The sequence below is a fragment of the Ruegeria sp. HKCCSP346 genome (assembly GCF_017872595.1).
Lineage (GTDB): Bacteria > Pseudomonadota > Alphaproteobacteria > Rhodobacterales > Rhodobacteraceae > Ruegeria.
Genome location: NZ_JAEDOT010000003.1, coordinates 282,859 through 340,529, shown reverse-complemented (window position 1 = coordinate 340,529; position 57,671 = coordinate 282,859). Strand labels below are relative to the sequence as shown.

At 57.4% G+C, this 57,671-nt stretch carries 48 protein-coding genes and 2 tRNA genes; 29 read left to right on the top strand and 21 right to left on the bottom strand.

Features of this window, described 5'->3' with window-relative positions; all coding sequences use genetic code 11:
- Nucleotides 1–17: 17 nt before the first annotated feature.
- The 3 genes from clpB to I9185_RS12820 all read right to left on the bottom strand — a co-directional run bounded on the left by clpB (nt 18) and on the right by I9185_RS12820 (nt 4,434).
- Complete coding sequence (gene clpB / locus I9185_RS12830) at nt 18–2,636, bottom strand: ATP-dependent chaperone ClpB (protein WP_210093247.1); 2,619 nt, start codon at nt 2,634–2,636, stop codon at nt 18–20.
- Between the two features lie 126 nt (nt 2,637–2,762).
- Complete coding sequence (locus tag I9185_RS12825) at nt 2,763–3,077, bottom strand: hypothetical protein (RefSeq protein ID WP_171635763.1); 315 nt, start codon at nt 3,075–3,077, stop codon at nt 2,763–2,765.
- A gap of 100 nt (nt 3,078–3,177) precedes the next feature.
- Entirely contained in the window at nt 3,178–4,434 is a 1,257-nt protein-coding gene (locus I9185_RS12820; RefSeq protein WP_210093246.1) for a tetratricopeptide repeat protein, read from the bottom strand.
- 87 nt (nt 4,435–4,521) lie between these two features.
- Here I9185_RS12820 and pyrF point away from each other — a divergent pair, with 87 nt between their 5' ends.
- Both pyrF and I9185_RS12810 read left to right on the top strand, forming a co-directional pair.
- Nucleotides 4,522–5,232 carry an orotidine-5'-phosphate decarboxylase gene (gene pyrF / locus I9185_RS12815; RefSeq protein WP_210093245.1) on the top strand — a complete coding sequence of 237 codons (711 nt, stop codon included), beginning with the start codon at nt 4,522–4,524 and terminating at the stop codon, nt 5,230–5,232.
- Nucleotides 5,233–5,571: 339 nt separating this feature from the next.
- Complete coding sequence (locus I9185_RS12810) at nt 5,572–6,825, top strand: DNA polymerase IV (protein ID WP_171635755.1); 1,254 nt, start codon at nt 5,572–5,574, stop codon at nt 6,823–6,825.
- 2 nt (nt 6,826–6,827) lie between these two features.
- Here the strand turns inward: I9185_RS12810 and I9185_RS12805 are convergent, their stop codons facing one another.
- Nucleotides 6,828–7,688 carry an N-formylglutamate amidohydrolase gene (locus I9185_RS12805; protein ID WP_210093244.1) on the bottom strand — a complete coding sequence of 287 codons (861 nt, stop codon included), beginning with the start codon at nt 7,686–7,688 and terminating at the stop codon, nt 6,828–6,830.
- Between the two features lie 148 nt (nt 7,689–7,836).
- On the opposite strand from I9185_RS12805, the gene I9185_RS12800 reads away from it, so the two are divergent.
- The 6 genes from I9185_RS12800 (at nt 7,837) to I9185_RS12775 (ending at nt 11,805) form a co-directional block, all read left to right on the top strand.
- A tRNA-Val gene (locus I9185_RS12800) sits at nt 7,837–7,911 on the top strand.
- A 90-nt stretch (nt 7,912–8,001) separates the two neighbouring features.
- Complete coding sequence (gene ykgO, locus I9185_RS12795) at nt 8,002–8,127, top strand: type B 50S ribosomal protein L36 (protein ID WP_005648635.1); 126 nt, start codon at nt 8,002–8,004, stop codon at nt 8,125–8,127.
- A 113-nt stretch (nt 8,128–8,240) separates the two neighbouring features.
- Nucleotides 8,241–9,401: a sialidase family protein gene (locus I9185_RS12790; RefSeq protein ID WP_210093243.1), complete on the top strand. Its 1,161-nt coding sequence runs from the start codon at nt 8,241–8,243 to the stop codon at nt 9,399–9,401.
- 196 nt (nt 9,402–9,597) lie between these two features.
- Complete coding sequence (locus tag I9185_RS12785; protein WP_171120613.1) at nt 9,598–10,614, top strand: Fe(3+) ABC transporter substrate-binding protein; 1,017 nt, start codon at nt 9,598–9,600, stop codon at nt 10,612–10,614.
- Between the two features lie 118 nt (nt 10,615–10,732).
- Nucleotides 10,733–11,287: an XRE family transcriptional regulator gene (locus I9185_RS12780; RefSeq protein WP_210093242.1), complete on the top strand. Its 555-nt coding sequence runs from the start codon at nt 10,733–10,735 to the stop codon at nt 11,285–11,287.
- On the top strand, nt 11,284–11,805 hold the full coding sequence (locus tag I9185_RS12775; RefSeq protein WP_171635747.1) for an N-acetyltransferase: 522 nt from the start codon (nt 11,284–11,286) through the stop codon (nt 11,803–11,805). The genes I9185_RS12780 and I9185_RS12775 overlap by 4 nt, the downstream gene beginning before the upstream one ends.
- A 193-nt stretch (nt 11,806–11,998) precedes the next feature.
- Here the strand turns inward: I9185_RS12775 and I9185_RS12770 are convergent, their stop codons facing one another.
- From I9185_RS12770 to I9185_RS12760, 3 genes are all read right to left on the bottom strand, one after another.
- A complete protein-coding gene (locus I9185_RS12770; RefSeq protein ID WP_210093241.1) occupies nt 11,999–14,791 on the bottom strand; it encodes a bifunctional aconitate hydratase 2/2-methylisocitrate dehydratase in 2,793 nt (930 codons plus the stop codon).
- Between the two features lie 182 nt (nt 14,792–14,973).
- Nucleotides 14,974–16,311, bottom strand: a complete 1,338-nt coding sequence (locus tag I9185_RS12765; protein ID WP_171724154.1) for a serine hydrolase — start codon at nt 16,309–16,311, stop codon at nt 14,974–14,976.
- A gap of 126 nt (nt 16,312–16,437) precedes the next feature.
- The gene (locus I9185_RS12760) at nt 16,438–17,361 is read right to left on the bottom strand and encodes a LysR substrate-binding domain-containing protein (protein WP_210093240.1); all 924 of its coding nucleotides are present in this window, start codon (nt 17,359–17,361) and stop codon (nt 16,438–16,440) included.
- Nucleotides 17,362–17,483: 122 nt separating this feature from the next.
- Between I9185_RS12760 and I9185_RS12755 the strand changes: the two genes are divergently transcribed.
- Nucleotides 17,484–18,497, top strand: coding sequence for a D-cysteine desulfhydrase (locus I9185_RS12755; protein WP_171724152.1), 1,014 nt, complete (start codon nt 17,484–17,486; stop codon nt 18,495–18,497).
- Nucleotides 18,498–18,500: 3 nt separating this feature from the next.
- Complete coding sequence (locus I9185_RS12750; RefSeq protein ID WP_210093239.1) at nt 18,501–19,208, top strand: amino acid racemase; 708 nt, start codon at nt 18,501–18,503, stop codon at nt 19,206–19,208.
- A gap of 53 nt (nt 19,209–19,261) precedes the next feature.
- Here I9185_RS12750 and I9185_RS12745 read toward each other — a convergent pair whose 3' ends face one another.
- Nucleotides 19,262–20,146 carry a LysR family transcriptional regulator gene (locus I9185_RS12745; protein WP_171635733.1) on the bottom strand — a complete coding sequence of 295 codons (885 nt, stop codon included), beginning with the start codon at nt 20,144–20,146 and terminating at the stop codon, nt 19,262–19,264.
- A 268-nt stretch (nt 20,147–20,414) separates the two neighbouring features.
- On the opposite strand from I9185_RS12745, the gene I9185_RS12740 reads away from it, so the two are divergent.
- The 4 genes from I9185_RS12740 (at nt 20,415) to I9185_RS12725 (ending at nt 24,757) form a co-directional block, all read left to right on the top strand.
- Nucleotides 20,415–21,380: a glycine betaine ABC transporter substrate-binding protein gene (locus I9185_RS12740; RefSeq protein ID WP_171724150.1), complete on the top strand. Its 966-nt coding sequence runs from the start codon at nt 20,415–20,417 to the stop codon at nt 21,378–21,380.
- 67 nt (nt 21,381–21,447) lie between these two features.
- Complete coding sequence (locus I9185_RS12735) at nt 21,448–22,503, top strand: glycine betaine/L-proline ABC transporter ATP-binding protein (RefSeq protein WP_209834135.1); 1,056 nt, start codon at nt 21,448–21,450, stop codon at nt 22,501–22,503.
- Nucleotides 22,500–24,041 (top strand): ABC transporter permease subunit, encoded by a 1,542-nt coding sequence (locus tag I9185_RS12730; protein ID WP_209834136.1) that lies wholly within the window; start codon nt 22,500–22,502, stop codon nt 24,039–24,041. Before I9185_RS12735 ends, I9185_RS12730 begins: the two co-directional genes overlap by 4 nt.
- On the top strand, nt 24,038–24,757 hold the full coding sequence (locus I9185_RS12725) for an alpha/beta hydrolase (protein ID WP_210093238.1): 720 nt from the start codon (nt 24,038–24,040) through the stop codon (nt 24,755–24,757). The genes I9185_RS12730 and I9185_RS12725 overlap by 4 nt, the downstream gene beginning before the upstream one ends.
- Nucleotides 24,758–25,025: 268 nt before the next feature.
- On the opposite strand, the gene I9185_RS12720 is transcribed toward I9185_RS12725, so the two are convergent.
- A complete protein-coding gene (locus I9185_RS12720; protein ID WP_171635722.1) occupies nt 25,026–25,931 on the bottom strand; it encodes a hypothetical protein in 906 nt (301 codons plus the stop codon).
- A gap of 145 nt (nt 25,932–26,076) precedes the next feature.
- Between I9185_RS12720 and I9185_RS12715 the strand changes: the two genes are divergently transcribed.
- Nucleotides 26,077–26,152: transfer RNA gene (locus I9185_RS12715), tRNA-Thr, on the top strand.
- Nucleotides 26,153–27,165: 1,013 nt separating this feature from the next.
- Here the strand turns inward: I9185_RS12715 and I9185_RS12710 are convergent.
- Complete coding sequence (locus I9185_RS12710) at nt 27,166–28,191, bottom strand: LacI family DNA-binding transcriptional regulator (RefSeq protein ID WP_171724145.1); 1,026 nt, start codon at nt 28,189–28,191, stop codon at nt 27,166–27,168.
- Between the two features lie 114 nt (nt 28,192–28,305).
- On the opposite strand from I9185_RS12710, the gene I9185_RS12705 reads away from it, so the two are divergent.
- The 5 genes from I9185_RS12705 (at nt 28,306) to I9185_RS12685 (ending at nt 34,260) form a co-directional block, all read left to right on the top strand.
- On the top strand, nt 28,306–29,817 hold the full coding sequence (locus I9185_RS12705; protein WP_171635718.1) for a tripartite tricarboxylate transporter permease: 1,512 nt from the start codon (nt 28,306–28,308) through the stop codon (nt 29,815–29,817).
- The gene (locus I9185_RS12700; protein ID WP_171635715.1) at nt 29,814–30,284 is read left to right on the top strand and encodes a tripartite tricarboxylate transporter TctB family protein; all 471 of its coding nucleotides are present in this window, start codon (nt 29,814–29,816) and stop codon (nt 30,282–30,284) included. The genes I9185_RS12705 and I9185_RS12700 overlap by 4 nt, the downstream gene beginning before the upstream one ends.
- Nucleotides 30,285–30,333: 49 nt before the next feature.
- Nucleotides 30,334–31,296: a tripartite tricarboxylate transporter substrate binding protein gene (locus I9185_RS12695; protein ID WP_171635713.1), complete on the top strand. Its 963-nt coding sequence runs from the start codon at nt 30,334–30,336 to the stop codon at nt 31,294–31,296.
- 64 nt (nt 31,297–31,360) lie between these two features.
- Entirely contained in the window at nt 31,361–32,764 is a 1,404-nt protein-coding gene (locus I9185_RS12690; protein ID WP_171635711.1) for an aldehyde dehydrogenase family protein, read from the top strand.
- Entirely contained in the window at nt 32,761–34,260 is a 1,500-nt protein-coding gene (locus I9185_RS12685) for an AMP-binding protein (protein WP_171635708.1), read from the top strand. Before I9185_RS12690 ends, I9185_RS12685 begins: the two co-directional genes overlap by 4 nt.
- Before the next feature lie 153 nt (nt 34,261–34,413).
- On the opposite strand, the gene I9185_RS20450 is transcribed toward I9185_RS12685, so the two are convergent.
- Complete coding sequence (locus I9185_RS20450; RefSeq protein WP_245218079.1) at nt 34,414–34,641, bottom strand: hypothetical protein; 228 nt, start codon at nt 34,639–34,641, stop codon at nt 34,414–34,416.
- Between the two features lie 319 nt (nt 34,642–34,960).
- On the opposite strand from I9185_RS20450, the gene I9185_RS12675 reads away from it, so the two are divergent.
- Entirely contained in the window at nt 34,961–35,410 is a 450-nt protein-coding gene (locus I9185_RS12675; protein ID WP_348539742.1) for a mechanosensitive ion channel domain-containing protein, read from the top strand.
- A gap of 208 nt (nt 35,411–35,618) precedes the next feature.
- Complete coding sequence (locus I9185_RS12670) at nt 35,619–36,119, top strand: hypothetical protein (protein WP_210093237.1); 501 nt, start codon at nt 35,619–35,621, stop codon at nt 36,117–36,119.
- 11 nt (nt 36,120–36,130) lie between these two features.
- Here I9185_RS12670 and I9185_RS12665 read toward each other — a convergent pair whose 3' ends face one another.
- The 3 genes from I9185_RS12665 to I9185_RS12655 form a co-directional block, all read right to left on the bottom strand.
- On the bottom strand, nt 36,131–38,899 hold the full coding sequence (locus tag I9185_RS12665; protein WP_245223542.1) for an AsmA family protein: 2,769 nt from the start codon (nt 38,897–38,899) through the stop codon (nt 36,131–36,133).
- Nucleotides 38,900–39,623: 724 nt separating this feature from the next.
- On the bottom strand, nt 39,624–42,041 hold the full coding sequence (gyrB, locus tag I9185_RS12660) for a DNA topoisomerase (ATP-hydrolyzing) subunit B (protein WP_152456615.1): 2,418 nt from the start codon (nt 42,039–42,041) through the stop codon (nt 39,624–39,626).
- Between the two features lie 114 nt (nt 42,042–42,155).
- Nucleotides 42,156–42,728: a TetR/AcrR family transcriptional regulator gene (locus tag I9185_RS12655; RefSeq protein ID WP_171724140.1), complete on the bottom strand. Its 573-nt coding sequence runs from the start codon at nt 42,726–42,728 to the stop codon at nt 42,156–42,158.
- Nucleotides 42,729–42,828: 100 nt separating this feature from the next.
- Here I9185_RS12655 and I9185_RS12650 point away from each other — a divergent pair, with 100 nt between their 5' ends.
- Entirely contained in the window at nt 42,829–43,395 is a 567-nt protein-coding gene (locus I9185_RS12650) for a carboxymuconolactone decarboxylase family protein (protein WP_210093236.1), read from the top strand.
- Here I9185_RS12650 and recF read toward each other — a convergent pair.
- The 6 genes from recF to mutM all read right to left on the bottom strand — a co-directional run bounded on the left by recF (nt 43,392) and on the right by mutM (nt 50,017).
- Nucleotides 43,392–44,489: a DNA replication/repair protein RecF gene (recF, locus tag I9185_RS12645; protein ID WP_210093235.1), complete on the bottom strand. Its 1,098-nt coding sequence runs from the start codon at nt 44,487–44,489 to the stop codon at nt 43,392–43,394. The genes I9185_RS12650 and recF overlap by 4 nt on opposite strands.
- Nucleotides 44,490–44,548: 59 nt before the next feature.
- On the bottom strand, nt 44,549–45,670 hold the full coding sequence (dnaN, locus tag I9185_RS12640; RefSeq protein ID WP_171617360.1) for a DNA polymerase III subunit beta: 1,122 nt from the start codon (nt 45,668–45,670) through the stop codon (nt 44,549–44,551).
- Between the two features lie 225 nt (nt 45,671–45,895).
- On the bottom strand, nt 45,896–47,281 hold the full coding sequence (dnaA, locus tag I9185_RS12635) for a chromosomal replication initiator protein DnaA (protein WP_170345655.1): 1,386 nt from the start codon (nt 47,279–47,281) through the stop codon (nt 45,896–45,898).
- A 556-nt stretch (nt 47,282–47,837) separates the two neighbouring features.
- Nucleotides 47,838–48,101 (bottom strand): 30S ribosomal protein S20, encoded by a 264-nt coding sequence (rpsT, locus tag I9185_RS12630; protein WP_170345656.1) that lies wholly within the window; start codon nt 48,099–48,101, stop codon nt 47,838–47,840.
- 221 nt (nt 48,102–48,322) lie between these two features.
- Nucleotides 48,323–49,099 (bottom strand): enoyl-CoA hydratase, encoded by a 777-nt coding sequence (locus I9185_RS12625; RefSeq protein ID WP_117870917.1) that lies wholly within the window; start codon nt 49,097–49,099, stop codon nt 48,323–48,325.
- A 66-nt stretch (nt 49,100–49,165) separates the two neighbouring features.
- The gene (gene mutM / locus I9185_RS12620) at nt 49,166–50,017 is read right to left on the bottom strand and encodes a bifunctional DNA-formamidopyrimidine glycosylase/DNA-(apurinic or apyrimidinic site) lyase (protein WP_210093234.1); all 852 of its coding nucleotides are present in this window, start codon (nt 50,015–50,017) and stop codon (nt 49,166–49,168) included.
- 86 nt (nt 50,018–50,103) lie between these two features.
- On the opposite strand from mutM, the gene ubiE reads away from it, so the two are divergent.
- Both ubiE and ubiB read left to right on the top strand, forming a co-directional pair.
- Complete coding sequence (gene ubiE, locus I9185_RS12615) at nt 50,104–50,856, top strand: bifunctional demethylmenaquinone methyltransferase/2-methoxy-6-polyprenyl-1,4-benzoquinol methylase UbiE (RefSeq protein WP_171724136.1); 753 nt, start codon at nt 50,104–50,106, stop codon at nt 50,854–50,856.
- A gap of 3 nt (nt 50,857–50,859) precedes the next feature.
- The gene (gene ubiB, locus I9185_RS12610) at nt 50,860–52,389 is read left to right on the top strand and encodes a 2-polyprenylphenol 6-hydroxylase (RefSeq protein WP_210093233.1); all 1,530 of its coding nucleotides are present in this window, start codon (nt 50,860–50,862) and stop codon (nt 52,387–52,389) included.
- Nucleotides 52,390–52,484: 95 nt separating this feature from the next.
- Here ubiB and I9185_RS12605 read toward each other — a convergent pair whose 3' ends face one another.
- Nucleotides 52,485–53,660 (bottom strand): acetyl-CoA C-acyltransferase family protein, encoded by a 1,176-nt coding sequence (locus I9185_RS12605; RefSeq protein WP_210093232.1) that lies wholly within the window; start codon nt 53,658–53,660, stop codon nt 52,485–52,487.
- A 116-nt stretch (nt 53,661–53,776) separates the two neighbouring features.
- Between I9185_RS12605 and I9185_RS12600 the strand changes: the two genes are divergently transcribed.
- The 4 genes from I9185_RS12600 to tdh all read left to right on the top strand — a co-directional run bounded on the left by I9185_RS12600 (nt 53,777) and on the right by tdh (nt 57,633).
- Nucleotides 53,777–54,340, top strand: a complete 564-nt coding sequence (locus I9185_RS12600) for an XRE family transcriptional regulator (RefSeq protein ID WP_171635692.1) — start codon at nt 53,777–53,779, stop codon at nt 54,338–54,340.
- A gap of 110 nt (nt 54,341–54,450) precedes the next feature.
- Nucleotides 54,451–55,638, top strand: coding sequence for a glycine C-acetyltransferase (locus tag I9185_RS12595; protein ID WP_210093231.1), 1,188 nt, complete (start codon nt 54,451–54,453; stop codon nt 55,636–55,638).
- A complete protein-coding gene (locus tag I9185_RS12590) occupies nt 55,635–56,585 on the top strand; it encodes a cysteine synthase family protein (protein ID WP_210093230.1) in 951 nt (316 codons plus the stop codon). Before I9185_RS12595 ends, I9185_RS12590 begins: the two co-directional genes overlap by 4 nt.
- A gap of 19 nt (nt 56,586–56,604) precedes the next feature.
- Complete coding sequence (gene tdh, locus I9185_RS12585; RefSeq protein WP_210093255.1) at nt 56,605–57,633, top strand: L-threonine 3-dehydrogenase; 1,029 nt, start codon at nt 56,605–56,607, stop codon at nt 57,631–57,633.
- Nucleotides 57,634–57,671 lie beyond the last annotated feature (38 nt).

Genomic DNA, 57,671 nt, shown 5'->3' with positions numbered 1-57,671 from the left:
CAGTTCACGGTGTCAGATCAATGCACCACGGCATCGTCCGGGCGCGGTCGCTCGGAAGTTCCCAAACGATCACCGATGATCAAACCATCTTGCCCGGCGGTGACCGGAACGATGTCACCATCCTTGATTTCCCCGGCCAGCAGAGCTTCGGCCAACGGGTTCTGCAACGCGCGCTGGATGACGCGTTTCAGCGGGCGGGCACCGAAGACCGGGTCATAGCCTTCATTGGCCAGCCATACCTTGGCGCTGTCATCCAGGGCCAGCTCGATCTTGCGGGCGGCCAGACGTTTTTGCAGACGTGCCATCTGAATATCGACGATGCCATCCATATCGGCACGCTTGAGGCGGTCAAAGATGATCGTTTCGTCCAAACGGTTCAGGAACTCGGGCCGGAAATGTGCCCGGACTGCATCCATCACGTCGCGCTTGGCCTGTGAACTGTCCGCACCTTCGGGCAGCTGGCTGAGCGCCTGAGACCCAAGGTTCGACGTCAGGATGATCAGCGTCTGTTTGAAGTCCACGGTGCGGCCCTGACCATCGGTCAGAACGCCATCGTCCAGAACCTGCAACAGCACGTTGAAAACATCCGGGTGCGCCTTTTCGACCTCGTCGAACAGCACGACCTGATAGGGCCTGCGCCGCACGGCTTCGGTCAGCACACCGCCTTCGTCATAACCGACATAGCCCGGAGGGGCACCGATCAGACGGGCGACCGCGTGTTTCTCCATGAACTCGGACATGTCGATGCGCACCATCGCGTTGTCGTCATCGAACAGGAAATTCGCCACGGCCTTGGTCAGCTCGGTCTTACCCACGCCAGTCGGCCCAAGGAACAGGAACGAGCCCAGCGGGCGGTTTTCGTCATTCAGACCCGCACGAGCACGGCGTACTGCATTGGCTACAGCGGTGACAGCCGCATCCTGACCGATCACGCGCGAATGCAGTTCTTCTTCCATCCGCAGCAGTTTCTCGCGTTCGCCTTCCAGCATTTTGGCGGTCGGGATGCCCGTCCAGCGTTCGACAACGCTGGCTATCTGTTCCGGACGCACCGTTTCCTCGGCCATCATGGCGTTGCTTTCGGCATTCTCGGCCTCGGACAGCTTTTTCTCAAGCTCGGGGATGATGCCATAGGACAGCTCACCCGCCTTGGCGAGGTTGCCTTCGCGCTTGGCGATTTCCAGATCGGCCCGCGCCTTGTCGAGCTGTTCCTTCAAATCCCGCGCGCCAGCCAGCTTGTCGCGTTCGGCCTGCCACTGCGCAGTCATCTCGGCGGATTTTTCCTGAAGTTCTGCTAGATCCTTCTGCAAGGTTTCCAGGCGATCCTTCGATGCCGCATCGTCTTCCAGCTTCAGCGCCTCTTCCTCGATCTGCATTTGCAGAATCTGGCGATCCAGCTGATCGAGTTCCTCAGGCTTGGAATCCACCTCCATCCGCAACCGCGACGCGGCTTCATCGACCAAGTCGATGGCTTTGTCGGGCAGGAACCGGTCGGTGATATAGCGATGCGACAGGGTCGCCGCCGACACCAACGCCGAATCCGAGATGCGCACGCCGTGGTGCAGCTCGTACTTTTCCTTGATGCCGCGCAGAATGCTGATCGTGTCTTCGACCGTCGGTTCCTGAACCATCACCGGCTGGAACCGGCGCGCAAGGGCCGCGTCTTTTTCGACGTATTTGCGATACTCGTCCAGTGTGGTCGCACCGATACAATGCAGCTCACCCCGGGCGAGCGCGGGCTTGATCAGGTTGGCGGCATCCATCGCACCATCCGATTTGCCCGCGCCAACCAGCGTGTGCATCTCGTCGATGAACAGGATGATCTCACCCGCGGCCTCGGTCACCTCGGTCAGAACAGCCTTGAGGCGTTCTTCGAATTCACCACGGTATTTCGCACCGGCAATCAGCGCACCCATGTCGAGCGCAAGCAGCTTCTTGTCCCTCAGCGATTCCGGTACGTCGCCGTTGACGATGCGCAACGCCATGCCCTCGGCAATCGCGGTTTTACCGACGCCAGGTTCCCCTATCAGAACCGGGTTGTTCTTGGTGCGGCGCGACAGAACCTGCATTGAGCGGCGGATTTCCTCATCCCGCCCAATGATCGGGTCAATCTTGCCTTCAGCCGCAGCTTCAGTCAGATCCCGCGCATATTTCTTGAGCGCGTCATAGCCCTCTTCCGCCGACGCTGTGTCAGCAGTGCGACCCTTGCGGATGTCATTGATCGCTTCATTCAGCTTCTGGGCAGATACCGCACCGGCCTCCAAAGCCTCCTTGGCTTTGGATTTCACCATGCACAGCGCCATCAAAACGCGTTCAACGGGCACAAAGCTGTCGCCCGCCTTGGTGGCGATCTTTTCGGCCTCGTCCAAAACCTTGGCCGTCTGGCCGTCCATGTAAATCTGGCCGGCATCACCGCTGACTTTCGGGATCTTGCCCATGGCAGCGTCAAGCGCCTCGACCACGCGGTTCGGCGCGCCGCCCGCGCGTGTGATCAGATTGCTTGCCAGCCCCTGATCGTCATCCATCAATGCTTTGAGTATATGTGTGGGCTCCAGCCTCTGGTGCCCCTCGCGCAGCGCAATGGTCTGCGCCGCCTGCACGAACCCCCGTGCCCGTTCAGTGAACTTGTTCAAGTCCATGATATTCTCCTTTTCCAAGCGCCCCGTTTTGATGCGCCCGCCTGGCGGCACGCGTCGGTCGAAGCCTCACATTCAATCTGGGAAATACCTTTGCCGGTTCAAGAGGCTAGAGAGTGAAAAAACGCCTCAACCACGCGGAATCGTATAGACAGTGTAGCCCCCGGTTTCGGCCACCTGCTGGGCATCGTTCGTCTCGACCAGCGACTGCGCGGCGGCGCTGCCCGTGGGGCAGGATACAAGATCGGCGGTGTGGTCGAGGAAATTGCCGGTAAAGGTGGTTTCTCCGGTCAACTGGCACCAGTCATCTTCGGACCGATAGCCCCGAACAAGATACAAATCATCATTGGTCGGGGGCGGCGCGGCGCCGGTTTCGGTCTGTGGCGGCGTGTCGTCGCAGGCGGCCAGCGTGGCGACGACGGCCAGCGGAACAAGGTGCTTCATGGTCTGTCCCTTTGATGCAATTTTCGTTTCAGAGTGGCAGCACCATAGCACAGTTGGGACAAAGCGAGGACACCGCTGGCTCCTTTGTCAGCTGTGGGCGTCAACCGCCTTCGATCTGCCGGATCAGCTTTTGCGCCTCGTCATCGCCCTGCTCGGCCGCGAGGCGAAGAAACCTCAGCGCCTCTTCGACATCGCCGATTTCATAGAGCAACCGGCCGAATTTGCGCTGCGATTTCACATCGCCAAGCTTTGCGGCCCTGCCCCAGAACAACAGGGGCGCTTCCGTGTCCTGAGGCACACCGTCCCGCCCGTGATAGGTCAAAGACCCGAGATTGTGCAGCGCCACGACATTGTCCTGCTTGGCGGCCTGGAAATAATAATCCAGCGCCTGTTCGATGTCTTTGGAGTAGCCGTTCTCGCCGATCTCGTAGATGTAGCCCAATCGCGCCGCGGCATCGGCGCTGCCGTTTCGGGCCGCCATCTTCAGATAGTCGACCGCGCGCTGCATATCGCGCGGGACATGCGTTCCTTCGCGATAGATTACGCCGAGGTGCAGCTGAGACGGCTCATATCCGAAGAACGCAGCCCTTTCATAATAGTACAGCGCCTTGTCGATGTCGGGCGCAACACCTTTCCCGTTCTCGAAGCCATACGCGACGTTGTGCATGCCCATCGGCAGAGCGCTTTCAGCAGCCGCCATGTACCAGGCAAACGCGGTCTCGTGGTCCTCGGGAACGATCTCGCCATCACTATAGAGCGAAGCGAGCGTGTTCATCGCCAGCCCGCGGCCCTCCATCGCGGCCAGTTCCGAAAACTCGAGCGCCATTTCCAGCTTGCCGCCCTTCATGAGCGCCCGGCCAAAGGCGGCCACGACCTCGGCATCGACATCCTGATCTTTCAACAGCAGATCGGCGCAGATCGCCATCGCATTCTCGGCGTCCATGTCGGCCCATTTCACCCCGTCGAAATAGGGCGACTGCCCCGGAGCGGCAGCGGCCATCAGGCAGTCATACTCTCCGTCCGAATAGTCGGGGTCCTGCGGTGGATCGTCGGGGTTGGGTTCCGGCCGGGGGCGCAGGTCGGAAACCCGCAGGCGCCGTTGCGGTTCCTTGGGGTCGTCGGCCTTTGCCGGCGCAGAGGCCTCGCCGGTCAGCCCGACCAGCAGATCGCGCGCCAGCTGCGAATAGATCGGGCAATCGGCGTAGATCCGTGAAAAACTCTCGATCGCCGTCGCCGACCCGCTGTCCTTGACGTCCGCCCAGACCAGTCGGGCCTCGCCGCAATCCGTTTCATCGGCCCAGACCGCGCCCGCCCCGACCAGAACAGCCGCCGAGGCCACCACACCCAACCGTATCATCCCGTATTTTCCTGCGTCTTTTCTTGTCTCAATGCGTCACACGCTCTACAGAAGCGCCGATCCCGTCAAGCTTGAAAGGTCGATACAATGCTCCAAACCGCCGATGACCGCCTGATCGTCGCCCTCGACGTCCCCAGCGCGCTGGAAGGGCTGAAGCTGGCCGAGACGCTAGGCGACGCCGTTTCGTTCTACAAGATCGGCCTGGGCATGCTGACAGGCGGCGGGCTGGCACTGGCCAATGAGCTCAAGCAGGAACACGGCAAGCGCATCTTCCTGGACATGAAGCTGTTCGACATCGGCAACACGGTGGAAAACGCGGTGCGGGGGCTGGCGCAGTTCGATCTGGATTTCCTGACCGTGCATGGCGACCCGCATGTGGTGCGCGCCGCCAAGGAAGGCGCGGCGGGCAAGGATCTGAAAATCCTGGCGGTGACCATCCTGACCTCGCTGAACCGCGACGACCTGGATGCCGGCATGATGAAGGCCGGCGACGTTCAGGACATGGTGGTGGAACGCGCCGCCCACGCCTTCGAGGCCGGGGCCGACGGCGTGATCGCCAGCCCGCAGGAGGCCGCCCTGATCCGCGCCCTGCCCCAGGCGAAGGGCCGGCTGATCGTAACCCCCGGCGTGCGTCCGGCAGGCGCGGCACTGGGCGATCAAAAACGTGTGGCCACACCTGCCAGCGCCATCCAGGACGGGGCGGATCATATCGTAGTTGGCCGCCCCATTTATCAGGCCGAAGATCCAAAATCCGCGGCCGCGGCCGTTTTGACCGAGTTAAATTCTCTGAAAACGTGATGAGCAGGATCATCGTTTCAACAGGGATTCACGCTGAAAAAACCGCCGCAACAGGTTGACCTTACGTCAGTTTTTCGCGAATCCGCGCCAAATCGTCCCTGTGCCAGAAAACACACATTCAAAAAGCGAGTTTCTGAAAAGCGCGCCAAACCCTATCTCAACCGGAAAATCTTAGCGATTCTCAAGGGGATTTACTCCCCAACGAACCTACTCTTCCTGAGGTTCGTTACTTCCCCCCGCGAAGCGCGGGGGGTTTCTTTTCTCTGAATGATCTTTGATCGATATCACTGGATGATATAAGGGACCCCCAAGACAACTGCGGAACACATGAGGACGCAGATGCCCGGTCTTTGCCGAGATTGCCTGACCCCTTTGACGAACGAACGGCGCTGCACGGCCTGCGGCAGCCCCAGGGTAAAGTCTCATCCCGAACTGTTTGATCTGTCCATCGCACATATGGATTGCGATGCCTTCTATGCTTCGGTGGAAAAGCGGGACAATCCGGAACTGGCAGACAAGCCTGTCATCATCGGCGGCGGCAAACGCGGTGTTGTATCCACGGCATGCTACGTGGCCCGAATTCGCGGTGTGCGATCCGCCATGCCCATGTTCAAAGCGCTGCAACTGTGCCCCGATGCCGTCGTGATCAAACCACGCATGTCCGTGTATGCCCAGGTGTCACGGGACATCCGCGCCATGATGGACGAACTGACACCAGTGGTCGAACCCCTGTCCCTGGACGAAGCTTTCATGGACCTGTCCGGCACCGAACGCCTGCACGGAGCCCCCCCGGCCGTCATGCTGGCGCGCCTGGTCAAACGCATGAAGGATGAACTGGGTGTGACAGGATCCATCGGGCTGAGTCACAATAAGTTTCTGGCCAAGGTTGCCTCGGACCTCGACAAGCCCCGTGGGTTTTCGGTGATCGGCAAGGCCGAGACGGCTGAGTTTCTGAATGACAAACCCGTACGATTGATCTGGGGTATTGGCCCCGCTGCGCAGGAATCACTGGACCGGGCAGGGATTCGAACCTTCAACGACCTGCTGCGTTGGGATCAGGAGGCTTTGACTGTGCGTTTCGGCTCGATGGGGTATCGCCTGTGGCATTTGGCACGGGGTCAGGACAAACGACGCGTTTCAGCCCATGAACCGATGAAATCCATCAGCAATGAGACCACGTTTTTCGAGGACACCGCCAATATTGATATTCTGGACGGACATTTGTGGCGCATGGCCCTGAAGGTCTCGGACCGGGCCAAGGCCAAGGATCTGGCTGGCCGGGTCGTTACGCTGAAGCTGAAGAAAGCCAATCACAAGATTCTGACACGGCGCGTGTCATTGCGGGACGCAACGCAGATCGCGGACAAAATCTATCGCACCGCAAAAGGGCTTTTCGATCAGGTGGGGGATCAGGGGCCATACCGCCTGTTGGGGTGTGGCCTGTCTGACCTGTGCCCGGCGGATCAGGCTGACATCTCCGGCGACCTGCTTGATCCCGGCGCCGTCCGCAGATCACAGGCCGAGCGGGCCACCGACCAGATCCGCCAGAGGTTCGGCCCGGAAGCAATCGTGAAGGGCCGCGCTTTGCGCTAGTTTCATTCCGCCGCCAGACGGAGAGGTTTTGAACCGATTCTGGATATGTCGCGCACCACCTGCCGAAGGAGTTTCGAAAACGTCATGAAATTGGCGTTCGGCGCAATCTTTTCTTCGTCCATATACAAGGCCCGGTCGATTTCAATCTGGATCGCGTGTTGCTGGCGGGTGGGGCGGCCGTAAGTCTGTGTCACATAGGCCCCGGCAAACGGGGCGTTGCGCACCACATTCAGACCTGCCGCAGCAAACGCCGATTCGATGAGGTCCACGATTTCGGACGAGGCCGACGCACCGAACCGATCACCCAGCACGATCTCGGGCCGATTGTTTCGGGTTGTACCGGCCATGGCTACCGCCTCATGCGGCATGGAGTGGCAATCCACCAGTATGGCCTGGCCGAATTTCTCGTGTGATTCGGCCAGCAGGGATTTCAAACGTGCATGATAGGGGCGCCAATAGGTGTCGATGCGCAGCCGCGCCTCGTCCATGGTCAGCTTGCCGCTGTAGATTGCCCGTCCATTGGCCACAACGCGGGGTATCACACCCAACCCTGATGCGACCCTGGGGTTGTGCCCATGCCTGCGGGCACCGCTGATCAGCGCCGGGTCCAGTTCGTCCAGACTGCGATTCAGGTCCAGATAGGCGCGTGGCATGGTCGCTTTGATCAAAGGCGCGCCATTCTCGGCTGCAGCGGCAAACAATTGATCCACGAAGGCGTCTTCCGAGGATCGAATCACGCTTTGATTCAGAACGGACCGCTTCAAAAACGCTTCGGGATAATTCCGCCCGCTATGAGGAGATGAAAAAACCACGCATGAACTGCGGTTTTCCGGCATATCCAATACAAAGGCTGCGTTTTGCATGATCCCTCCATGTTCGCAATCAACATAGACCGGAAAATAGTTCTACCAAACCCCTTGAACCCCTTTGCGACTCCTTTTATAGACCCCGCTACCGGCGCGGGGTTCCGCGCCCCATTTCGTTATGGGGCTGGGCACGCAAAGGGAAAGTGGGCGGTTAGCTCAGCGGTAGAGCACTTCGTTGACATCGAAGGGGTCACAAGTTCGATCCTTGTACCGCCCACCATGATTTCACTGTTCCGGAGATCCGGGACACCCGAGTAACCCAGGCGCTGGCCACGTCCTTGATGAAGGCGCCGCAGATTGGAGACAGACCATGAAGGTCAAGAACTCGCTCCGCTCGCTCAAGAATCGGCACCGCGACTGCCGTGTTGTGCGTCGCAAAGGCCGCGTCTACGTTATCAACAAGACGCAGCGCAAGTTCAAAGCTCGCCAGGGCTGAGAACAGCAAAACACCGTTTTAGAAAACCGCGCCCTTGAGCGCGGTTTTTTTGTTTTCTGCACCTGTGGGCCTGACGTGCTACCCTTGCTTCGACATTGCGGAGTGTGAAACCCATGCGCGAACACGGCATCGACGTACTGGTGGGAACGACCAAGGGAACGTTCATTATCTCTGGTGATCAGAACAGGTCAGATTGGAAAGTGACGGGCCCGCATTGTGAAGGATGGCCGATCAACCACGTCATCGGCGACAAGGAAACGGGCACGATTTGGGCCGGGGGCGGTGGTGACTGGCATGGCGCCGGAGTCTGGTGTTCCGAAGACGGCGGTGTGACTTGGCAGGTCGCAAAACTCACCAAGGGCCAAATGGACGAGTGGGCCGCCAACGACCAGGATTTTGCCCAGATGATCGGCTGGACCGGAGAACCCGCACCATTCGCCGATGAGTTTTCGCAGGTCTGGTCTTTGCGTTATCAACATGGAACGTTGTACGCAGGCACAAAACCGGCCCGCCTGCTAGCCAGCCACGACAATGGTCGGACATGGGACACGCTTGAGGGCCTGACAAACCACCCCTCGGCACCCGATTGGAATCCCGGCGGTGCGGGGCTGGTCCTGCATACAATCGTGACTGACCCAAATGATTCGAAAAAGCTCTGGGTCGGCATTTCCGCTGCGGGTGTGTTTGCAACCGAGGATGGTGGCGCAAGCTGGGAGCGGCGCAACAGATTGTCCAACGCCGAATCTTGCACGCATCATGATCATCCCGCTGCCCCCAGGGATGGTGAAACCGGTCATTGCGTCCACAACATGGTTCAAGCTCCGGGAACCGCGGATTTGCTGTACCAGCAAAACCATCACGGTGTTTGGCGCTCGGCCGACGGAGGGCGCAGTTGGGATGACATCACCGAAGGCCTGCCATCCACCTTTGGATTTCCGATTCATGTGCACCCACGTGATCCGGACACGATCTGGACATTGCCTTTGAACGGAGACAGCATCGGGCGCTATCCACCGGATGCCGCCGCGGCAGTTTGGAAATCCACAAACGGAGGCGCAACATGGCAAGACCAGCGACGTGGCTTGCCGCAAGAAAGCTGTTTTTTCACTGTTCTGCGACAGGCCATGGCCGGAGACCGCCGAGACCCCGCCGGTATCTATTTCGGGACCAACAGCGGCTCGGTTTTTGCCAGTGTTGATGAAGGGGACACATGGACGGAAGTCGCCCGCCATTTGCCCACGATCCTTGCAGTTGAGGTACTTGATCGTGAGTGATCCAGACACTGCCGTGTGACGCGGCTCTTTCCGTTCAACACAACTCGCGCCCGCCCCCAACAAGCCTCGCAAGGGTGCCTGCGCTCATTTGACCAAGTAAATCTGTCGGATTTTCTTGCATCTCGCTGAGAATCGTATAATTGAGCAAATCAGTCGGGTTATCAACCGACGCGAAATTCAATTGTTGGGGCAAACTATGCTGAAATCCACAACCTGCCTGGCCGCCGCTCTGTCGGCATTGATCGCAACATCAGCCGCAGCTGAAGGCGAGCTGAACCTTTATTCCTCGCGCCACTATGACACTGACGAACGTCTTTACACGGACTTCGAAGAAGCGACCGGCATCAAGATCAACCGGATCGAAGGCAAGGCGGATGAATTGATCGCGCGCATGGAAGCCGAAGGCGCGAACTCTCCGGCGGATATCATGCTGACGGTCGACACGTCTCGCCTGGCGCGTGCCAAAGATGCGGGCATTCTGCAAGCCATCGACAGCGAAACCCTGGAGGAGCGCATCCCCGCCAACCTTCAGGACGAAGACAACCAGTGGTTCGGCTTCTCACAGCGCGGTCGGATCATCTTTTACAACAAAGAAAACGTTGCCAATCCGCCGGCCACTTACGCAGACCTCGCCAAGCCGGAATACAAGGGCCTGATCTGCATCCGGTCCTCGACCAACACCTACAACCAGACCCTGCTCGCCTCGATCATCACACATGAAGGTACCGAAGCTGCAAAATCCTGGGCGGAAGGCGTTGTCGCCAACATGGCCCGAGACCCGCAGGGAGGTGACACCGACCAGCTGCGTGGCATCGTTTCGGGTGAATGCGACATCGCTGTATCGAACACCTATTACTATGCACGGGCTATCCGCAAAGACGTCAAAGGCCTGTCCTCTGACCTCGACAAGATCGGCTGGGTCTTCCCCAATCAGGACAGCTATGGTGCGCATATGAACCTGTCGGGCGGTGGCGTCGCGGCACACGCGCCGAACAAGGAAAACGCAATCCTGTTCCTCGAGTATCTGGCAAGCGATCAGGCGCAGAAGTACTTCTCGGCGGGCAATGACGAATTCCCGGCAGTACAGAGTGTTGAGCTGGCGGAATCGGTAAAGGCCCTGGGTGAGTTCAAAGCTGACGACGTGAACCTGTCGGAGGTCGCAAAGAACATCCCGGAAGCACAGAAAATCTTTAACGAAGTCGGCTGGAAATAATCCACCACCTCATCAAGAGCTTGCGAAGGGCGCGGAGTTTCTGCGCCTTTTTCATTTACAAAATCGAATTTTGTATTTAACTTTTCCCGAAATTGAAAATTTTTCTCATTTGTGACCCATGCTCGACAACCTCTCAAACCGCCTTGCCGTCCGTTTGAACGATCTCCGCCACGGGCGCGGGTGGTCCCTGGATCAACTGGCCGCCCACAGCGGAATCAGCCGCGCCACGCTGTCCCGCATGGAGAAAGGAGAGGTCAGCCCCACCGCTGAGAATCTTGGCCGCCTCTGTGCCGCTTATGACCTGCCGATGTCCCGGCTTTTGATGATGGTCGAAGACAGCTTTGACCCCAAGGTGGCGTTTGAACGCCAGACCGAATGGCGTGATCCCGAAACCGGCTTTACCCGCCGTGCAGTTTCACCGCCTGCAAACGGCTTGAACGCCGAGGTCGTGGAATGCCACCTGCCGCGCGATACGGTCATCACTTACGAGGCGCCGCCCAAATCCGGGCAGGAACACCATCTGATCCTGATCGACGGCGCACTGACACTGACAGTTGACGGAACCCCCCATGCGCTGAGCGCCGGAGATTGCCTGCGCTATCACCTGTCGGGCCCAACCCGGTTCGAAACCGGGGAATCTCGCGGTGCGCGTTATCTCTTGGTGCTGATATGATCTCGCGTCTGACCGATCTCGATTTCAGCGCGGCAGTGGATGATCTGGCGGAAATCCTCCACGCCTGTGTGCATGACGGGGCCAGCATCGGCTTTGTCCTTCCGTTTACCGAGAGTGACGCACGAAATTACTGGCTGCAAAATGTTCGTCCCGGGCTGAAATCCGGTGCGTTGGAGCTGTTTGCCCTCCACGACAACGGGCGCATTCAGGGCACGGTGCAACTGATCCCCGCGACCATGCCCAATCAACCGCACCGCGCTGATGTCGCGAAACTTCTGGTGCACCCGAACGCCAGACGGCGCGGTTTTGGCCGCGCCTTGATGGAAGCCCTCTTTCAACGAGCGACAGAGTTGGAGCGCACGATGCTGGTTCTTGATACCCGCAGCACCGATCCTTCTCGATTGCTTTATCTGGACCTGGGGTTTCAGATCGCCGGGGAAATTCCGAACTATTGCCGGAACCCGTTCGAAACCAGACTGGAACCCACGACTTACATGTATAAAGAGCTGTCAGCCTGACGCCAAACAGCGACCGTATGACCGTGGATCATGGATTTTCCCCAGTAGTCCACGCGAAGTCGTGCGAAAGGTCCGGGGCATTCCCATGCCGCGCTTTTTCGCGGCGTGCGCTGCAACCAGGCCTGAACACAGCGGAACTCAATCGCCCGGCCACCTGAAGGGATGCCCGGGCAATCAACTTTGTGCCTTGCGTTTAGAAATGCGCTGACTTCGTGCCTGCGGGCTTTTCCATCGGAGGCGCAAATTTGGTCAGGTCGATACCTTTCACGGCCGACTTGTATTCCTCGGCGGTCGGCATTCGGCCCAAAACAGCCGACAGCACGACCACCGGGGTCGATGCAAGCAGGGATTCGCCTTTCTTGTCCGCCGCGTCCTCAACAACACGGCCTTGGAACAGTCGTGTGGACGTGGCCAGCACAGTGTCACCCTTTGCCGCTTTCTCCTGGTTGCCCATGCAGAGGTTACATCCCGGACGCTCCAGATACAGGATGTTCTCGTATTCCGTCCGTGCTTTGCTTTTTGGGAACAGATCGTCGAATTCAAAGCCTGAATACTTCTGAAGAATGCTCCACTCGCCTTCTTCTTTCAGCTCATCGATGATGTTGTAGGTGGGCGCAGCAACGACCAGCGGGGCCTTGAATTCTACTGTGCCCTTCTCCTGCTCGATGTTTTTCAGCATCTGCGAGACGATGACCAGATCGCCCTTGTGCACCATGCACGATCCAACAAATCCCAGATCGACCTTTTTTTCCCCTTTGTAGTGGGAAACCGGCCGGATCGTATCATGGGTGTAACGTTTTGATACATCGGCGTTATTGACATCCGGGTCGGCGATCATGGGTTCGCTGATTTCATCCAGGTCAACCACCAACTCGACAAAATACTTGGCGTTTTCATCCGGTTTCAGGGCCGGCTTTTCACCCGACTTGATTTCCGCGATCCGAGCGTTGGCCTTGTCGATCAGACCTTGCAGTGTCCGGGCCTCGTTATCCATTCCCTTGTCGATCATGATCTGAATACGGCTTTTCGCGATTTCCAGAGATTCGATCAACGTGTCATCCGCTGAGATGCAGATCGACGCCTTGGCCTTCATCTCGGCCGTCCAGTCAGTAAAGGTGAATGCCTGATCCGCCAGCAATGTGCCGATGTGAACTTCGATGATCCGCCCCTGGAACACGTTGTCGCCGAATTTCTTCAGCATCTGCGCCTGGGTGGCGTGAACCACATCGCGGAAATCCATGTGATCCGCCATCTGGCCCTTGAACGTCACCTTGACGGATTCCGGGATCGGCATGGTAGCTTCGCCAGTGGCCAGCGCCAGTGCAACAGTACCCGAGTCAGCACCAAACGCGACGCCTTTGGACATACGTGTATGCGAGTCGCCACCGATGATGATCGCCCAGTCATCCACGGTGATGTCGTTCAGAACCTTGTGGATGACGTCTGTCATCGAGTGATAAACACCTTTGGGGTCACGCGCGGTTATCAGGCCAAAGTTGTTCATGAATTTCATCAGTTTTGGGATATTTGCCTGCGCCTTGGAATCCCAAACCGAAGCAGTATGACAGCCAGACTGATAGGCACCGTCAACGGTGGGCGATATCACTGTCGCCGCCATGGCTTCCAGTTCCTGCGCCGTCATCAGGCCGGTGGTGTCCTGCGAACCGACGATGTTGACCTTCACCCGAACGTCCGAGCCCGCATGCAGAACTTTGCTTTCGGCCACGCCAACCGCGTTTTTGTTGAATATCTTTTCAACCGCCGTCAGGCCCTGCCCTTCATGCGAAATCTCCTTGGACGGCGCGAAAGCGGATTTCACCTCGAGACCGAGCGTCTCGGCCGCGAATGTCTGAAGCTTTTTGCCAAAGACAATGGCATAAGATCCTCCGGCCTTTATGAACTCGGTCTTTTGCGGCGTGAAGGATGATGACAGATCGACCAGCTCTTTGTCGCCTGCGTCATTGTACAGCTTTTTGTCCTTGGTGTTGATGGTCAGTACCGTTCCGGTCTCGACGGAATATTTCTGCTCGAGGATAGGATTGCCGTCATTGTTCAGGATAGGATTGCCGTCGGCATCCACTTTCTTGACCCAGTTCTTGAGATCGATGCCGATCCCGCCGGTGACGCCGACGGTGGTCAGAAAGATCGGTGAAATCCCGTTTGTACCGGCAACAACCGGCGCGATGTTCACGAATGGAACATAGGGGCTGGCTTGCTTTCCTGTCCACAATGCAACGTTGTTGACACCGGACATGCGCGACGATCCAACACCCATCGTCCCTTTTTCAGCAACCAGCATGACGCGCTTGTCCGGGTGCTGTTTTTGCAAGTCCTGAATCTCGGCCTGTGCTTCGGGTGAGATCATGCACTTGCCGTGCAATTCACGGTCTGACCGCGAATGCGCCTGATTGCCGGGCGACAGAAGATCGGTCGAAATATCCCCTTCGGCCGCCACATAGGTCACAACCTTGATTTCTTCTTCGATGTCGGGAAGCCGGGTAAAGAACTCGGCCTTGGCATAGCTTTCCAGAATGTCACTTGCAACGGCGCATCCGGCCTCAAAGGCTGTTTTCAGACGGTTGGTATCTGCTTCGTACAGGAACACCTGGGTTTTCAGAACTGCCGCCGCTTTCTGCGCAATCTCTGCGTCATCGCCCAGCGCCAGATCAAGCAGAACCTCTACCGATGGGCCGCCCTTCATATGCGACAGCAATTCAAACGCGAAATCCTGCGAGATTTCTTCAACCGTCGCTTCACCCAGGATGATCTCTTTCAGAAAGCGCGCCTTTTCACCTGCGGCGCTGGTTGTGCCCGGAAGCGTGTTGTAGATGAAGTAGTTCAGTGAATCGGCGCGATGAGCGTGACCCGTATCTTTGATCTGCCCGATGATTTCCTGCAAAAGGGCACCGTCTTCGATGGGTTTGGGGTGCAGACCCTGTTCTTTGCGCGTCTCGATTTCGTTCAGGTATTCTGTGTAAAGGCTCATGACGGTTCCGACCATTTAGCTGATGCACCGGGCCACGTGAAAGCCCGGCACCTTGAATTTGTATGCGGCGGTATACCAAAGCGTACCGACGTGCAAGATACAGATCTGCGACCCAGTGTCCTGCCCTACGGGCGATGCCCGCCGCAATGTCGGGCGATGCGTCGATAGGAATGTTCGATCCCCTACCCCCCGAAAGCCGCAATAAGCGCTTTCGCCAATGGCAAAGAAGAATAGCCCACCCGTGAAGGTGTAAGCCCCATCCGCACGACGACCATGTCACGCGACGGGAAAATTCCGATGGACTGACCGTCATGCCCTTGCAACCAAACCGCGTCTTCAAACGGTGGCAGGTCGCCCGGCGATTTCAACCAGAGATGACCCTTGGCATATTCACCCCCAGACGCCGCAACGGGTCCGAACATCCAGTCCACAAAACCTGTGGGCAAAATCTGTGCGCCGTCCCAAACCCCTTTTTGCAGCAGAAACTGGCCATACCTCGCCCAGTCTCGGGCCGTGGCGTACATATAGCTGGATCCGATGAATGTATCGGCGACATCTGTCTCGATGATCGCCGAAGCCATGCCAAGCGGTTCAAAAAGCGCATCCCGAGGATAGCTCAAACCGCCATCGGGCAGCTTGTCCTGCCACACCCGGGACAACACGGTGGACGTGCCGGAGGAATAGTTGAAGTCGGTTCCAATGCCGGCTTCCAGTGCACGGTCGGCAGCGAAACCGGCCATGTCATCGCTGAGATACAGCATCCTGGTCACGTCTGACACGTCTCCGTATTCTTCATTCCATTGCAGACCGCTTGTCATTGCCAGCATGTCCGCAACAGTAATGTCTCGCCTTGCGTCTTCTGCCCATTCGGGAAAACTGTCGACGAGGGTGTCCGATACATTCATCTGACCCGCTTTGATCAACGTTCCGATCAGCCCGGCCGTCACCGTCTTGGTCATGGACCAGCCCAGCAACGGTGTGTCGGCGTCAAACCCTTCCGCATAGCGTTCGGCCACGATACGCCCGCCTTGAACCACCACTACGGCGCGGTATCCTTCGCCAAGCAGCGTATCATCCGACAAGACGGCCTGAAATTTGGAATCATGAGACTGCGCAACGTCGTTTCCGCTTGGCCAAAGCCCTGTCGGCGCGGGCTTGGCGGCCTCAAGCCCTTGCGCACTCAGGGATGTAGCATGCACGTTGGTGCAGCCAAGCCCTTGCCGGAACTGCGACCTGGCGGGCGCGAAGAACCGAAAGAGTCGCGCATGAACAGTCTGCGCCTCTCGATCGACCTCAATCGAAACATGTTTGAGCAGCGGATGCCCCGGGGCCTGCACATCCACCGCAAGGACCTCTTCCGGATCACGTCCGGCAATGAAAACGTTTGAACAGACAATCTTGGCCGAGTAATTCGTGCCCACTTTCAACAAATCGGGCGGGGCGATCAGCAGATAACCAAGCAGCCCCACGATGCCCAGAACCACGACACCTAGACCCGTTTTCAATACCTTACTGAACATCCGCTGACCTGCCCTTTTGCTGTCTTTTCAGCACAGGTTAGATACATCCAGCTCGGTTTTGCCACTATTCCGTTGCGTATTCTTCCGATGCTGATCGCAAACTCGGCGCCTTTCTCGGTGAACTGCTCAAGTCGCCTCGTCGCTTTGATCCGACGACAACCAAAAGCTTTGCGATTGCCCGGCAAGACGTTGCCAAATCTGTTCACTGAACTCTGGCTTCGCTTCGGCCAAACGAACCATTCTTATTGTCAGCGCCTGTGCAGGCAGGGCCTCTTCAACGCTTACAAGCTGCCCCTGAGCAAGCAGCGTGGCGACCAAAGAGTGGGGTAGCCATGCAACGCCGATTTCATTCACGGCATATTGCAGCATCGCCAGCGTCAGGGCCGTCTCGGCCTTGGCCACGAGTCTGGTTTCGTCGGGCAAACGCGGTGCAATCAATCGGGAAAACACTTGCCCAAGAAAAACATCAGGCGGGTAGACAATCGCAGGAATGGTCTTGCCATCCAATTCCCCGCGCATTGCCGGTGCGCATACCGGGATCAATGTGTCGGCACCAAGCGTCCTCGCCTCGAACGCACTTTCGAGGTTCTGCACCCCACCGTCCGATGCCGCGTACATGATCGCGAAATCGACTTCTTTCGAGATCAGTTGCAACAGGCATTCGTCCTGGTTCCCCGATCGCACCTGAACCGAGATATCGCTGTTTTCGGTCAACATCCGGACCACTTTCGGCGAGACGGTTGTCGTCAACGCATGCTGGCACACGAGCGACAAAGACTGGCTGGCCTGATCGCTTTCTGTTTTCAAATTGTGACGCAGTTTGTGCAGACGCGCGCTCAGCTCGCGCAGTTCAGGTTCCAACGCCTGAACGCCCGGCATTAGGGATACGGGTTTGCGGCGACGATCAAACAGGGTCGCTCCGATACTGCCTTCGATGAGCCGCACCCGACGGGTAAAGGCAGATTGGGTCAGCAGTCGTTTTTCCGCGGCGCGCGTCAGCGATCCGCTGTCCAGCACGGCCAATATGTCATCGATCCATTCCAAACGCATGTGAATCAGATAGCCCAGACCTCACTAATATGCAATTTTTGCAACATAATCACTGAATTTCGAATTAGAAGAGCGGCAACACACAGCGTAAATTGACGAAAATCAATATTAGGAATTGTGACATGCATCTTGCGCGCTTTCCCCGCCTTCACCTCGCCCATCTTCCGACACCGCTTGAACCGATGAAGCGGCTTTCCAAAGAACTGGGGGTGGAAATCTGGATCAAGCGCGACGATTGCACCGGCATGTCAACCGGCGGCAACAAGACCCGCAAGCTGGAATTTCTGATGGCCGAAGCGGAAGCGCAGGGCGCCGACATGGTGATGACGCAAGGTGCCACTCAAACCAACCACGGTCGACAAACCGCAGCGTTTGCCGCCAAGCTGGGCCTTGATTGCCATATTCTTCTGGAAGATCGCACCGGCTATCAAGATGGCAACTACAATACAAATGGCAATGTCCTGCTGGACCACTTGCACGGCGCGACCACCCAGAAGTTTCCCGGGGGTCACGATATGCCGGGCGAAATGGAAAAGGCTGCCGCGAAGAAACGGGCAAAAGGCCGCAATGTCTATGTCATTCCTGGCGGCGGCTCGAACCCGACTGGGGCGCTGGGCTATGTAAACGCGGCCTTTGAACTGTTGGGTCAGGCCAATGACAGCGGATTGCGGATTGACCGGCTGGTACATGCAACCGGGTCGTCCGGTACGCAGGCAGGTTTGGTGACGGGAATGTGCGCCATGAATGCGCAGGTGCCGGTGCTTGGCATCGGGACAAGGGCACCTCGGCCAAAGCAGGAACAGATGGTGTACGACCTCGCCTGCAAGACCGCCGAAAAGCTGGGGTGCGCGGGCGTGGTAAAGCGTGAAGATGTCATGGCCAATACCGACTATGTCGGCGAAGGCTATGGCCTGCCCACTGAAAGCGGCATCGAAGCGATCCAGATGTTTGCCGAATTGGAAGGTATCCTTCTGGATCCCTGCTACTCGGCCAAGGGTGCGGCGGGCCTGATCGATCTGGCGCGCAAAGGCGAATTCAAAGACCAGCGGGTCGTTTTCCTTCACACGGGTGGCGCGGCGGCCTTGGCGGGGTATGACTTTGCCTTCGATCACAAATACCGCTGGGTGAATATCTGAGCAATGACACTGCGCCCCATCGGCATTCTTGGCGGCATGGGCCCTGAGGCAACGATCCTCCTCCAGCGCAAGCTGGTCGAGGCTGTGCCGGTGAGCGACGACCGGGACCACATTCCGCTTTTGATCGACATGAACACTCAGGTCCCGTCACGGATCGCGCATTTGATCGAAGGGGCGGGCGAAGATCCGGGGCCGACACTGGCGGCGATGGCGCGACGTCTTCAGGATGCCGGCGCCGTGGCGCTGGCAATGCCCTGCAACACGGCGCATCACTATGTCAAGGCGATCACCGAAGCCGTGACCGTTCCGCTGTTGAACATGGTTGAACTGGCCGCGGATCACGCCGTCGGGACACTCGGGAAGGGTGGGCGCGTTGGTGTGCTCGCTTCTCCGGCGGTGCGCCGTACTTGTCTTTTCGAAACAGCCCTGCACGCGCGCGGGCTGTCAACCGTTTGGCCAACGGATGACAACGCGATGTTGGCGGCGATCCGCGCGATCAAGGTCAACGGCCAAAACGACAAGGCGCGCGAAACGCTGCGAGCATCCTCAAGAGCCTTGGTCAAGGCGGGGGCGGGCTTGCAGTTTGTCGCTTGCTCTGAATTCTCCCTCATTGCCGACAGCGTCGCGGATGACGCCAATGCAGTGGATACGATCGATCTGCTGGTCCGCGCGATCGTCAATTTTTCTCAGACGGGCCGGCATACGAGGTAAAGGCGCATTTTCCGTTCAACGGCCGGTCGGTGCGCCAAAACGAATCCGTCCGGTCACAAACGCTGCCAAAGCTGGTGCGCGATCTGATCCAAGCTGGCCGGATTGGAAAAGGCTGAAATCGTCAACGTTGCACACCATGCATCGTCACCGATCGGCACCAGCAACCCCTGATCCAGCTCCGCCGAGATCGACGTTTCGGGCATCCAGGCAAATCCGCTGCCGGTCATCAATCTTCGCTTGATCGTTTCGACGAGGCTATCGACATATATCGTTTCGGTATTCTGGGGTTTCCGGTCAACGGTGTTTTCAACGACCATGCCCAAGAAGGACGATCGGTCATAGGCCAGATAAGGGATCGGCGGGCCATCCTGCCGGGACAAATCCCAACCCAGTGTCCGAACCGGCTGTGCGGCAGCCACCGGTATCAGACGGTCCTTCAACAGATCCTTACGCTCGAACGCGGTTTCGTCGATCATGGGCGAGACAGTATGGTGATAGTAGCACAGCAGGATATCCACCGCGCCTTCGACCAAAAGATCACAGCAGGTGCTCAGAGAATCGGACAGGACGCGCGTGCGCAATTCCGGGATCTGCTTCTGCAACTCTTCTATGCGGGTCGCCAAAAAATTAACCGCAATGGTGTGCAGAACCGAAAACCGGATGAACCGACTGTCGCCCCGGTCGGCGTCCCGCAGGGATTGGCGGGATTCAGACAGCTGTGAAATTGCCGCCTGGGCAACAGGCAGGAATTGTTTGCCGGCCTCGGTCAATTGCACCGGATAGGTTGCCCGATTGACCAAAGGCAGCCCCACCCAGCTTTCCAACGCTTTGATTCTGCGACTGAATGCGGATTGCGTGATGTTACGTTCATCAGACGCACGGGTGAAGTTCAAGGTCCGGGCGAGGCATTCAAAATCGCGTAACCAATTCAGATCCAATGCGTATCCCCGCTTGTGAAAGAGCATCTTCAGCAAGGATACAGAAAATTATGCAGAAAAAGAATAGTTTGATGAAATGTTCGAATTGGCTCTCAGAAAAGCTCCTGTTCTAGACTTCCGGGCAGGGTCTGGCGGTTGGTCTTGTTTCAGCCTTCCGTCCGAATGTGTCGCCAAAGGCATGTTGGCGCCCCCCTATTGCGCGACGGGAAAATCGAACGACGGAAAGAACGACGCCGAACCACGGCGCATTTCAACAGAGGAGAAGACCATGAGAACCAATCTGAAAAAGCTGGGGATGGCTGCTGTGGTCAGCGTCTGCGCTGTACCGGCATTCGCAGCCGAAGAGGTGAAAATCGGCGTGCCATCCTGGACCGGTGCACAAGCGATTGCCCATGTGCTGGGCGCGGTCGTGGAAATGCGCATCGGGGGCAAAGTGGAATATGTGCCCGGCAACAACGCCACAATCTTTCAGGCGATGGATCAGGGCAAGGGCGATATCGACGTACATCCCGACGTTTGGCTGCCCAACCAGGAAAGCTTCACCAAGAAATATGTGGACGAAGCGGGCACCGTCACTCTGTCATCGAACCCCTACGAGGGTAATCAGGGTTTCTGCGTCAGCAAAGACTTTGGTGAAGCCAACAACATCACCGACATCGCCGATCTGGGCCGCCCGGATGTGGCCGCATTGATGGACAGTGACGGCAATGGCAAAGGTGAAATGTGGATTGGCGCGCCAGGTTGGGCTTCGGCCAACGTGAACGAAGTCAAAACCCGCGATTACGGCCTGCTTGATTTCATTGAGCCGATACGCGCCGAGGAAAGCGTGAAAACCGCGCGGATCAAGGACAGCATCGCCAAGGGCGAAGGCTACGCCTTTTATTGCTACAAGCCGCATGCTGTCTGGTACATGTTCGACGTCCAGATGTTGACCGAGCCACAATTCGACCCGGCAAAATACGTGATGGTCCAACCGTCTGATGACCCGGACTGGTACAACAAATCCAATGTTGCGACCAAGGACGCGCTCAAGAACGTGCAGATTGCGTGGTCCAACACGCTGCCAGAGCGTTCTCCGGCGATTGCCGATTTCTTGGCGAATTTCGCATTGACGGCGGATGATGTCAGCGGGTTCGCCTATGAGATCAGCGGCAAGGGCCGCGACCCGGCGGACGTTGCCCGTGAATGGGTCGAAGCGAACCCGGATCGTGTCGACGCCTGGCTGGGTCTCTGATCTTTCGTCCCAAAACAGGGTGGCGGCAATGGACGGCGCCACCCAAATGCGCACCTCTGGGGGACTTATGAGCGACGATACCGTTATTGAAATCTCGAATGTCTGGAAGATTTTCGGGGGCAGGCCCGAGGTCGCGCTGCAGGCAATCCGCGACCGTGGATTGGACAAGGCCCAGGTGCTGGCGGAATACAACTGCGTTGTCGGCGTCGCGGATGTCAGTCTTTCGGTCAACCGGGGCGAGATATTCTGCATCATGGGCCTGTCAGGCAGCGGGAAGTCCACTCTGGTTCGCCATTTCAACCGGCTGTTGGAACCCACCGCAGGCAAGATCGAAATCGAAGGCACTGACGTGATGGCCCTGGGCCCGAAAGAGCTTCAGCAGTTTCGCAACAACAAGATTGGCATGGTGTTTCAGAACTTTGCGCTGATGCCGCATCGGTCTGTGCTGGACAATGTCGCAATGCCGCTGGAGATCCGGCAGGTCAGCAAAAATGAACGCATGCGTCAGGCCGCGGCTATTCTGGATATCGTCGAACTCGGAGCCTGGGGATCGAAATTCGCACACGAGCTGTCCGGGGGTATGCAGCAACGTGTGGGCCTTGCCCGGGCACTGGCAGCGAACCCGGATGTGTTGTTGATGGACGAACCGTTCTCGGCGTTGGACCCGTTGATCCGGCGGCAATTGCAGGATGAGTTCATTCGACTGAGTAAAATCCTGAAAAAGACGACGATCTTCATCACCCATGATTTGGATGAAGCCGTCCGTATCGGGAACCGGATCGCAATCATGCGCGACGGAAAGGTGGTGCAGATCGGGACGGCCGAAGACATCGTCATGAACCCCGCCGACGACTATGTCGCCGATTTCGTGGCGGGTATCTCAAGGCTCAAGGTGGTGCGTGCCCACGCCGTCATGCGGCCCATACCGGAACATGTCGCGACCCACGGTCCTCTGCCCTCGGATGCCCCGCGTGTGAATGAAGGCGAAAACCTGAGCACGCTGATCAATCTGGCAATCGACACCGACAGCGCGATCCTTGTGGAGGACGGCGGCGAGGATGTTGGCGTCATAACCCGTGCCGATCTGTTGCGCACCGTGATCGAAGGAACCGAAGTGTCATGAGGTCTTCAGATGTGAACCCGCTGGAAGATACCGAGAGCGAAGCAGCCCAGGCATATGCCGAAGAGCGGCGCGAAAACATCCGGGCCTTTGTTCGCACCAGCCCCGACTATTACATCCGCAACTTCGACAAGATCGGCGCGTCGTCCCGATTTACGCCGACTTTCAATCTGATGGCCGGGTTGTTTGGCCCGGTCTGGTTCGGTGCGCGGGGCTTGTGGTCATGGGCGTTGCCATTTCTGATCCTGGAAACAATAGCCTATGTGCAGATCGCGCGCGGGTTGTTCGGCGACCTGGCGGCCGAGGCAATGGAACGCATCGCGTCAATTGAAGGGACGCTTGAGCTGCGCCGTCAGCAGTTGGCCGCTGCCATCGAAAACAACTCGGACAAGATCGACGTCTACCAGCGGACGGTGGACTCGCTCGAGGAAAACATAGGCGGCATCCGCGCCGAAGCCGAAGCAATGGCCGCTGAAGGGCCTTACATCGTTCTGACCGGCCTGATCATTCTGATCATCGTCAAGCTTGTTCAGTCTCAGGTGGCAAATTGGGCGCTCGAGTCGCGTTTCTCGGAATGGCTGTCAGATCGTTCAATCCGATCTGCAATGCCGGTATCGCAGATCGTGTTCAGCGCGATCTTCATGGCGCTGATCGTTGCTGCGGCGATGATGCATTACAGCTTTCCGGGGCGTTTCTCGTTGCTCAGCCATTTCCCGACAGACCCCAATATCCGCCTGACCAGCATCACCTGGGTGGAAGATTTCATCGCCTGGTGCGTGCGCAACAGCGAAGCGTTCTTTGACGGGCTGACATTCGGCATCCGTACCCTGCTGGACGCGCTTGAGGTCATCTTGGTGCAGACGCCTTGGATCGTGATCGCCAGTCTCATCATTCTGCTGACATGGCTGACTGCGGGTGTCAGCACGGCAATCTATTCGGGCGCGTTTCTGGCCTATATGGGGCTGTTGGGCTTTTGGGAGGGCGCAATGACCACGCTGGCCTTGTTGGGGACAGCGGCATGCCTGTCGATTGTCATCGGAATTCCACTGGGCATGTTCGCGGCGCGTCGCCCTCGGTTCTACGCTTTCATCCAGCCGATCATGGATTTCATGCAAACCATGCCCGCCTTTGTTTTCATGGTCCCCGTGATCGCGTTTTTTGGTGTCGGCAAGCCGGCGGCGGTTGTGGTCACGATGATTTTCGGTGGTACGCCCGTGGTGCGCCTGACCGTTCTCGGCTTGCGTGGCGTGCCCGAAAGCGTGCGCGAGGCGGCGATCAGTTTCGGCGCCAACAAATGGTACCTGCTCACCAAAGTCGACTTGCCGCTGGCAAGCCCGTCGATCCGGGCGGGGATCAATCAGACAATCATGTTGTCACTGGCAATGGTTGTTGTTGCGTCTCTGATCGGTGCCAAAGGGCTGGGCGAGGATGTTCTTGAAGCGTTGCAATACGCGAATGTGGGCCAGGGTATTCTTGCGGGGTTCTCAATCCTGTTCTGTGCCATGATCCTCGATCGGATTGTACAGGGCGGCCGGAAATGACACCCATCGTGTTTATTCATGGGTTCCTGGGCGGCAGTCGGCAATGGCAGCGGCAGGTCGAGGCCCTGAAAGGTTACGATGTCATCACGCTGGATCTGCCGGGTTTTGGCGAAAATGCGCAACGTGACGCGTTTTGCAGCATCTCGGGATTCGCGGACTGGGCTCTGAATGAGCTGACGATGCGCGACATCGAGACATTCCACCTGGTTGGTCACTCGATGGGTGGAATGGTCGCGCAGGAAATGGTTGCCCGTGCGCCCGAGCGTATTGACCGTTTGGTTCTTTATGGCACCGGCTCCGTCGGTGTGCTGCCCGGGCGGTTTGAGACCATCGACACCTCGAAAACCCGTGCCTGTGCAGACGGGCCGAAAGTGACGGCGCGGCGGATTGCGGCAACCTGGTTTCTCGAACGCGAAAATGCTTTGGAATATGAACTTTGCGCCACGATAGCCCAGAAAAGCAACCTGAAGGCCATGCTCGCTGGATTGGATGCGATGCACTTCTGGAGCGGCGCTGAAAACCTGCCGGCAATCAAGACCAAGACGCTGATTATCTGGGGGGATCGTGATCGCACCTACCCATGGAGTCAGACGGAACAGTTGTGGCAATCCATCCCGAATGCAAACCTCGCGGTGATACCAAACTCTGCACATGCGGCGCATCTGGAAAAAGCCGAGCTGTTCAACGGGATATTGCGAGACTACTTTGCTGCCTGATGAATTGCGCCAAACAATTGAACCGGTCAGATGTTGCCATTCCGCGGCAAACCGGATGATCGATTTGGTCGAACGCCATGGTCCGTCAGATTAATCCGTTGATCGGCCGGATTTTACATATCAACGCGTCGCCGCAAGACCACCAGTTCCTGGCCTGATATTCGGCAGGGCCCCAAATTGGCATGCGTTCCTGCCCTCACGCTTGAATCGTCGAAAAAGTTTCCTTCGCGCAGTTGTGCACCCAATCCAACGGCACTGCGCAAATCGATCAGATTTGCAAAACACGGACGTCCGGCATGGACCGGATCGTGGCCAGATCTTGCTCGTAAAGCTCTGTGAACGCTTCAACTATATCGGAATTCCAGCCCGGCAAGTCGAGCTCTTCCTCGATCTGCTCCGGTCGGGCGTATTCGTCCAGAATATTTGCCATCTCTTCACGTCGGCGGCCGGGATCGATGGCGTCCCCTTTTCTCACGATGTCCAATACATGACGTTGTCCGGCTTCTGTCAAAAGGGAGGACAGGAATGCAAACTCTTCATGAAGCACAGCCTCATCAGGCAATCCCGCTATGGCGCGGACGATATCGCCCCAGATAAGCGGCGAATTCTCGTGTTCCCACAAGGTGAGCTGAACCTGAGGCGCAAGATCCCGCAGGTCTTCGATCATGCCAAGCCAGCTGAGGCAGCTTAAATCGGTGCTGGCCAGAATGTCCCGCCGATGGTCCTCATGGATCGAGGCCAGAATCTTTGGAATAAAAACCCCGGGGTTCACCAGCCCTGCAAACACTTGAACCTGCACGCCGTCCAGCAGAGTGTCCGCATGGGCCGTTCTATTCCCCGCAAACGGATAGATCTGGCCGTCTTGCAGCGCGGTGCGCCTGGGGCCAAAGAACTTGTCGCTCGACACAACCACGCGGTCCAGATTCTGGTTTCCGGCAACAAGCTCGGACAATCTGTTCCGTGCGTCTGCATCAGATACATCCTGCAGAATCGATTCAGACATCACTTTGACGAATAGCCGGGACCGACGCGGCCCCAGAACCGCAGTTTGGTACTTGGCCAGTACGCTCCTGTTCGCACCAAGCGAGGACATCACCAGCCCTTCATCCGAAAAGGCAACACCGGCGTGGATGGCAACCTGCATTTTTTCCTTTACCCCTTGGCTTTTCTGCATAGCCGCGTCCGTTACCACACGCGAGATATTTGCAACGGATGAATTCAGCGTTTTTTGCACGTTCTCAGGAAATCGGGCAATGTCTAAGTTTGGGCTAAAATTCAGGCTTGCAGTCCACTGCCAGAGGAAGTAATCGACAGCCAGTGCCCCTATAGCTCAGCTGGTAGAGCAACTGATTTGTAATCAGTAGGTCCGCGGTTCGAGTCCGTGTGGGGGCACCACTTGAAATCATTGAAAATGAACAAATAATTTCGCATCGCCGGCGATGTGCGTTTCGAATTTTCAAACGTTTTTCTAACGTTCGCGGTTTCGTTGCCCCGTCGTTTAAACGTGCCGGCGACTCAGTGAAAAATTTCCAGGGTGCGCCAAAATCCCGCTACATCAGGGCTTTAGCGTTCCGCCGTACAGGGGGCATCTTTGCTCAGTAGGTGGGAAAACACGATTCCGTACTCTCAGCCTGTCCAGTCGATTTGACTGGGAGAAGAGAGGTTTCCCTTGCCGTCGGATTTGATCAAGGGCCTCAGCTTCTTGCTCCCTTTTTGTGAAGCGAAAAGGGAGTCCCGTCGAGGAATGGGTTCATCTGATCAACGGTAAGCTGCTTGTCGTCACCAACAGTTTGATTGTCGACTATGAGATTTCGGCCGAAACTCTTCTTGATCTCAAGTTCGACGCCAAAGTAATCCGAGCTTTGTCAGCCTTTGGGTCAGCCCCATCATATCTGATCAACGACCAAGAAGACTTTTGTCAGAAGTGGGACGACGGCCAACGGTTTTTCATATCCAGAAAGGGCGCATTGAAACCCATATGGTTTCCCGGATCACCACGCGACTTGGCTGGTCGAAAAAGCGTTGAACGACGACCATGTTCCCAAGAGCCCACGGCGATCCAGAAAGGCAGGAAGCCGCGAAAGAACATCGAACGACGGCCACGATTCTTCACTGATCGAAGATTGATGGATTGGCCGCTTCAGAAAGATCAAGTGGCCTCGGAACAGCCCCGCGCCGAACGTTCAAGAGTCATGGGCGATGCTGCGATCCAGATGTTCGGTCAAGGGACTTCTTTGAGCGTATTTCGACAAGCGCAAAACACGGTCGACGCGGAATACCGACCTTCTCAAAATCGGTATTTGATTGGCAACAAACCAGAAGAACAGACTTTCGGCGCTGATGTTTCGACACCGCCCGGTCCAAAATACAGGTCTCGGAACTTGTTTCGGTTAAGGAAGTCCCGAGATTTATCTGGACGGCGCTCCTGATGGGGTGGACGTCGATGCCCTGGTCAGCACTTTCAGGTCGCACTTGGTCGTCGTGATCTTTTCGGAATGCTCTGCGACAATGCTTGTGATCAATTCTGCGGACAGGGCGCCAATGCGCTTGGCTGGGATGCGAATGGTCGAGAGGGACGGTTCGATTTCGCTTGAGCCTTTGAAATCTCCGATTCCCATGACGGACAGGTCTTCAGGAACACGCACACCGCAGTGTTTTGCCGCGTACAGCACGCCCTGAGCGATAATGTCATTGCCGCATAAAATAGCGGTAGGACGTGGTGAATGATCCAACAAGCTTATGCAGGCGCGTTTGGCTTCCAAAATGCTATAGGGGGCTTCCAGGCGCCATTGTTCGGGAACCTCGATCCGTTCCAATCCCAATTCTTCCAAGGCGCCGTGCAACCGGTCATATGCGCGATCATTCCCGGCAGGGTCGGGAAAGATCAAACCTATGTCGCGGTGTCCCAAATCCAGCAAGTGGCGTGCGGACAAACGGCCAGCTTCAGAATTCTGAACACCCACGCAAGACAATCGCGCTTCATCGTCATAGTTCCAGATTGCAATCGTCGGAACACCCTGTTGTTCGATCAATTGATACGTCGATTCCGAGTGTTCAAGCCCGATAAGCGCAAGCCCGTCAACGCGATGCTCCATCAGTTTGCGCAGCATCTTGTATTCGCGCTCCAGATCGAACCCGTGCGAAGCAATCAACATCGTGAAACCATGCTGGTCCAGCCCATCCGAAAAGGATTGGATCAGTTCAGCGAAGATGGCGTTGTCGATTGTCGGAACCACCAGCCCGACAGTTCCGCTGCGTCGGCCGTGCATGACTTGCGCGGCTCGGTTGCGAATATAACCAAGCTTCTGCACCGCCCGGTCAATCTTTTTCCGAGTCGCCGGCTTGAGCAATTCCGGGTGATTGAAGCTTCTCGAAACCGTCGAGATGGAAACACCGGCAGCCTTTGCGACAGCGACAATATCCGGCTTATCCATATGTTTTTTATTCACAACTTTCATTCGATCGAGGCTATTTATGAAAACATTTGCAAAACTATTTTCATCTCTTAGCCTAAAATGTCAACGCGCAAACAAACACAGGGATGCAACGTGGAATTTCTGTATTACTTCGGAGATGTCTTCACACCGGTCTCGTTCGGGCTGTTGCTCTTGGGAACGATTGGCGGGCTGATTTTGGGGGCAACCCCCGGACTGTCACCCACCATGGCCGTGGCCCTGCTGATCCCATTCACGTTTCATCTGGCACCCGTTCAGGGGCTGATCCTTCTTGGCGCGGCCTATACCTCGACGGTCGCCGGCGGCGCGGTCAGCGCCATCCTTCTGAAAATTCCCGGAGCGCCCGCAAACATCGCCACGACGTTGGATGGGCATACGATGGCCAAGCAGGGCAAGGGCGCACAGGCGTTGCAGCTGAGCTTTCTGGCGTCTGCCGTTGGGGGGGTGATCGGAGTGCTTCTGCTCATCTTCCTGACACCGGTTCTTGCGCAATGGGCGTTGGCCTTTGGACCAAGCCACCTGTTCTGGCTCGCCATCCTGGGCGTAACCGTCATTGGATCGCTGGATAGTGCATCCGTTGTCAAAGGGTTGCTGTCGGGATGCATCGGTCTTTGGCTTGCGACCATTGGGTTCGATGACATCATGGGCGCGCAACGGTTCATCTTCCACCCGGCGCTTGGTGGCGGCATCAACATCATCGCCGCGCTCATCGGGCTTTTTGCAATTCCTCAGGTCCTGACCATGTTCGCCAAGGGCCGCAACACGGCAAATGCCGAAGTGATCGAAGTCGAAAAGCACTCGATCATGGATGCGGTGCGTGAGCTTCTGCGCCGCCCGAGGGCGCTGAGCATCGGCACCATTACCGGCTCGGTCATCGGGCTGATCCCGGGCGTCGGTGGACAGATCGCGGGTTTGGTCGCCTATGACCAGACCAAGAAGTTCAGTCCCGAGCGCGAGAAATTCGGAAAGGGCCACAGCGAAGGCGTGATCGCAGCGGAAAGCGCGAACAACGCCATGGTCGGCCCCAGCCTTGTTCCGCTTTTGACGCTCTCGATCCCGGGGTCGCCGACTGCGGCGGTGCTGCTGGGCGGCCTGTTGATCCACGGGATTTTTCCCGGCACGGACCTTTTCGACAACCACCCGGATGTTGCCTGGACCTTCATAAATTCGATGCTGATCGGGCAGGTGTTGATGTGCATCTTCGGTCTTTATGTCGCGGGCCTTGCCGCCCGGGTGGCGCAGGTACCGCAGAGCGTCATGGCCGCAGTTGTTCTGGGCCTGGCTGTCTTCGGAAGCTATTCGGTACAGTCCAGCATGGGCGACGTCTATGTCATGGCGGCACTTGGCGTCATGATGTACTTTCTTGAGCGTTTTGGCTTTTCAGCTGCGCCACTGGTGCTTGGCCTGATCCTTGGCCCGATTGCCGAGGCGAACTTCATTCAAGGTTCGATGATTGCAGGGGCCAGCGAAGGGATGGCCAGCTATTTCCTGACCGGAACGCTGAATATCGTTCTGATCGCAATCGTCATCGCTTCGATCGCCTATTCGGTCTGGATGGAGCTTCGCAATCGTCGCTACACATCAAAAGAGGAGATCATGGCATGAGTTCCGTCAGTCTTCCACGCGCGCAACATATTGTGGCGTCCGGCGTCATTGCTGCCGTCGGGATCTGGGTGGCATGGGTCAGCTATACCCAGCAACCGGCCGAAGCTTTCTTGTTCCCACGCCTGATTTCGACTGTGTTTGTCGTTCTGGCCCTGTGGACGTTTGCCAAGGCGCTTCTGGGCTGGACCAAGGTGGGCAACGGCGTCTCGCGCAAGGATTTCATTTGGCTTCTGCCAGGACTGATTATCGCGCTCATCTACATCTTTTGGGCCGCCAAGGCGCTTGGGTTTTACACCGCCGGAACGATCACATTCTTCTTGCTGCTCAGCTTCTATGACCCTGCACCGCATGGCGAAATCAAAACCTGGACTAGGCGTGTGATCATCACGATCGGGTATTTGGCCGTAATGTATGGGCTCTTCGCCATGCTCCTCAAAGTTTACACGCCACGAGAAGTATTTTTCTGAAAAAGACCGCGCGAAAAGCGGCTTACGCAAATCCAAGGGAGGATCTGAAATGAAACATCTACTGGCAGGCGCTGCACTGGCGCTGATGTCCCTGACCGGTGGCGCGGCCGTCGCGCAGGACTACCCCGAACGCCCGATCATGATGATGGTCAGTTATGGTGCGGGTGGCGCCACCGACTTTCAGGCGCGTATCGTCACCATGACTGCGGGCAATGAAGACGCGCTTGGAATGCCCATCGCGATCATCAACAAGCCGGGGGCCGGTGGCCGTGTCGGCTGGAACTGGTTTGCGACACAGGCCGAAGCTGATGGCTATACGCTGGCGGCTTACAACATCCCGCATTTCATCGCCCAGTCGATCAAGGGCGGCGTTGAATACTCGGCAGACAGCTTTGAGCCCATCGCCAACTGGGGGGCGGATCCTGCGGTATTCGTCGTGGCCAAGGACAGCCCCTTCAATTCCATGCAGGAGGTGGTGAACTATGCCAAGGAAAACCCGGGGAAGCTGACCTTTTCGGGTGCGGGCCTGTTCGTCGGGCACCACATCGCCGCTTTGCAGCTTGAGAAGGAAGCCGGGGTCAAAATGGCGTACATCCCGACCAAGGGCGGCGGTGCGGCGGCCATGAAAGCCGTGATTGCAGGCGACGTCATGGGCGGCGTGAACAACCTGTCCGATGCGTTCCGCGCACAGGAAGCCGGAAATGTCAAAATCCTTGGCGTGTTCGATCTGGAACGCAGCGCGTTCCTGCCGGACGTCCCCACACTGAAAGAGCAAGGCTTTGACATCGACAATGCCAGCGTGAATTTCCGCGGTGTCATGGTCCCCAAGGGCACCCCACCAGAGGTCATCGACAAACTGGCCGCTACAGTCCCGGAAATGTTCAAAAACGCGCGGGTGGCAGGAAAAATGAAAGCCGGTGGATCGCCCATGCACGTCATGACCCGCGAAGAGGTTCAACAGATGTGGGCCGCACGTCAGGAAACCCTGCAAGAGCTTCTGGCGGGTCTGTAACGATTTGAGCAGTGGCACAGGATGGGGCGGTTTCCGCCCTGTCCCCACCAATAGGAATTCAATGATGAATGCACATGATGACATCGCCCAAGTCAGTTTGATCATGACCCGTGCGCGCACCGCTCAGAAAGAATACGAAACCGGCGCCACCCAGACGCGCTATGACCGCGCAGCAGCTGCCGCCGCCTGGGCGATCATGGAGCCTTCACGCAACAGGGCTTTGGCCGAACTTGCGGTCAAGACGACAGGACTGGGCAACGTGCCGGACAAGGTGATCAAGAACCATCGCAAGACCCTTGGCCTGATGCGCGACATAAAAGACGTCAGAACCCATGGGATCATCCATGAGGATGCAAGTACCGGCATCACCGAGATTGCGCGCCCAATCGGGGTGATTGGCGCCGTGGTGCCGTCGACGAACCCGGCAGCCACACCCGCCAACAACATCATCAACGCGTTGAAATGCGGCAACTCGGTTGTTGTCGCCCCGTCACCCAAAGGCGTTGCAAGCTGCGAGCTGCTTTTGCGTTACATTCATGCCGAGTTCGACAAACTGGGGCTGGATCACGATCTGGTCCAGATGATTCCCCCGCCGGGTTCCAAGGCCAAGACTCAGGCGATGATGGAGCTCTGCGACCGGGTGATCTGCACCGGCAGTCAAAACAATGTGCACCGCGCACAGACATGCGGCACCCCTGCGGTGGCCGTCGGTGCGGGCAATGTCACCGTGATCGTCGATGAGACAGCTGACCTGAAGGCCGCTGCCCGGAAGATCACGGCCTCCAAGACTTTCGACAATGCGACCTCCTGTTCGTCCGAGAACGCAATCATCGCCGTCGACGCAATCTATGATGATTTCGTCGCAGCCCTTGCCGATGAAGGAGGCGCATTGGTGAAGGACGAAAACCAGATCGTCTCAAAGCTTTGGCCGGATGGGCATCTGAGCCGCGAAGTGATCGCACAGGACGCCGACAAGATGATCAAGGCACTGGGCATGGTTGGTCAGGTGCCTGAAAACACAAGGTTCCTTGCAGTTGAAACCAAGGGGATCGGTCCGGATCATCCGCTTTCGGGTGAGAAACTAAGCCGCGTGGCTGCGCTCTACCGTGCAAACGATTTCGAGGACGCCCAAGCCATAGCCGCTCAAATCTTGCGGTATCAGGGCGCGGGGCATTCCATCGGGATACACACCGCCGATGATGCCCGTGCGGTGGCGTTGGGTGCCTCGATGCCCACCTGCCGCGTAATCGTCAATCAGGCTCACACCTTTGCGACCGGAGGGTCATTCAACAACGGCATGCCTTTCTCGCTTTCGATGGGGTGTGGCAGCTGGGGTGGCAATGCGATTGATGAGAACCTGCATTGGAAACACTTTGTCCAAAGCACCAAAGTCATCCGTGAAATCCCGGCAATCGAACCTTCCGTCGAAGATATCTTCGCGGATTATTGGGCTGATGCGGGGACATGAGTATGGACGATCAGACGCCCCCAGGCGGGACAATCCGCAGCTGGCTGGACGAACGCGCAAGCACCATCGGTGATCGTGATGCTTATCTGTTTTTCGACGGAGAAGCTGCGCTAACCTGGTCATCCCTGAGGGATCGGGCACGAAAACTGGCCGAAAATCTGACCGCGCAGGGATTGGACAAGGGGGCCAGCGTTGCCATCCTTCAACCAAATGGGCGCGAGGCGATCGAGTGCCTTTACGGCGTGCTCTATGGCGGGTTCCGCGCAACGGTCATCAACCTTGTCGCCGGGGACGAGGCCATTGGATATGCGCTGGGCCATTGCGACGCACGAATTGCGTTTGTCGGCGACGCGCAGGCCGATCTGTTCGACAGAGTTCGCCCCAAAGAGATGACGCGGTATTCAGCCTCTCGTTTCGATAAGGCCCCTGATCTCCATGCGCTTGGTCCCGATGACGACGCGCTGCTCATGTATACCTCAGGGACAACCGGTCGCCCGAAGGGGGTCGTGCACAGTCACTTCAGCCTGCTGGCAGGCGGATGGACCCCTACCGTTGCGCACAAGCTGACACCGGCGGATCGTGGTCTTTGCGTGCTTCCGATCTATCACATCAACGGGCTCTGCGTGACCGTGCTGAGCGCGCTTGTTTCCGGCGGTTCCCTGGCCGTGGCCGAAAAGTTTTCAACGCGCAAATTCTGGGACCAGTGCCAGAGCGCCAAAACCACGTGGTTTTCGGTGGTGCCGACCATCATTTCGCACTTGCTGCATTCCGAATTGACACCCGCGCAGGAAACCAGAGCACGCCTTCGTTTCGGCCGCTCGGCATCCTCGCCGCTTGCACCAGATGTACAAACCGCGTTCGAAACCCGTTTTGAAGTCCCCATCGTCGAAACAATGGGCCTGACGGAAACAGCCGCACAGATTTTGTCCAACCCGCTGCCGCCGGGCGTCCGCAAGATTGGGTCGCCGGGCAAAGCTTACGGCAACGAGGCATGTATCCTGTCGGCAGATCTGACCCCCCTGCCGCCAAACACCAAGGGCGAAATCGCCGTACGCGGCCCCAATTTGATGAGAGAATATCTGAAGAACCCGGATGCCACGCGCGCGACATTCACGCCCGATGGCTGGCTGCGCACCGGAGACCTAGGGCATATGGACGAAGACGGGTACTTCTTCGTGACCGGCCGTTTGAAAGAGCTGATCATAAAGGGCGGAGAAAACATCGCCCCTCGTGAAATCGACGAAGCTCTATATTCGCACCCTGACGTGATCGAGGCTGCCGCATTTGCACGCCCTTGCAAAACCTACGGTGAACGCGTTGAGGCCGCCGTCAAATTGCGAACCGGGTCAAGCGTTTCATCCGACCAACTCATCGCGATATGCGTCCAACGGCTGGGTGCCTTCAAATCACCTGATAAGGTGCACTTGTTGCAAGACTTGCCAAAGGGTCCATCTGGAAAGATCCAAAGGATTAAGCTGCCTGTTTTGACACAGTGACCGATTGCAGCCCATAGAGGCCCCGCAAGCAGGCTTGCAATTTCCGATATGCAAACCAGACGGGCCTTCGCAAGGCATTGACCAATAACGGCATTCCCGAGGCTTGGGCCGGAACCAGAGCTTAAAACGATTTGAGCCATTTCATGAAAATTCTCACCGTGACCCTGTCTTGATCGCCGGGGCGGCAGGAGAAGTAGAGCCCACGATCCAATGGAACCCGGCTTTCATCAAGACGATCAACCGACCAAGTTCCAGATCCCACTCTGCCAGAAGATGCCTGGCCAGTGCCTCGCCCTTGGGCGAGTTCTTTGTTTTCCTCAAGCGCCATTCCAGCTTCACACCGAGCTTGCTTCCCATGAAGAACGGCGGGCGATGTACCATCAGGTAGATATCGGGTGGCTTCCCTGTAGCCACTTTTCGATTTGAGCAGGCCCGCCTGCATGGCAGTATGGCCGATTCGATGAAGACACGCCAACGCCGAGCCACCCGTTCAAAACCAACCAACTAACCCGCAGAACTATGGGCGGATACCGCAAAACTATGGGGTATCCGCAGTGCTATGCGCGCACCTACGCATGTGTAGGTCCGCTCATTACGCTGCATTCCCAACATTGATTTCATTGAAGAAAATCTTGGAAGATTGCCCATAACTCTGCGCTTTGTTTATGCATAACTTTGCACGATTTGCCCATAAGTTTGCGTGCCACAGAGAACCCATCGAACAAACCAGCTCCTGTGGCTTAAGGTCGGTGACAAGATCGGCGACGTAACAGAGATCAAACTGAAGGAAACACTCATCAAATCGATCAAAAACGAGATGATATGTATTCCAAATGCCCAGCTGCTCAATTCCGAAGTTGTGAACTACTCACGAAAAGTGGATGGCCGGGGGCTAATGGTGCACACGACGGTGGGGATTGGCTACGAGGAGCCTCCCAAGAAAATCAAAGCGATGCTGATTGAGGCGGCACACCGAACGCAAGGGTTGAGAAAGAGCCCAGAGCCATTTGTGCTTTGGACCCAGTTGGCAGATTACGCGATCAACTATGAAATCAACGCGTACACTTCTCGTGGATCGAGTTTACCAAAATTTTGTCGGATCTTCGCGAGAACATTGTCGATGTTTTTAATGAAAACGAAACTCAAATAATGACTCCGTCTTACATCGCTGACCCACCGGAACCCAAAATACCTTCAGCTGATTGAGTGTGAGCTTGCTCACATATCTGACTAACAACTCGTCAGGGTCATCTATGAAACTTCAAAAACGCAACACCGCCGTCGTCGGATTGGATTGATTGATATTGAGCAATGATTAGAATCAAACAAGAAATCTTCAGAACTCAGCGAGGCTCCGGATGATCAAGTGGGTACTTTCCGCAACTGTAGTGCTTCTGCCTGGGTTTGTTCACGCAGCCGGGATGGAACAGTGGGGTGAGTCCGGCGACTGGGCAATTCTCATCGATCCAGAAAAAGGCAACGGTTGTCTCGCATGGAGAGCCTTTGAAGACGATATGACAGTAGAAATTGGCGCTGCACCAAATCAGGCTGGCGGCTTTTTTGCCGCCTACAATCCGGCCTGGGTTGAAGTCGAGGACGGTGCGACAGGCATAGTAAGATTTGATTTTGGTGATGCGCAGTTCGAAGGTGAGGCCGTAGGTGTCTACAAGAATGGCGTGCCCGGTGGCTACGCATTTTTCGACAATCCGGCATTTGTAACCGAGTTTGGAAAACGCCAAAGCGTTACGATCATTGGCGAAAGCGGAGCCGAAGTCGAACTCGATTTAAGCGGATCCGCAAAAGCCATTGAGGCCGTTCTGGCGTGTCAGGCGGAGCAGCCAGATCCGCTGAAGAATTAGGTCGCGACCGATTACTGCAATTGGTTGATGTCTGGCACGCAAGGTTGCCTGTTTACTGGCATTGCATCAGCGCCCTCTGGAGCCTTGTTCCTAGACCCACCCACATCCAGCTTGAACTTCGGTGATGAAAGCTGACCTGTCACATCAAACGGCCAAGCGCTGCGGGAAAGGGGTTTGCCCACGCGCCGTGGCTCCGCTCGTATTGCAATCGTATCGTTCAGCCAGTCCACTTGTCCCCTGGCCACCAACTGAACAGATGCTGTTTCAATGACGATGGAGTTTGAACTGACCCGCCCGGCCTGAATATCAACCGGAGCAACCACGCAAGTGATGTCGGTGTAGCCTTGTCTGAACTCTTCTGAAAACAGCCAAGGGAAAATACCTAGCCCGGCCAACTCAAGAAGACTGGTACTAATGTAACCTTGCGACATCGACAAAGACGCTTTGCCGCGCATGGAGTTGATGAAGGCCTTGCCCGAGGCGGTACTACCCGAAACGTTGAATTCACCACTCAAACGCCCGTAGGCATCAATTCCAATCCCTAACTCATCAAGGATCTCACCGAACTCCCACCCTGAGGTCGACCCCGACAATGAAAGCCAATCAGGTGAGTCAATCAGATCCATGACCGCCCGCAGGCTGAAGGTTCCGCCGCCATAAGCCATCTGAAGAGGTCCGAAATCCACGGTTCCGTCTTTTGCAGACAATTGGCTGGAAACAGATGTTACGCCTTGCTGGCCTACAATCTCTTTGAATTCGATCTGTACCTCGACGTCAGCTTCTCGCAGCACGCGTTGCACATCCAGAAGATCGGCAGGCTTCCCTTTTTCCTTTGGCAACACCAAGGGCTGGACGTTTGTCTCCTTCGACAAAACCAAAGGCTGAACTTCGGCTTCAGGTTCTTTTGGGGTTTCCCCTACCAGGCTTTTCAATTGGTCCAGCACGGCAGTCAGGTTCTTCAGGTCGTTGAGATCGAGCCTCTCGCTGGTAACGTTGCCGCGAACAACAGAAGAGCCATCCGGAAATTTAGCATCGAAAGCCGCTAGAAGCTGCGAGGAGCCAGCTTCGAACTCGATTGCAGCATTAAAGTCCTCGCCCTGCTTTGAGGTTTCAGCATCAATGCCGAGTGCGCCAATTTCGATAGGTTGCAGGTTGAGCGCGTTCAGAAATTGAGCACCATCGCCCACATCCAGGTTCACGTCGAAATCAAGCCCGGCCAGCCCTTTGAGCTCATTGACCGACAACGCAAGGTCGAGCGCCCAAAGATCGGTGTCATAGCTGGTCGCGTTGAACCTATTTAGTGATACCGGGCCTCCCGCATTGGATATGCTGAAGTCCGCCTTAATACCGCCAAACTGGTCGACAAAACCTTCGTCGAGATCGGGCAAAATCAACTTGGCAGGCCCATTCAGCATGCCATCGAAGCTCACGTCCTGAAGCTGAAGCAGGTCGAGTATTTCGCCTTGGGCTTTTAGCACCGGCTCCTCAATTGGGCCAGCTTGCAAGGTAATGCCCAACATCGCGAGGCGGCCATCCGGCATGCGGCGAATAGTTTCGATAGAGGCTGGACCGATCACGTCCAGCCCTTGGTCAAAGGCGTTGGTTTCGAACAGTAATTTCTCGAATTCGAAGGAGGCGAGGGATCCAACCATATGCATTTCAAAGCCAGTGAACTTCAGATCTTGGATACTCTTTGCTGCTTGAGGCGGCTGCCCCTCTGGGTGAAGGCGCGCATTGAAAAGCAGATCGACGCCTTTAGCTGTATAGAGGTCATCTATCGAACCTTCAGCTTCGAGTTTTTGCCCATCTTCAAGGCTTACGGTTGTAGTAAATGCTTCGATCTTTAGGGCGTCCTGAGACACAAGCTCAGCTTGCAACTGGCCATTACCTTCCAGAACGCGTTCCAATCCCATGACATCGAGAAAGTCACCGAATTCGCCAGTATCCATCTCCAGGACAGCCCGATAACCGCCACCTTCGTCTTCCGCGAATGGCTCGCCATCGTAGCGGACAGTCATTTCTCCAAAGTTGGCTCTCGTCGTAAACGGCGCGTCATGGGGATAGTCGCCCTTGATTTCAAAACCTTGACCGTTGACCGAGCCGGAACCAGAGACCTTTGTTCTTTTTCCGTTATCTACTTGTTCAAGCGCAAGCGACTGAAGGTCAAACACAAATGAGAAGCCCGAGACCTTGTCGTCGATGTTTAACCCGATTGATGTGAAATTGACGTTCTTGTCGCTGAGAAAAGTAAGAATCCCACTGTTTTCTTTGCCACCAACTTCGGACGTTTCGAGTTCGGCCTCAGCATCCTGATTGTCCTCTGCAAGCGACCCGTTGGTTTGAGGCGTTGGCATTGGTCGGCTTTTTCGCCAGCTTGTTGTCCCATCCGTGGCTGTAAGAAAGTTAGCCTGAAGACCGTCCACCAAAAGGTTGTCAAAGTGCAGACGTCCGTTGGCCAAGGCGGCAACGTCCAGTTCCAGTTCAAGCAGTTTCAATTCTGCAAGAGAGGTCTCTGGCAGTGTCTCGCTCGGGATGACCACGCCGCCGACATAGATGTGGGTAATGCGACCTAGTGCGACGCTCACATCGTCGTTGACCAGAAGCGGCTGCCCAATTTGTTCCGAAAGAGCCTTTTCCACAAGGTTGCGTCGCATATCTGAGAACAACGGCGCAGCAAGTAGCAACCAAACAATAGCGATTGCTGCAAAAGCGAGTAGCGCAACGAGTCCAATTATCCTAAACAGCCAAGTTCTCATTTGCTTCCCTGTGATCGCTTTCATAATTCAGTTTAACCGCAAATCGGAAATCTCCAATCTTTCTGGCAACTAAGGATATAGTGATTGCTATGTCGCGTTGGTTGCGTCCGTAGGATTGCATCCTATTTTCTGAGTTTTGGTGGCCTCTCGCCCAGGTCAGCTCGTTCACAAAGAAAGTCCATGGGTTTGTGCTGTGCTATCGGGAGTGTCCACACTCGCGCCTAGATTTTCCGCCCTTTGATCACACAAACGGGCTGAACGCGTCTGGCAATTTCATCAGCTCTGCCGCGACTTTGTTCCCGATTGCGCAGTGCGGTGTTTTTTCGTTGCTGGCGTTCAGTCGTCCTGACAGATGGAGATAGACTTATAGTGCATAGTGCCGTGGAGGCAGAAAATTCAGGCACTAGTATTTGCGCATGCAACGAACGGCAGCTTCGAATCGCCCCAGTGCGGCATCAAAGTAGACTTCATAAAACTTGAAAAGGGCCGTCCGCGAAACTTTGCAAAGTCTGCTTTCTGCGCGTCGCAGACGTTCGCGAGAATCCAAGCAAAAAGGCCGCATGGAACCCAAGGTTCCTTAGGAAGGCCCTTTGCGTGATCGAGCAACGCAAAGGACCATAACCGCAACGACTAAGCCAAAAACTGATTGAATTCATCGCTAAGGCAGACAATCGCGCAGCGCAAAACTATGGGCAAACTATGCAAACTTATGGGGTATCCGCAGTGCTATGGGGCTCCCTACACATGATCAGAAATCCAGATTCTCAACACTCAAGGCGTTTTTCTGGATGAACTCCCGACGAGGTTCCACAACGTCACCCATCAACTTGGTGAACAGATCATCCGCCTCGACCATGTCATCCACGCGCACTTGCAGCAGCGTCCGCGCATCCGGGTCCAGTGTCGTTTCCCACAGCTGGTCAGGGTTCATCTCACCCAAGCCTTTATAGCGCTGCAAGGACAAGCCCTTTTCACCCTCTTCCAGAATGGCGCGCAACAAGTCCAGCGGACCGTGGATCATCTGGCTGCGATCACGGCGGTTCAAAGTGGCCGGAGAGTTGTAGATCTCTTGCAGGCTCTGCGTAAAGCTGCCGGTCTTGCGCGCCTCGCCCGAGCGCAGCATCGGGCCGTCCAGCGTGCGAACCTCTTCGACACCGCGCAGGATACGGGCCAGCCGGATCCCGTGATCCTGTGTGATACGACCCTGCCAACCGCGTTCGTACTCCAACGCGATCAGATCCAGCCGTGCGGCGACTTTGTCAGCCACACCTTGCAGGTCAGCATCAACAGCGCCAGGCACAAAGGCTCCTGCAACGGCGGCCTGTTCCAGAATATGACGCGGGTAATGCGTTGGAAACGCGTCCAGCACACGTTTCAGCTGACGCGCCTCATCCACCACGCGGGTCAGGTCCTGGCCGATGATTTCCTCACCCGAGCCGAGTTTCAGAACCGCGCCTTCGACGCCCTGATTGATCAGATAGTCATCCAGAGCGGCCTGATCCTTCAGGTAAACCTCTGACTTTCCGCGGGAAACCTTGTACAGCGGCGGTTGCGCGATATAGAGGTACCCGCCCTCGATCAGCTCAGGCATCTGCCGATAGAAGAAGGTCAGCAACAGGGTCCGGATATGCGCGCCGTCCACATCCGCATCGGTCATGATGACGATCTTGTGGTAGCGCAGCTTTTCGATGTTGAACTCATCGCGGCCAATGCCAGTGCCCAGCGCCATGACGAGGTTGCCAATTTCCTGAGACGATAGCATCCGGTCGAACCGGGCGCGTTCGACGTTCAGGATTTTCCCCCGCAGGGGCAGAACCGCCTGCGTCAGACGGTCCCGGCCGGTCTGGGCGGAACCACCAGCCGAGTCACCCTCGACCAGGAAGACTTCGGTTTTCGATGGATCCTTCTCGGAACAATCCTTCAGCTTGCCCGCCAGATAGTTCACATCCATCGCCGTCTTGCGTCGGGTCAGCTCGCGTGCCTTCCGCGCAGCTTCCCGGGCCAACGCAGCCTCGATGATCTTGCCGACGATATTCTTGGCCTCGTTGGGGTTTTCTTCGAACCACTCGGCCAGTTTTTCGTTCATCAGACCTTCGACAGCCGGGCGGACCTCGGAGGAAACCAGCTTGTCCTTGGTCTGGGACGAGAATTTCGGGTCGGGCACTTTCACCGACAATACGCAGGTCAAACCTTCGCGCGCATCATCGCCGGTGAAGCTGACCTTTTCCTTTTTCGCGATCCCGCTGGACTGCGCATAGTTGTTGATCGTCCGGGTCAAAGCCCCCCGGAACCCAGCCACATGGGTCCCGCCGTCGCGCTGCGGAATGTTGTTGGTGAATGGCAGTACCGTTTCGTGGTAGCTGTCATTCCACCACATGGCGATCTCGACACCGATATCGTCGCGCTCACCCTTGATATAGATCGGCTCGGGCATGGCCGGCGTTTTGGATCGGTCAAGGTATTTGACGAACTCCTTTACGCCGCCTTCGTAGAACAGCTCGGTCTCCAGCCGCTCGGCAGGGCGTTCGTCGATCAGGATGATCCGCACGCCCGAGTTCAGGAATGCCAGTTCGCGCAGCCGTTTTTCCAACGTCTCGAACGAGTATTCGAGATTCGAGAACGTGTCGGTCGACGCCAGAAACCGCACTTCGGTTCCCGTACGATCGCCGCATTCGCCGACAACCTTCAGATGCTCTGCTGTTTCACCGCCCTCAAATCGCGCCACGTGCTCTTTGCCCGCGCGCCAAATGCGCAGCTCCAGCCAGTCCGACAGGGCGTTTACTACCGAAACACCCACGCCATGCAGGCCGCCCGACACCTTGTAAGAGTTGCTGTCGAACTTGCCGCCCGCGTGCAGCTGGGTCATGATGACCTCTGCCGCTGAAACGCCTTCTTCCGGGTGGATATCAACCGGAATTCCGCGGCCGTTGTCGCTGACCGAAACGCTGGAATCCGCGTGAATTTTCACGGTCACATGGTCGGCGTGACCCGCCAGCGCTTCGTCAATTCCGTTGTCGACAACCTCATACACCATGTGGTGCAGGCCCGATCCATCATCCGTGTCCCCGATATACATCCCGGGGCGTTTGCGAACGGCTTCTAAGCCCTTGAGAACTTTGATGGAATCTGCGCCGTATTCTTGAGGAGCCTGTGCGTCTTCGGACATTCAGTCAGTACCTATATTATTTTGGTACCTTATACGTTTTCTGGTGGGGATTGTCACGCGATCCCCCAATATTTTGTGTGTGCTCAAGTCGTTTTCTGCCCATCTGAATCCACCTCATAACCGGTCGATGTCAGAAGCGATATCCGCCGCGATTTCCAGCGCATCGACATCCTTGCGTTCGGCCGATAACCGAAGCCCCAGAATGTCCGACTGATACCGGGCCGCCAGCCGATCCGGGTCATGTTCAGGCCGGATTTCACCGGCGGCCTGGGCGCTGCGGAACAGGTCGGCGAAACACGCCTTCATTTCCGCCATGTGACGCGCGGCCTGATCCGCAAGCGCATGATCCTTCGCCTGCAACTCGGCATATGTCTTTGCCAGCATGCAGGCCTTTGCCGGGTTCTCGACCGCTTCGATGACCAGACGTGGTTGCGCCTTGAGCGCCTCCTTCGGCCCCAGTCTTTCAGCAAGGGCTTTCAGGCGCGCCACACCTTCTTGCGTGTAGCTTTCCAGCGTCAACGCATAGAGCGCGTCCTTCGACCCGAAAGCCGCGTAGAAACTGCCGGGTTTCAGCTTCAATTCCCGTTCAAGGTCCTTCAGCGACGTACCAGCCCAACCCTGACGCCAAAAGATGTCACGGGCCTTCTCGATCAACGCGTCGCGATCATATGCGGGTTTGCGGGGCATCGGCATCACCAATTCTTGAACGTTCGCTCAAATATATACTTGAGTGATCACTCAAGAAACCCTAAATACCACCCATCGCGCCAGAAACAGGAGTTCCGACATGGCCACTTTCCCGTCTCATGACACAGAATCCGCACCCGAAGCATCCAAACCACTGTTGGAAAAGTCCCAGGCCGCTTTTGGCCGTTTGCCGGGCCTGCACAAGGTGATGGCAGAAAGCCCACAGCACCTTGAAGGCTATCAAGTTCTGCACAGCCTGTTCTTGCAGACCGATTTTGACAACGATGAGAAAACCGTCGTCTGGCAGACCATCAATGTGGAAAACGAATGCCATTACTGCGTGCCCGCGCACACCGGCATCGCAAAGATGATGAAGGTATCAGACGAAATCTCCCAGGCTCTGCGCAATGAAACCCCGCTGCCTTCGCCCAAACTCGAAGCGCTGCGCAGCTTCACCCTGCAAGTGATGGAAACCCGTGGCAACCCGACCGAGGAACAGCTTCAGGCGTTCTTCGACGCGGGCTATTCCCATCGTGCGGTTCTGGACGTGGTGCTGGGCCTTGCACAAAAAACCATGTCAAACTACGTCAACCACATGGCCAAAACACCGGTCGATGAAGTCATGCGCGGTTTCCTGTGGGAGCGCAAAGTCAACGAACCGGCCTAAGCCGCTACGACCGACCCCTCATCGCCTTCGGTCACGATCAGCGTCTGGGCCCGGTCACTCAACTCCTCAAACAGTTCAGGCCCGGTGCCCGTCATCCAGGCCTGAGCACCCAACGCACAAATCTCGTCATAAAGTGAAGCGCGCCGGCCCGCGTCCAGATGAGCGGCCACCTCATCCAGCAAAACGATCGGTGGCGCACCCACCATTGCAGCCAAAGCTCGGGCATTGGACAGGATCAATGAAACCAGCAGCGCCTTCTGCTCACCGGTCGAACAATCCTTGGCGGGAACACCCTTGGCAGCAAAGACGCCATACAAGTCTGACCGATGCGGCCCAACCAAAGTCCGACCCGCAGCCAAGTCCCTGAACCGGCTTTCATTCAAAGCCTCGCGCAGATCCTCTGCCGTTTCGGGCATCGCGCCTTCGGTTTGCACCAATTCCAACTCGGCAGACGGAAACGCGGTTTCCGCCTGATCCTGCGCTACCCTCAGATGGCTCAACGCCGCCAATCGCGCTGTGTGGATACGATGCCCCATCTCGGCCAACTGACCCTCAAGCGCAGCATACCAATGCGCGTCCCGAACCTGCTCTTTCAGCAAACGGTTCCGTTCGCGCATCGCTTTTTCGTAAGCCAGCGAGGCCTCTGCATGAGACGGATCAAAACTGAGCGCAATGCGATCAAGAAACCGGCGCCGGCCTTCGGCCCCTTCAATCCACAGGCGGTCCATGGATGGAACCAGCCAGACCACCCGCGCAAGTTTACCCAGATCAATCTGGGTGGCGGATTTTCCATCAATCCTCACCTGCCGTGCCGCACCACCCTCAGACCAGGTTTCGATTTCGAAATTCTGACCCTGCGATTGCAACAGTCCCGACAGTTTCCAGCCCAGCGCCTCGGGCCGCCGCGTCATCTCGGCCGCGCTTGCCCGCCGCATTCCGCGACCGGGTGAAAACAAGGATACCGCTTCCAGAATATTGGTCTTGCCCGCCCCGTTCGACCCGTGAATAGCCACCGGCCGCCCGTCCAGAGACAACCGCGCCAGCTTGTGAGACCGAAAATGCGAGACCGTAAGCTCGGTCAGGGCCAATCCCATGACCCCTCCCTTCATTTTTTCAAAAATACTCCCGCCGGAGGCATCGCACGTCCGCGCGATCAGACGCGCATTGGCATGACGACGTAAACTGCGCTCTGGTCATTGCCTTCGCGCATCAGGGTCGGGTCGCCAGCTGAATTGAACATGAACACCGCATTCTCTCGATCCACCTGAGACGCGATCTCCAGCAGATATTTGGCATTGAACCCGATCTCCAGACGCTCATCACCATAGGCGACCGCCAGTTCTTCCTCGGCCGCGCCACTGTCTGGTGCGTTCACCGACAGGACCAGCTTGTCGCCATCCAGTTGCAGCTTCACCGCACGCGAACGCTCGGAAGACACCGTTGCCACCCGGTCCACGGCCTGTGCGAACTCGGCAGCATCCACTTCCAGCTTGCGCGTATTTCCTTGCGGGATAACGCGCGTGTAGTCGGGAAAGGTTCCGTCAATGACCTTCGAGGTCAGCGTGATATCAGGCGTGGCGAAACGCACCTTGGTTTCGCTGACCGAAACCGCGATATCCATTTCATCATCGTCCAGCAGCTTGCGCAGTTCGCCTACGGTTTTACGCGGGACGATAACGCCCGGCATGCCCTCTGCACCATCCGGCAAATCGGCATCGATCCGAGCAAGCCGGTGGCCGTCGGTGGCCACGCAGCGCAGCACCTTGCCGCCATCGGATCCGTCGGCCACATGCATATAGACACCGTTCAGATAATACCGGGTCTCTTCTGTTGAGATTGCGAATTTCGACTTGTCGAACAACCGTCGCAGCAGGGCAGCCGAAGCCGTGAAATTTGATTGATACTCCGACGACGCCATGACCGGGAAATCCTCTTTCGGCAGCGTCGCCAGCGAGAAATTCGACCGACCCGCCTCAACCGTCAGACGCCCTGCCGCGCTGTCCGCGGTCAGCGTGACCAACGCTCCGTCGGGCAGTTTGCGCACGATCTCGTGCAAGGTGGTCGCGGCCACGGTGGTGGCACCGGCTTTCTCGACCTGCGCCGGGGCTTTGTCGACCACTTCGATATCCAGATCTGTCGCGCGAAACAGCGCCTGATCGCCTTCCGCCTCAATCAGGACATTCGCAAGTATGGGAATGGTATTGCGGCGTTCCACTACGGATTGGGCCTGCGAAACGGCCTTGAGAAGGGTGCCGCGTTCGATGCTGATCTTCATACCCTCAATTCCTCTGACTTGCGTACCGACATGGGCGGGACTGGCACGTTAGCGGTTCCACCCTGAGGCACAAGGATTTTTTACGGATTTCTGGGTTGGATTGCGTCCAGCGTCAAGGGCAGCGTGCCTGACAGGCACCAGTTCTGATCCAACCGTGGACTAATGCGCACAAGAAACGCCCCGGACCCAAGGAACCGGGGCGGTTTCCTGCATTAAAGGCGCGGATCAGGCTTCAAGCGACCGGCGCAGCATTTCCACGTCTTCAGCGATCTGACCGTCGGTCAGCTTCAACTCTTCAATGCGCTTGACGCCATGCATGACCGTCGTGTGATCGCGCCCGCCAAAACGGCGGCCAATCTCGGGCAGCGACCGGCTGGTTAACTGCTTGCACAGATACATCGCCACCTGACGCGGACGCGCGTAAGAGCGCAGGCGCTTCGGGCCGATGATGTCAGAAAGCCGGATGTTGTAATACTCGGACACCTTCCGCTGGATCTCTTCAACGGTGATCTTGCGTTCCGAGGCGCGCAGCACATCCGCCAGACAATCCTGCGTCAGTTCCATGTCGATCTCGCGGCCAACCAGCGAGGCAAAAGCGAACAGACGGGTCAGGGCACCTTCCAGCACCCGAACATTGGTCGAGATGCGATGCGCCAGGAATTCCAGAACGCCATCGGCAATCGCCAGGTCCGGATAGGATGAGCTGTATTGCTGCACCTTGTTCTGCAAAATGCCCAGACGCAGTTCATAATCGGTCGGGTGCAGATCAACCACCAGACCACATTGCAGGCGGGATTTCACCCGGTCTTCCAGATCCTTGATCTCACCCGGGGCGCGGTCGGCCGAGATGATGATCTGTTTATTCTGATCCACCAGCGCGTTGAACGTGTGGAAAAACTCTTCCTGAGTGGAATCCTTGCCGGCGATGAACTGCACGTCGTCAACCATCAAAACGTCAACCGAACGGAACAGGTGTTTGAAATCCATCATCCGACGCTCGCGCAGGGCCTGCACGAACCGGTACATGAACTGTTCCGCTGACAGGTACAGAACGTTGAGTTCCGGATGTTTGGTTTTCAGCTCCCATGCAATGGCGTGCATCAAGTGGGTCTTACCCAGCCCCACGCCGCCGTACAGAACCAGCGGATTGAAGGTTACCGGCCCGCCCTCGGATACCCGACGCGCGGCCGCATGGGCCAGTTCATTGGGCTTGCCGACGACAAAACTGTCAAAGGTAAAGCGGGAATCCAACGGGGCAGCCTGAAGCGATTCCAATGTATCCTGCGCCGGGTCCTCGCTCGGCGCGGCGACAGGTTCAGGCTTTGCCACCGGCGGCGTATCGACAGCTGGCTTAGGCCGTGCAGGCGAGTTTGCAGCGACGCGGAAATCCAGACGCTGCACAGTTTCACCTGCGGTGTTCAGCTCGTATAAAATGAGGTCGGCAAAATTCTGGCTGACGTAATTGCCCATGAAATTGGTCGGCACCGAGAAAACCGCCACGCCGTCCTGAAGCTCCTTGAATTCCAAAGGCTCGATCCAGGTCGTATAATTGTTCCGACCGATGGCCTTCAGCAACTTGTTACGCAGTAGTCCCCATTTTTCTTGTGTCATTAAGCGCCTCACGCATCCCATTCTTATTGGCCTGTCAGCCTTATTCATACGAAGCCGGTTTCCCGGTGTTGTATTCACACGCAATAGGTATCCAATCGCCAAACCAGTCGGCTTGGCGGGACCATCCCGAATAGCCCGGCAACCCCCAATTCTGACGCTCAGCAATAACGGAACGTCCCGAAAATCGGGTTGCACGTCGCAATCTCAATTTTTAGACAGGGCCAAGATCACCGGGTTTATTCCGGCTTCCATGGCAGATCGGCAGCCTGGCTCAAGCCAGTCGTCGACAATTGTCCCCAGATCGCTCTGATGCCCGTCAGTTCGATCGGGAAAACAGCCTGTCCCCCCAAGCGAGTGAATCGCTGACATCAGTCGTAGCAATTCCGAGAGGGGCGCGGCAACGAAACTCTGATATTGACTCGGGTCTTTGGGCGAAAGAATCTCTCGGTTTTGTGAAGGCGCGGTTTTCTGGCAACACGACAAAAGGCGCCGTGATGCACGACGCCTTTTCAGAATGGTTCAGCCTTTCTGACGTGACCTTGGGTCACCCAAAAGCTTAGCCCAGTGCTTTGACGCGCGCGGACAGGCGCGACATTTTGCGGGCGGCGGTGTTCTTGTGGAAAACACCCTTGGTAACGCCGCGCATCAGCTCGGGCTGAGCCGCACGCAGAGCAGCAGTCGCCGCGTCCTTGTCGCCGGATGCGATCGCTTCTTCGACTTTACGCAGATAGGTGCGGATGCGCGAACGACGCGCTTTGTTGATTGCAAAGCGCTTTTCGTTCTGACGCGCGCGTTTTTTTGCCTGAGGCGAGTTTGCCATGTGAATCTGACCTTCGTTCGGTACGTTAATCTTGGGTTGCGCGCCACGGACATATCCGCACCGGATCAGAAATCACGAGTGTGAGTCGGGCCAAGCGGGCCGCACGCGCATGTATAGCGGGGGTCTTTAGCCAAGTTTCGAGAGATTGCCAAGTTGATTCTTGGAACAAGGGCCAAGAATATGGGGCGGGCTTGAAACACCCGCCTCAGAGGTCCCGCGCTTTACTTGTCGCGGAATTGCGCCGTGCGCTTTTCCAGGAACGCGGCCATGCCTTCCTTCTGATCTTCGGTAGCGAACATCGAATGGAAGACACGACGCTCGAACAACATACCTTCACTCAGCGGAAGCTCGTAGCTGCGGTTCACCGCTTCTTTCGCGGCCATTGCAGTCAATTGCGATTTCTCGGCAATCTTCTGCGCTGCGCTCACGGCCTCTTCGATCAGCTTCTTGGCCGGCACCACCCGGCTGACGAGACCCGCGCGCTCGGCTTCGTCGGCATCCATGAAACGCCCGGTCAGGTTCATGTCCATCGATTTGGATTTACCCACGAACCGCGTCAGACGCTGACTTCCACCCAGACCGGCAATGACGCCCAGATTGATCTCGGGCTGGCCGAATTTCGCGGTGTCCGCCGCGATGATGAAATCGCACAGCATGGCAAGTTCACAGCCACCGCCCAGCGCATAGCCCGCAACGGCCGCGATGATCGGCTTGCGAATCGCGGTCACACGATCATTCGCATCGGCAAAAAGGTTGATGTTGTAGACGTCGACAAAACTCATCTCGGACATTTCCTTGATGTCCGCGCCGGCGGCGAAGGCCTTGTCCGATCCGGTTATCACGATGCAGCGCACCTTGTCGTTGCTGTCCGCATCTTCCAGCGCGGTGCAGAGCTCACCCAGCAACTGGGTGTTCAACGCGTTCAACGCATCCGGTCGGTTGAGTTTGATAAGTGCGACGTGGTCTTCGATTTCGACGATGATCGTCTCAAAAGCCATGAGGAGAAAGCTTCCGGTTGTTCCGTTCAGGTACGATTCCTTACCACGCGAAAAACTTGGATCAAGCTATCTTTGGCATTGCGCACAATAGAAGGATGAGCGACCGGACTGGGTGATTCTCTTGATCGGCGCTCCGCACCCTTCGGTCCGGCAGGCCTCGCCCTCGCGGCCATAAACATCAAACTTGTGCTGAAAATATCCAAGTTCTCCATCGGCTTGGCGGAAATCCCGCAGCGAAGACCCACCGGCTTTGATGGCGTCCTGCAACACCTGCCGGATGATCGGAACAAGCGCCGCCACGCGGGGTGCGGAAATCTGTCCGGCTTTGCGACGTGGCGACACTCGGCCGCGATAAAGAGCTTCGCAAACATAGATATTGCCCAGACCGGCAACGATTCCCTGATCCAGCAGGGCGGATTTGACAGGGGTGTTCTTGCCTTTGAACGCCTTGATCAGGTGTTGGTCGTGAAAATCGTTGCCCAAGGGTTCAGGCCCCAGAACCGACAGCAACTTGTGATCTTCGGCGTTGGCCGTTTGCATCAGGTCCATCGCGCCAAACCGGCGGGGATCGTTGAAGGTGATGCGCGCGCCGTTGGCCATATGAAAGACCACATGGTCATGTTTTTGCACGGCGGGATGGTCATGGACGAATTGCCCCAACGGGTCACCCGACACCGTCATCCGCCCCGACATACCCAGGTGGATCAGCAACGTCTCACCGCTGCTGAGATCCGCCAGAATGTATTTCGACCGCCGCCGCAACCGCTCTACCCGCTGCCCGGTCAGCCGTTCGGCCATACGTTCGGGGAACGGCCAGCGCAGATCGGGGCGGTTCACATCAGCCCGTTCGATCACGACCCCTTCCATGGCAGGACTCAGGCCGCGTCTTACTGTCTCGACCTCAGGTAATTCGGGCATTACAGGGCTCCTAATTCAAAGGGCCGCATTGTGCCCGCCTCTCTTGGCCCTATAACAGAGGCGAAAATCGACAAACGGCAAGGCAAATGTCCGACAACATCGACAAGACCACTCATTTCGGTTTCGAAACCGTCCCCGAGGCCGAAAAGGCAGGGCGCGTACAGGGCGTGTTCAACTCGGTTGCCTCGAAATATGACGTGATGAACGACGTCATGTCGATGGGCATCCACCGGGTCTGGAAGGACGCGATGATGGACTGGCTGGCGCCACGCCCCGGCCAGCGGCTGCTGGACGTGGCCGGTGGCACGGGCGACATCTCGTTCAGGTTCCTCAAGCGCGCGGGTCACGGCCACGCCACGGTCCTGGACCTGACCGAGCCGATGCTGATCGAAGGGCGCCAACGTGCCGAGGCAGATCAGATGTCGGGCAGCCTGAACTGGGTCGTGGGCGATGCCATGGCCCTGCCCTTCGAAGACAATACATTCGATGTTTACACGATCTCGTTCGGCATTCGGAACGTCACCCGCCCGCAAGAAGCTTTGAACGAGGCTTACCGCGTGCTGAAACCCGGCGGCCGCCTGATGGTGCTGGAATTCAGCCAGCTGCCCAATGAGGGGCTGCAAAAGCTCTACGACCTTTACAGCTTCAACGTCATCCCGCGCATGGGAAAACTAATCGCCAATGACTATGACAGCTATCAGTACCTGGTCGAATCGATCCGAAAATTTCCCGATCAGGAAACGTTCCTGAACATGGTTCGCACCGCAGGTTTCGAAAACGCCAAATACCGGAACCTGAGCATGGGTATCGCCGCGCTGCATTCCGGCTGGAAGATCTGACACATGCGTGGTCCCCATAACATCATCCGCCTGATCCGCACAGGCGCCACGCTCGAGCGCACAGGCGCCATGAACGTGGTACTGGATGCGTTCGAAGCCCCGCGCGCCGTACGCATCCTGGCCCACGCATTGGGCAAACCCTTTCAATGGCTTGGCTACAAAGGCGACCCCGGTATGCCACCGGCAACGCGCGCCCTGACGGCGCTTGGCCCCGCCTATATCAAATTCGGGCAAGTGCTTTCGACCCGCCCTGACGTCGTTGGAAATGAACTGGCCGAGCAACTGCGCGTTCTGCAAGACAAGCTGCCCCCTTTCTCCAAAGCCGACGCGATGGCCGAAGTCGAGAAAGAACTGGGTCAGCCGATCTCGGACATGTTCAGCGAATTCAGCGAACCGATTGCCGCAGCCTCGATTGCGCAGGTTCACAAGGCCAAGCTGACCAGCACGGGTGAGGATGTCGCAGTGAAAGTCCTGCGCCCGGGGATCGAACGCGCGTTCCGCAAAGATGTCGATGCGTTCTATTTCGCCGCCGGAATTGTCCAGCTCTTCGCCCCCGGCGCGCGCCGTCTGCGACCGGTGGAGGTGATCGAGCATTTCGACGGTGTCGTGCGCGGCGAACTGGATCTGCGTCTGGAAAGCGCGGCGGCCTCCGAATATGCCGCCAACACCAAGGACGACACCGGCTTCTGGCTGCCGCCCGTTGTGTGGTCACTGTCCGCGCGGCGCGTCATGACGCTCAGCTGGGCGGACGGGATCGCGCTGGGTGACAATGATGCTCTGGATGCCGCAGGTCACAACCGCAATGATCTGGCCGAACGTGTCCTGCGCCTATTCCTCCTCCATGCGCTGCGCGACGGCTTTTTCCACGCCGACATGCACCAGGGCAACCTCAAGGTCGCCGCGAACGGAGACATCATTGCCTATGACTATGGCATCATGGGGCATATCGATGAATACACGCGCCGGGTCTATGCCGAAATCCTGTTTGGCTTCATCCGCCGCGACTACAAACGTGTGGCCGAGGTGCATTTCGAAGCCGGCTATGTTCCCGCCAACCAGGACGTGGACGAGTTCGCCCGCGCCCTGCGTGCCGTGGGCGAGCCGATCTTCGGCATGGATGCCACGCATATTTCCATGGGGCGGTTGCTGAGCTATCTGTTCGAAGTGACCGAACGGTTCGGGATGGAAACCCGAACCGAGCTGATCCTGCTGCAACGCACCATGGTTGTCGTCGAAGGCGTTGCGCGCTCACTCGACCCTCATATGAACATCTGGGAAGTCGCCCGCCCCGTGGTCGAAGACTACATCAAACAATCCATCGGCCCTCGGGCGGCCCTGCGTGATTTTGGGAAAACCGCAATGGTGCTGGCCCGCTTCGGCCCGCGTCTGCCGGCCCTGGTCGAAAACGCACTGATTGCGCAGACACAGAAGGACGAACCGCAGACGCCCACCTTTTGGTCCTTTGCTCTGCCCGCCACGATCGGCGCCGCAGCAGGTGCGGCGCTGGTCTTGCTGATCAACGCGCTCAGCTGAACCAATCCGCCTGCTTCATCTGGCCACAAATATCCTCGGGGGGAATCGCGCCCTGGCGCGATGGGGGGCAGACAGCCCCCCGCACCCCTTCCGGGTCAGAGCCGCTCGATGGCGATGGCAATCCCCTGACCGCCCCCGATGCACATGGTGATCAACCCTTTGGATCCGCCGGAACGTTCCAGCTCGTACAGTGCTTTCAGCGTGATGATCGCACCCGTGGCCCCCACCGGATGCCCCAGCGCAATCGCACCCCCGTTGGGGTTCACCTTGCTCGCATCCAATCCAAGCTCCTGATTCACAGCCAGTGCCTGCGCGGCGAAGGCTTCATTGCTTTCGATCACGTCGAAATCTTCCGCTGACAGACCCGTCTTCGCAAACAGGTTTTGCACTGCCGGAACCGGACCGATGCCCATGACTTCCGGCCGCACGCCTGCATGCGCATAACCAATCACACGCGCCTTCGGTTTCAAACCTGCCCTTTCGGCCGCATCCGCTGTCGCCAGCACCATCGCCGCCGCGCCGTCATTGATGCCTGAGGCATTCCCGGCTGTCACACGCCCGTCCTTCTTGAACACCGGGCGCAGACCGGCCAACGCTTCGGCGGTCGTCGCCTTTGGATGCTCGTCGACTTTGAAATCGACCATGTCCCGCTTGACCTTGACCTGTACCGGAGTGATCTGGCTGTCGAAGTAACCGGCCTCGATCGCCGCCGCCGCACGTGTCTGGCTGTCCAATGCGAACGCATCCATCTGTTCGCGGCTGATTTGATGCTCATCCGCCACGTTTTCGGCCGTCACCCCCATATGTCCGGTGCCAAAGGGGCAGTTCAACGCGCCCAGCATCATGTCCAGCGCGGTGACGTCGCCCATCTTTGCGCCCCAGCGCGCCTGCGGAACGATATAGGGGCTTCGGGACATGCTTTCTGCTCCGCCTGCCACCGCAAAGTCAGCATCGCCCAGCATCAGGGACTGCATGGCTGACACGATCGCCTGCGCGCCCGATCCGCACAGGCGGTTCACGTTCATGGCCGGCGTACCATTGGGAATGCCCGCCTGCATGGCGGCGACGCGCGACAGATACATGTCACGCGGTTCAGTGTTGATCACATGACCGAACACCACATGCCCGATCTGTGCCCCCTCAACCCCCGATCGCTCAAGCGCCGCTTCGGTCGCGACAGTGGCCAGATCAATCGGCGCGGTTGAAGCCAGCGCACCACCAAAGGTGCCAATTGCGGTGCGGGCACCGTCGAGAATAACGATATCGCTCATGAGCTACTCCTCCTGAATCTCGCTGCATTATGCATGCGCAGAATGGCACTGTCGCCCCAGACGTCCCGTCACGGCGGGAATTGACATTGCGTTGCGCAGCCCCCATGGATTCCGTCATGACGGAAGACACAGACGATATCCTGAACCTCCTGCCCGCCCGCCTGAAAGAGGCACGCCGGGCCAAAGGCCTGTCCCTGGAAGCGGTCGCCAATCTCAGCGGTGTGTCCCGGTCCATGGTCAGTCAGATCGAACGCGGCGAAAGCAGCCCGACGATCTCGACCTTGTGGAACCTGACACGCGCCTTGCAGGTGGATTTCGCCGGTCTCTTGGAGGGCACAAAGACCACGGACCAGATCGAGGTGCTCAGAAACTCCGAAGTGCCCAGCATCGACAATATGGGGCAGAACTGCCGAATTCGCATCCTGTCACCGCCGGAAGAGGCCGGGGGTCATGAAGTCTATGATATCGAATTTGACAAGGACGGGGCCCTGAACAGCCAACCCCACGCCCGCGGTGCCCGTGAACAGCTCACCGTGCTGGAAGGCGCGGTCAAAGTCACTTCAGGCAATGCGGTGACCGAGTTGAACCAGGGGGATACAGCCCGATATGCCGCCGACATTGCGCATTCCATCTGTGCCCAAGGGCCAGCCCGAGTATTCCTGATCGTAAAAAACGCCTGACATCCGCGAAATTCCGCCTTCACGGATATTTTTCCTTCATATTGAATTTCCCCTATTTGGGAATTTCATCCGCTATGTTAGATGTGCGACTCAGTTGAACGGAGGTCGCCATGGCAGATGTATTCCTGTCCCATATCACGGACACACTTGCGCAGATCGAATCTGAGGGTCTTTACAAACGCGAACGAATGATCACCTCACCTCAGGGCGGTGAGATCACTGTGGGCGGCAAGCAGGTGATCAACCTCTGTGCCAACAACTATCTGGGTCTGGCGGATCACCCGGCGCTGATCGAGGCCGCGACACAAGCGATGGGGCCCAAAGGATTCGGCATGGCGTCGGTTCGGTTCATCTGTGGCACGCAAGACATTCACCGCGAACTGGAACAACGTCTTGCCAATTTCCTGAACAAGGACGACTCCATCCTCTTTGCCGCTTGTTTCGACGCCAATGGCGGGCTGTTTGAACCTCTGCTGGGACCGGAAGACGCCATCATTTCGGACAGCCTGAACCACGCCTCGATCATCGACGGCGTGCGGCTGTGCAAGGCCAAACGCTATCGCTATCTGAACAACGACATGAATGACCTCGAAGCCTGGCTGAAACAGGCGCGCGAAGACGGGGCGCGGCATATCATGATCGCCACCGATGGCGTGTTCTCGATGGACGGCTATCTGGCCAACCTGCCAAAAATCCGGGAACTGGCCGATAAATACGATGCAATTGTCATGGTGGACGATTGCCATGCGACCGGTTTCATGGGGCCGAACGGGGCCGGCACACCCGATCATTTCGGCGTCGATGTGGATATTCTGACGGGAACCTTGGGCAAGGCACTTGGGGGGGCAATCGGCGGCTATATCGCCGGGCCGCAGCCAGTGATCGACCTGCTGCGGCAGCGGGCGCGGCCCTATCTGTTCTCAAACTCGCTGCCGCCCTCGATCGTCGCCGCCGGGTTGGAAGCGATCCGCCTGGTCGAAGAAGGCGACATGCTGCGCGCGCAACTCTTCGGCAACGCCAAATATTGGCGCGCCGGGCTGGAAAAGCTTGGCTTTGACCTGCTGCCTGGGGAACACCCGATCATCCCGGTGATGCTGGGTGAGGCTCAGCTGGCACAGGACATGGCGTCACGGCTGTTCGACGAAGGTGTCTATGTTTCGGGCTTCTTCTTTCCGGTCGTCCCACGCGGGCAAGCGCGGATCAGAACGCAGATGAATGCGGCTCTGACCAGGGATGAACTGGACCGCGCCCTTTCCGCATTTGGCAAGGTCGGCAAAGAACTGGGGGTCATCGAATGATCCTTCCATCGGTCATCGACGTGATCGGCGACACCCCCATGGTTGAACTGTCGCGCGTGTGTGCCCAGCAGAAGCTGAACGGGCGTATCATCGCCAAGCTTGATTACTTGCTGCCGGGGTTTTCGAAAAAGGACCGCGCGGCGAAGTCCATCATCGAAACGGCGCGCGCAGACGGGACTTTGTCACCGGGGCAAACGGTGGTCGAGCTGACCTCGGGCAATATGGGCACCGGGCTGGCCATTGTATGCGGTATTCTGGGCCATCCTTTCGTGGCTGTCATGAGCGCCGGAAACTCGATCGAACGCGCGCGTATGATGCGGGCCCTGGGGGCCGAAGTTGTCATCGTGCCCCAGGCCCCCGGCAGCAAACCCGGCGAAGTCTCTGGGGCCGATCTTGAACTGGTCGATGTCGAGGCGAAACGCATCACGGCCGCACGCAACGCGTTTCGTGCGGATCAGTTTGGCCATTCGGGAAACCCCAAGGCCCACGAAACCGGGACCGGGCCCGAGATCTGGGCGCAATCCGAAGGCACCGTCACGGCATTCTGCGACTTTGCAGGATCGGGCGGAACGCTTGCCGGAGCGGCAGAGTATCTGAACCGGCACGGCGTGCGGTGCTATGTCGTGGAACCTGCGGGCGCGCGCGCTTTGGCCGGTGAGCCGGTTTCGACCCCGGACCATCCCATTCAGGGAGGCGGTTACGCCATGGGTGATCTGGTGCATTTGAAGGATAGCCGATTGGCCGGACATCTTGCTGTTTCGGGGAAGGCCGCGCGGGATTGTGCCCGACTTCTGGCCCGGACCGAGGGGATATTCGCCGGCTATTCGGCAGGCGCGAATCTTGCCGCGGCGATTGAACTGCTGCGCGGCCCCGAAGAAGGCGGCTGTGTCGCCATCGTCATGTGTGACAGCGGCCTGAAATACCTGTCGACCGATTTGTGGGAGTAAACATATGCGACCCAACACAATGAAAGCTCTGGAAAAATCCAAACCCGAAGAAGGGTTGTGGATGGTGCAGGCCCCGATCCCCGAAATTGGCCCCGATGATGTGCTGATCCGTATCAACAAGACGGGTATCTGCGGCACCGACATCCATATCTGGAACTGGGACGAGTGGGCGTCTCATACCGTGCCGGTTCCGATGATCACTGGCCATGAGTTTGCCGGAGAGATCGTCGAGATCGGGCGCAACGTGACCGGGCTTGAAATCGGCCAGCGATGCTCGGGCGAGGGCCATCTGATCACCACCGACAGCCGCCAGAGCCGCGCCGGAAAGTTTCACCTGGATCCGGGAACCCGGGGCATTGGAGTGAACGAACAGGGCGCATTTGCCGAATACCTGAAACTGCCTGCCTTCAACGTGGTTCCCTTGCCCGACGACATACCGGATGAGATCGGAGCCATCCTCGATCCGCTGGGCAATGCGGTGCATACTGCCCTCAGCTTTGATTTGCTGGGAGAGGACGTTCTGATCACGGGTGCGGGCCCCATCGGTATCATGGCCGCTGCCGTCGCTCGTCACGCGGGTGCACGCAACGTGGTCATCACCGACATCAACGCAGACCGATTGAAACTGGCCGAACATGTGGTTCCTTCGGTGCGGACCGTCGATGTCTCCACCGAGGACTTGCGGGACGTCATCGCCGAGCTTGGGATGAAGGAAGGGTTCGATGTCGGGCTTGAAATGTCCGGCTCGCAAGCCGCCCTGGACCAGATGGTCGAAGCGTTGGTGATGGGTGGAAAGATCGCGTTGCTGGGGATTCCACCGGGCAAATCTCCGGTCGACTGGTCGCGCATCGTGTTCAAGGCGATCACGATCAAGGGGGTCTATGGGCGTGAGATGTTCGAAACGTGGTACAAGATGATCGCCATGCTGCAAAACGGTCTGGATGTGTCCCGCGTGATCACGCATCGCTTTGCGGTTGATGATTTCGCCAAAGGGTTTTCCGCGATGAAATCAGGCCTGTCCGGCAAGGTTGTTCTGGACTGGACCTAACGCGCTGGAAAGTTGCAAGTTCAGCCCCTAGACAGGTG

Excerpts from the sequence above, each read along its gene's own strand:
- clpB (WP_210093247.1), bottom strand. The coding sequence starts at position 2,636 with ATGGACTTGAACAAGTTCACTGAACGGGCACGGGGGTTCGTGCAGGCG.
- I9185_RS12825 (WP_171635763.1), bottom strand. The coding sequence starts at position 3,077 with ATGAAGCACCTTGTTCCGCTGGCCGTCGTCGCCACGCTGGCCGCCTGC.
- I9185_RS12820 (WP_210093246.1), bottom strand. The coding sequence starts at position 4,434 with ATGATACGGTTGGGTGTGGTGGCCTCGGCGGCTGTTCTGGTCGGGGCG.
- pyrF (WP_210093245.1), top strand. The coding sequence starts at position 4,522 with ATGCTCCAAACCGCCGATGACCGCCTGATCGTCGCCCTCGACGTCCCC.
- I9185_RS12810 (WP_171635755.1), top strand. The coding sequence starts at position 5,572 with ATGCCCGGTCTTTGCCGAGATTGCCTGACCCCTTTGACGAACGAACGG.
- I9185_RS12805 (WP_210093244.1), bottom strand. The coding sequence starts at position 7,688 with ATGCAAAACGCAGCCTTTGTATTGGATATGCCGGAAAACCGCAGTTCA.
- ykgO (WP_005648635.1), top strand. The coding sequence starts at position 8,002 with ATGAAGGTCAAGAACTCGCTCCGCTCGCTCAAGAATCGGCACCGCGAC.
- I9185_RS12790 (WP_210093243.1), top strand. The coding sequence starts at position 8,241 with ATGCGCGAACACGGCATCGACGTACTGGTGGGAACGACCAAGGGAACG.
- I9185_RS12785 (WP_171120613.1), top strand. The coding sequence starts at position 9,598 with ATGCTGAAATCCACAACCTGCCTGGCCGCCGCTCTGTCGGCATTGATC.
- I9185_RS12780 (WP_210093242.1), top strand. The coding sequence starts at position 10,733 with ATGCTCGACAACCTCTCAAACCGCCTTGCCGTCCGTTTGAACGATCTC.
- I9185_RS12775 (WP_171635747.1), top strand. The coding sequence starts at position 11,284 with ATGATCTCGCGTCTGACCGATCTCGATTTCAGCGCGGCAGTGGATGAT.
- I9185_RS12770 (WP_210093241.1), bottom strand. The coding sequence starts at position 14,791 with ATGAGCCTTTACACAGAATACCTGAACGAAATCGAGACGCGCAAAGAA.
- I9185_RS12765 (WP_171724154.1), bottom strand. The coding sequence starts at position 16,311 with ATGTTCAGTAAGGTATTGAAAACGGGTCTAGGTGTCGTGGTTCTGGGC.
- I9185_RS12760 (WP_210093240.1), bottom strand. The coding sequence starts at position 17,361 with ATGCGTTTGGAATGGATCGATGACATATTGGCCGTGCTGGACAGCGGA.
- I9185_RS12755 (WP_171724152.1), top strand. The coding sequence starts at position 17,484 with ATGCATCTTGCGCGCTTTCCCCGCCTTCACCTCGCCCATCTTCCGACA.
- I9185_RS12750 (WP_210093239.1), top strand. The coding sequence starts at position 18,501 with ATGACACTGCGCCCCATCGGCATTCTTGGCGGCATGGGCCCTGAGGCA.
- I9185_RS12740 (WP_171724150.1), top strand. The coding sequence starts at position 20,415 with ATGAGAACCAATCTGAAAAAGCTGGGGATGGCTGCTGTGGTCAGCGTC.
- I9185_RS12735 (WP_209834135.1), top strand. The coding sequence starts at position 21,448 with ATGAGCGACGATACCGTTATTGAAATCTCGAATGTCTGGAAGATTTTC.
- I9185_RS12730 (WP_209834136.1), top strand. The coding sequence starts at position 22,500 with ATGAGGTCTTCAGATGTGAACCCGCTGGAAGATACCGAGAGCGAAGCA.
- I9185_RS12725 (WP_210093238.1), top strand. The coding sequence starts at position 24,038 with ATGACACCCATCGTGTTTATTCATGGGTTCCTGGGCGGCAGTCGGCAA.
- I9185_RS12720 (WP_171635722.1), bottom strand. The coding sequence starts at position 25,931 with ATGCAGAAAAGCCAAGGGGTAAAGGAAAAAATGCAGGTTGCCATCCAC.
- I9185_RS12710 (WP_171724145.1), bottom strand. The coding sequence starts at position 28,191 with ATGGATAAGCCGGATATTGTCGCTGTCGCAAAGGCTGCCGGTGTTTCC.
- I9185_RS12700 (WP_171635715.1), top strand. The coding sequence starts at position 29,814 with ATGAGTTCCGTCAGTCTTCCACGCGCGCAACATATTGTGGCGTCCGGC.
- I9185_RS12695 (WP_171635713.1), top strand. The coding sequence starts at position 30,334 with ATGAAACATCTACTGGCAGGCGCTGCACTGGCGCTGATGTCCCTGACC.
- I9185_RS12690 (WP_171635711.1), top strand. The coding sequence starts at position 31,361 with ATGAATGCACATGATGACATCGCCCAAGTCAGTTTGATCATGACCCGT.
- I9185_RS12685 (WP_171635708.1), top strand. The coding sequence starts at position 32,761 with ATGAGTATGGACGATCAGACGCCCCCAGGCGGGACAATCCGCAGCTGG.
- I9185_RS20450 (WP_245218079.1), bottom strand. The coding sequence starts at position 34,641 with ATGGTACATCGCCCGCCGTTCTTCATGGGAAGCAAGCTCGGTGTGAAG.
- I9185_RS12670 (WP_210093237.1), top strand. The coding sequence starts at position 35,619 with ATGATCAAGTGGGTACTTTCCGCAACTGTAGTGCTTCTGCCTGGGTTT.
- I9185_RS12665 (WP_245223542.1), bottom strand. The coding sequence starts at position 38,899 with ATGAAAGCGATCACAGGGAAGCAAATGAGAACTTGGCTGTTTAGGATA.
- gyrB (WP_152456615.1), bottom strand. The coding sequence starts at position 42,041 with ATGTCCGAAGACGCACAGGCTCCTCAAGAATACGGCGCAGATTCCATC.
- I9185_RS12655 (WP_171724140.1), bottom strand. The coding sequence starts at position 42,728 with ATGCCCCGCAAACCCGCATATGATCGCGACGCGTTGATCGAGAAGGCC.
- I9185_RS12650 (WP_210093236.1), top strand. The coding sequence starts at position 42,829 with ATGGCCACTTTCCCGTCTCATGACACAGAATCCGCACCCGAAGCATCC.
- recF (WP_210093235.1), bottom strand. The coding sequence starts at position 44,489 with ATGGGATTGGCCCTGACCGAGCTTACGGTCTCGCATTTTCGGTCTCAC.
- dnaN (WP_171617360.1), bottom strand. The coding sequence starts at position 45,670 with ATGAAGATCAGCATCGAACGCGGCACCCTTCTCAAGGCCGTTTCGCAG.
- dnaA (WP_170345655.1), bottom strand. The coding sequence starts at position 47,281 with ATGACACAAGAAAAATGGGGACTACTGCGTAACAAGTTGCTGAAGGCC.
- rpsT (WP_170345656.1), bottom strand. The coding sequence starts at position 48,101 with ATGGCAAACTCGCCTCAGGCAAAAAAACGCGCGCGTCAGAACGAAAAG.
- I9185_RS12625 (WP_117870917.1), bottom strand. The coding sequence starts at position 49,099 with ATGGCTTTTGAGACGATCATCGTCGAAATCGAAGACCACGTCGCACTT.
- mutM (WP_210093234.1), bottom strand. The coding sequence starts at position 50,017 with ATGCCCGAATTACCTGAGGTCGAGACAGTAAGACGCGGCCTGAGTCCT.
- ubiE (WP_171724136.1), top strand. The coding sequence starts at position 50,104 with ATGTCCGACAACATCGACAAGACCACTCATTTCGGTTTCGAAACCGTC.
- ubiB (WP_210093233.1), top strand. The coding sequence starts at position 50,860 with ATGCGTGGTCCCCATAACATCATCCGCCTGATCCGCACAGGCGCCACG.
- I9185_RS12605 (WP_210093232.1), bottom strand. The coding sequence starts at position 53,660 with ATGAGCGATATCGTTATTCTCGACGGTGCCCGCACCGCAATTGGCACC.
- I9185_RS12600 (WP_171635692.1), top strand. The coding sequence starts at position 53,777 with ATGACGGAAGACACAGACGATATCCTGAACCTCCTGCCCGCCCGCCTG.
- I9185_RS12595 (WP_210093231.1), top strand. The coding sequence starts at position 54,451 with ATGGCAGATGTATTCCTGTCCCATATCACGGACACACTTGCGCAGATC.
- I9185_RS12590 (WP_210093230.1), top strand. The coding sequence starts at position 55,635 with ATGATCCTTCCATCGGTCATCGACGTGATCGGCGACACCCCCATGGTT.
- tdh (WP_210093255.1), top strand. The coding sequence starts at position 56,605 with ATGAAAGCTCTGGAAAAATCCAAACCCGAAGAAGGGTTGTGGATGGTG.